The 57,671-nt window shown below is 64.6% G+C and carries 49 protein-coding genes and 1 pseudogene (1 of these 50 running past the window's edge); 34 read left to right on the top strand and 16 right to left on the bottom strand.

The features are described from left to right. Positions 1–154 precede the first annotated feature (154 nt). Positions 155–412, top strand: a complete 258-nt coding sequence (locus HNP00_RS09990; RefSeq protein ID WP_184738524.1) for a hypothetical protein — start codon at positions 155–157, stop codon at positions 410–412. Here the strand turns inward: HNP00_RS09990 and HNP00_RS09985 are convergent. Next, positions 409–573 carry a hypothetical protein gene (locus tag HNP00_RS09985; RefSeq protein ID WP_184738522.1) on the bottom strand — a complete coding sequence of 55 codons (165 nt, stop codon included), beginning with the start codon at positions 571–573 and terminating at the stop codon, positions 409–411. The genes HNP00_RS09990 and HNP00_RS09985 overlap by 4 nt on opposite strands. A gap of 25 nt (positions 574–598) precedes the next feature. On the opposite strand from HNP00_RS09985, the gene HNP00_RS09980 reads away from it, so the two are divergent. From HNP00_RS09980 to HNP00_RS09960, 5 genes are all read left to right on the top strand, one after another. Next, positions 599–856 (top strand): hypothetical protein, encoded by a 258-nt coding sequence (locus HNP00_RS09980; RefSeq protein ID WP_184738520.1) that lies wholly within the window; start codon positions 599–601, stop codon positions 854–856. Between the two features lie 94 nt (positions 857–950). After that, entirely contained in the window at positions 951–2,270 is a 1,320-nt protein-coding gene (locus HNP00_RS09975) for a MinD/ParA family protein (RefSeq protein WP_184738518.1), read from the top strand. A gap of 365 nt (positions 2,271–2,635) precedes the next feature. Then, entirely contained in the window at positions 2,636–3,502 is an 867-nt protein-coding gene (locus HNP00_RS09970; protein ID WP_184738516.1) for a hypothetical protein, read from the top strand. Positions 3,503–3,700: 198 nt separating this feature from the next. Continuing rightward, a complete protein-coding gene (locus HNP00_RS09965; protein ID WP_260404884.1) occupies positions 3,701–4,564 on the top strand; it encodes a hypothetical protein in 864 nt (287 codons plus the stop codon). Positions 4,565–4,853: 289 nt separating this feature from the next. Next, a complete protein-coding gene (locus tag HNP00_RS09960) occupies positions 4,854–6,074 on the top strand; it encodes an MFS transporter (protein ID WP_184738514.1) in 1,221 nt (406 codons plus the stop codon). Here the strand turns inward: HNP00_RS09960 and HNP00_RS09955 are convergent. Next, positions 6,052–6,234, bottom strand: coding sequence for a hypothetical protein (locus tag HNP00_RS09955; RefSeq protein WP_184738512.1), 183 nt, complete (start codon positions 6,232–6,234; stop codon positions 6,052–6,054). The genes HNP00_RS09960 and HNP00_RS09955 overlap by 23 nt on opposite strands. Before the next feature lie 139 nt (positions 6,235–6,373). Between HNP00_RS09955 and HNP00_RS09950 the strand changes: the two genes are divergently transcribed. Further along, complete coding sequence (locus HNP00_RS09950) at positions 6,374–7,474, top strand: acyltransferase (protein WP_184738510.1); 1,101 nt, start codon at positions 6,374–6,376, stop codon at positions 7,472–7,474. A gap of 223 nt (positions 7,475–7,697) precedes the next feature. Here HNP00_RS09950 and HNP00_RS23785 read toward each other — a convergent pair. Continuing rightward, positions 7,698–7,886: pseudogene (locus HNP00_RS23785) on the bottom strand (alpha/beta fold hydrolase); the annotation flags it as partial. Positions 7,887–8,176: 290 nt separating this feature from the next. Here HNP00_RS23785 and HNP00_RS09945 point away from each other — a divergent pair. Genes HNP00_RS09945 through HNP00_RS09935 form a run of 3 tightly spaced genes read left to right on the top strand, consistent with a single transcriptional unit; the run spans position 8,177 to position 11,280 of the window. After that, positions 8,177–9,235, top strand: a complete 1,059-nt coding sequence (locus HNP00_RS09945; protein ID WP_395893806.1) for a permease — start codon at positions 8,177–8,179, stop codon at positions 9,233–9,235. After that, a complete protein-coding gene (locus HNP00_RS09940; protein WP_184738508.1) occupies positions 9,225–10,013 on the top strand; it encodes a TIGR03943 family putative permease subunit in 789 nt (262 codons plus the stop codon). The genes HNP00_RS09945 and HNP00_RS09940 overlap by 11 nt, the downstream gene beginning before the upstream one ends. A 31-nt stretch (positions 10,014–10,044) precedes the next feature. Then, positions 10,045–11,280, top strand: a complete 1,236-nt coding sequence (locus HNP00_RS09935) for a hypothetical protein (RefSeq protein WP_184738506.1) — start codon at positions 10,045–10,047, stop codon at positions 11,278–11,280. 98 nt (positions 11,281–11,378) lie between these two features. On the opposite strand, the gene HNP00_RS09930 is transcribed toward HNP00_RS09935, so the two are convergent. From HNP00_RS09930 to HNP00_RS09920, 3 genes are read right to left on the bottom strand one after another with little or no spacing between them, the layout of a single operon-like run. Beyond that, on the bottom strand, positions 11,379–12,299 hold the full coding sequence (locus HNP00_RS09930; RefSeq protein ID WP_184738504.1) for a phosphatase PAP2 family protein: 921 nt from the start codon (positions 12,297–12,299) through the stop codon (positions 11,379–11,381). 32 nt (positions 12,300–12,331) lie between these two features. After that, entirely contained in the window at positions 12,332–13,354 is a 1,023-nt protein-coding gene (locus HNP00_RS09925; RefSeq protein ID WP_184738501.1) for a glycosyltransferase, read from the bottom strand. Further along, the gene (locus HNP00_RS09920) at positions 13,355–15,526 is read right to left on the bottom strand and encodes an amylo-alpha-1,6-glucosidase (protein ID WP_184738499.1); all 2,172 of its coding nucleotides are present in this window, start codon (positions 15,524–15,526) and stop codon (positions 13,355–13,357) included. Positions 15,527–15,815: 289 nt separating this feature from the next. Here HNP00_RS09920 and HNP00_RS09915 point away from each other — a divergent pair, with 289 nt between their 5' ends. The 3 genes from HNP00_RS09915 to menD all read left to right on the top strand — a co-directional run bounded on the left by HNP00_RS09915 (position 15,816) and on the right by menD (position 20,923). Next, entirely contained in the window at positions 15,816–16,826 is a 1,011-nt protein-coding gene (locus HNP00_RS09915) for an o-succinylbenzoate synthase (RefSeq protein ID WP_184738496.1), read from the top strand. A 161-nt stretch (positions 16,827–16,987) separates the two neighbouring features. Further along, complete coding sequence (locus HNP00_RS09910; protein ID WP_184738494.1) at positions 16,988–19,075, top strand: PhoX family phosphatase; 2,088 nt, start codon at positions 16,988–16,990, stop codon at positions 19,073–19,075. Positions 19,076–19,213: 138 nt separating this feature from the next. Then, a complete protein-coding gene (gene menD, locus HNP00_RS09905; RefSeq protein ID WP_184738492.1) occupies positions 19,214–20,923 on the top strand; it encodes a 2-succinyl-5-enolpyruvyl-6-hydroxy-3-cyclohexene-1-carboxylic-acid synthase in 1,710 nt (569 codons plus the stop codon). 86 nt (positions 20,924–21,009) lie between these two features. Here menD and HNP00_RS09900 read toward each other — a convergent pair whose 3' ends face one another. The 4 genes from HNP00_RS09900 to HNP00_RS09885 all read right to left on the bottom strand — a co-directional run bounded on the left by HNP00_RS09900 (position 21,010) and on the right by HNP00_RS09885 (position 25,368). After that, positions 21,010–21,786, bottom strand: coding sequence for an amino acid ABC transporter ATP-binding protein (locus HNP00_RS09900; RefSeq protein ID WP_311770546.1), 777 nt, complete (start codon positions 21,784–21,786; stop codon positions 21,010–21,012). Further along, positions 21,783–22,757: an amino acid ABC transporter permease gene (locus tag HNP00_RS09895; protein WP_184738490.1), complete on the bottom strand. Its 975-nt coding sequence runs from the start codon at positions 22,755–22,757 to the stop codon at positions 21,783–21,785. The genes HNP00_RS09900 and HNP00_RS09895 overlap by 4 nt, the downstream gene beginning before the upstream one ends. A gap of 35 nt (positions 22,758–22,792) precedes the next feature. After that, positions 22,793–23,746, bottom strand: coding sequence for an ABC transporter substrate-binding protein (locus tag HNP00_RS09890; protein ID WP_184738488.1), 954 nt, complete (start codon positions 23,744–23,746; stop codon positions 22,793–22,795). Positions 23,747–23,946: 200 nt separating this feature from the next. Beyond that, positions 23,947–25,368, bottom strand: a complete 1,422-nt coding sequence (locus tag HNP00_RS09885) for an isochorismate synthase MenF (RefSeq protein WP_184738486.1) — start codon at positions 25,366–25,368, stop codon at positions 23,947–23,949. 147 nt (positions 25,369–25,515) lie between these two features. On the opposite strand from HNP00_RS09885, the gene HNP00_RS09880 reads away from it, so the two are divergent. From HNP00_RS09880 to HNP00_RS09870, 3 genes are read left to right on the top strand one after another with little or no spacing between them, the layout of a single operon-like run. After that, positions 25,516–26,292 (top strand): demethylmenaquinone methyltransferase, encoded by a 777-nt coding sequence (locus tag HNP00_RS09880; RefSeq protein WP_184738484.1) that lies wholly within the window; start codon positions 25,516–25,518, stop codon positions 26,290–26,292. Between the two features lie 22 nt (positions 26,293–26,314). Further along, positions 26,315–27,658, top strand: a complete 1,344-nt coding sequence (locus tag HNP00_RS09875; RefSeq protein ID WP_184738482.1) for a geranylgeranyl reductase family protein — start codon at positions 26,315–26,317, stop codon at positions 27,656–27,658. Positions 27,659–27,667: 9 nt separating this feature from the next. Beyond that, positions 27,668–28,771 (top strand): polyprenyl synthetase family protein, encoded by a 1,104-nt coding sequence (locus tag HNP00_RS09870; protein WP_184738480.1) that lies wholly within the window; start codon positions 27,668–27,670, stop codon positions 28,769–28,771. A 1,342-nt stretch (positions 28,772–30,113) separates the two neighbouring features. Here the strand turns inward: HNP00_RS09870 and HNP00_RS09865 are convergent. Beyond that, positions 30,114–30,536: a hypothetical protein gene (locus HNP00_RS09865; protein WP_184738478.1), complete on the bottom strand. Its 423-nt coding sequence runs from the start codon at positions 30,534–30,536 to the stop codon at positions 30,114–30,116. A 13-nt stretch (positions 30,537–30,549) separates the two neighbouring features. Then, on the bottom strand, positions 30,550–31,221 hold the full coding sequence (locus tag HNP00_RS09860) for a trimeric intracellular cation channel family protein (RefSeq protein WP_260404883.1): 672 nt from the start codon (positions 31,219–31,221) through the stop codon (positions 30,550–30,552). A 63-nt stretch (positions 31,222–31,284) separates the two neighbouring features. On the opposite strand from HNP00_RS09860, the gene HNP00_RS09855 reads away from it, so the two are divergent. The 12 genes from HNP00_RS09855 (at position 31,285) to HNP00_RS09800 (ending at position 45,754) form a co-directional block, all read left to right on the top strand. After that, complete coding sequence (locus HNP00_RS09855; protein WP_184738474.1) at positions 31,285–31,983, top strand: sirohydrochlorin chelatase; 699 nt, start codon at positions 31,285–31,287, stop codon at positions 31,981–31,983. A 133-nt stretch (positions 31,984–32,116) separates the two neighbouring features. Continuing rightward, positions 32,117–33,862, top strand: coding sequence for a nitrite/sulfite reductase (locus tag HNP00_RS09850; RefSeq protein WP_184738472.1), 1,746 nt, complete (start codon positions 32,117–32,119; stop codon positions 33,860–33,862). Continuing rightward, entirely contained in the window at positions 33,859–34,575 is a 717-nt protein-coding gene (locus HNP00_RS09845) for a phosphoadenylyl-sulfate reductase (RefSeq protein ID WP_184738470.1), read from the top strand. Before HNP00_RS09850 ends, HNP00_RS09845 begins: the two co-directional genes overlap by 4 nt. Continuing rightward, positions 34,572–35,558, top strand: a complete 987-nt coding sequence (gene cysD, locus HNP00_RS09840; RefSeq protein WP_184738468.1) for a sulfate adenylyltransferase subunit CysD — start codon at positions 34,572–34,574, stop codon at positions 35,556–35,558. Before HNP00_RS09845 ends, cysD begins: the two co-directional genes overlap by 4 nt. Further along, complete coding sequence (locus HNP00_RS09835; protein WP_184738466.1) at positions 35,558–36,970, top strand: sulfate adenylyltransferase subunit 1; 1,413 nt, start codon at positions 35,558–35,560, stop codon at positions 36,968–36,970. Before cysD ends, HNP00_RS09835 begins: the two co-directional genes overlap by 1 nt. Positions 36,971–37,250: 280 nt before the next feature. Further along, complete coding sequence (locus tag HNP00_RS09830; protein WP_184738464.1) at positions 37,251–38,414, top strand: ABC transporter substrate-binding protein; 1,164 nt, start codon at positions 37,251–37,253, stop codon at positions 38,412–38,414. A 159-nt stretch (positions 38,415–38,573) separates the two neighbouring features. Then, complete coding sequence (locus tag HNP00_RS09825; RefSeq protein WP_184738462.1) at positions 38,574–39,311, top strand: ABC transporter ATP-binding protein; 738 nt, start codon at positions 38,574–38,576, stop codon at positions 39,309–39,311. Next, positions 39,301–40,275 carry an ABC transporter permease gene (locus tag HNP00_RS09820; RefSeq protein WP_184738460.1) on the top strand — a complete coding sequence of 325 codons (975 nt, stop codon included), beginning with the start codon at positions 39,301–39,303 and terminating at the stop codon, positions 40,273–40,275. Before HNP00_RS09825 ends, HNP00_RS09820 begins: the two co-directional genes overlap by 11 nt. Positions 40,276–40,310: 35 nt before the next feature. After that, positions 40,311–41,351, top strand: a complete 1,041-nt coding sequence (locus HNP00_RS09815; RefSeq protein ID WP_184738458.1) for an LLM class flavin-dependent oxidoreductase — start codon at positions 40,311–40,313, stop codon at positions 41,349–41,351. A 79-nt stretch (positions 41,352–41,430) separates the two neighbouring features. After that, on the top strand, positions 41,431–42,687 hold the full coding sequence (cobA, locus tag HNP00_RS09810) for a uroporphyrinogen-III C-methyltransferase (protein WP_184738456.1): 1,257 nt from the start codon (positions 41,431–41,433) through the stop codon (positions 42,685–42,687). Between the two features lie 98 nt (positions 42,688–42,785). Then, a complete protein-coding gene (locus HNP00_RS09805; protein WP_184738454.1) occupies positions 42,786–44,252 on the top strand; it encodes an FAD-dependent oxidoreductase in 1,467 nt (488 codons plus the stop codon). 122 nt (positions 44,253–44,374) lie between these two features. Further along, a complete protein-coding gene (locus tag HNP00_RS09800) occupies positions 44,375–45,754 on the top strand; it encodes an MBL fold metallo-hydrolase (RefSeq protein ID WP_184738855.1) in 1,380 nt (459 codons plus the stop codon). A 103-nt stretch (positions 45,755–45,857) separates the two neighbouring features. On the opposite strand, the gene HNP00_RS09795 is transcribed toward HNP00_RS09800, so the two are convergent. Both HNP00_RS09795 and HNP00_RS09790 read right to left on the bottom strand, forming a co-directional pair. Next, the gene (locus HNP00_RS09795) at positions 45,858–46,538 is read right to left on the bottom strand and encodes a FadR/GntR family transcriptional regulator (RefSeq protein ID WP_184738452.1); all 681 of its coding nucleotides are present in this window, start codon (positions 46,536–46,538) and stop codon (positions 45,858–45,860) included. Further along, positions 46,535–47,800, bottom strand: a complete 1,266-nt coding sequence (locus tag HNP00_RS09790; RefSeq protein ID WP_184738450.1) for an MFS transporter — start codon at positions 47,798–47,800, stop codon at positions 46,535–46,537. The genes HNP00_RS09795 and HNP00_RS09790 overlap by 4 nt, the downstream gene beginning before the upstream one ends. A gap of 293 nt (positions 47,801–48,093) precedes the next feature. On the opposite strand from HNP00_RS09790, the gene HNP00_RS09785 reads away from it, so the two are divergent. Together HNP00_RS09785 and HNP00_RS09780 are read left to right on the top strand one after the other, a co-directional pair. Beyond that, positions 48,094–48,378 (top strand): hypothetical protein, encoded by a 285-nt coding sequence (locus HNP00_RS09785; protein ID WP_184738448.1) that lies wholly within the window; start codon positions 48,094–48,096, stop codon positions 48,376–48,378. Next, complete coding sequence (locus tag HNP00_RS09780) at positions 48,375–50,459, top strand: hypothetical protein (RefSeq protein ID WP_311770545.1); 2,085 nt, start codon at positions 48,375–48,377, stop codon at positions 50,457–50,459. Before HNP00_RS09785 ends, HNP00_RS09780 begins: the two co-directional genes overlap by 4 nt. Before the next feature lie 27 nt (positions 50,460–50,486). On the opposite strand, the gene HNP00_RS09775 is transcribed toward HNP00_RS09780, so the two are convergent. Next, a complete protein-coding gene (locus tag HNP00_RS09775) occupies positions 50,487–51,929 on the bottom strand; it encodes a PucR family transcriptional regulator (protein WP_184738445.1) in 1,443 nt (480 codons plus the stop codon). A 144-nt stretch (positions 51,930–52,073) separates the two neighbouring features. Here HNP00_RS09775 and HNP00_RS09770 point away from each other — a divergent pair, with 144 nt between their 5' ends. The 3 genes from HNP00_RS09770 (at position 52,074) to HNP00_RS09760 (ending at position 55,974) form a co-directional block, all read left to right on the top strand. After that, positions 52,074–53,504 carry a gamma-aminobutyraldehyde dehydrogenase gene (locus tag HNP00_RS09770; RefSeq protein WP_184738443.1) on the top strand — a complete coding sequence of 477 codons (1,431 nt, stop codon included), beginning with the start codon at positions 52,074–52,076 and terminating at the stop codon, positions 53,502–53,504. Between the two features lie 16 nt (positions 53,505–53,520). After that, positions 53,521–54,876, top strand: coding sequence for a 4-aminobutyrate--2-oxoglutarate transaminase (gene gabT, locus HNP00_RS09765; protein WP_184738440.1), 1,356 nt, complete (start codon positions 53,521–53,523; stop codon positions 54,874–54,876). Between the two features lie 231 nt (positions 54,877–55,107). Further along, positions 55,108–55,974 (top strand): universal stress protein, encoded by an 867-nt coding sequence (locus HNP00_RS09760; protein WP_184738438.1) that lies wholly within the window; start codon positions 55,108–55,110, stop codon positions 55,972–55,974. A 38-nt stretch (positions 55,975–56,012) separates the two neighbouring features. Here the strand turns inward: HNP00_RS09760 and rarD are convergent, their stop codons facing one another. Then, positions 56,013–56,912, bottom strand: coding sequence for an EamA family transporter RarD (gene rarD, locus HNP00_RS09755; RefSeq protein WP_395893812.1), 900 nt, complete (start codon positions 56,910–56,912; stop codon positions 56,013–56,015). A gap of 293 nt (positions 56,913–57,205) precedes the next feature. On the opposite strand from rarD, the gene HNP00_RS09750 reads away from it, so the two are divergent. Next, a protein-coding gene (locus HNP00_RS09750) for an FAD-dependent oxidoreductase (protein ID WP_184738434.1) crosses the window boundary here: on the top strand, positions 57,206–57,671 show its start. Its footprint extends 968 nt past the window's final position; 466 of the gene's 1,434 nt are visible here — the first part of the coding sequence; it begins with the start codon at positions 57,206–57,208; the stop codon falls past the right edge of the window.

Raw genomic sequence — 57,671 nt, 5'->3', positions numbered from 1 at the left:
ACACTCAATATTCAACCTATTGGCGCCTAGAGGCCGTCAGAGCAGATATTTTTCGTGTACTGCTTTGAAGCAGCCCTGCCTCGCCTAAAGGTGACCAACTGAACCTGAAGTATCGTTGCAATCCCTGAGTGCCTTAAAGATCAGGAGTGTGAACATGTCCAAAGCGTCGAAACTACTCTTCATAGTCGCCGTAGTGCTTGGAGCTATCGCCATTCTGGTTGTTGCCTACATCTGGATCGGTTCGCAGGTATTTGGCCTCGACAACTCGCGACTCGATCCCACCCAAGGGCCATCCTGGCCAATGGACGTGGTTGGCTGGTCGCTGATCTGCGCCCTTTTTGCCCTGACGGGCGGAATCGTCACGGCGGTTGCCAGCGAACGGAAAACGCCCCTTTCTCCGGATCGCCGTTAGCGTCCGGAGCCATTCGTGGCCGCGACGTGTACCGTGACGCCCAGTTCCTGGATGTTTTCCTGAGTGCGCGGCACCCCCAGTTGCGCACGGAATTCCGTTTCCCGAGGCGGCTCCTGGCTGGTCCTCTCGGCCAGACGGACGCCTCCCTCGACCGACAGCACGTGCCCGGCATCCTCGAGGTCCGTGATGTCGCGCCTGATGGTCCATGTGGGAGACGTTCATGGATTCCGTACGCTCAATAACTGGGAGCAATTCTGGGTGGCATCCCAGGCCAACGCCTGCGAATGGAAAGCGGCCCGCCACGTCGACTTCGACAACAGTGACGGAGCGATCGACGTCGAGCTCCTCGACCGAGCTGTCGCTGTCGGCGCTGTTCCGCCGTCTGAGGCCCGGCCTGAAAGCGTTCCAGGAGCACTTTCAGGTTTCGCGGCACGCCTGCCATGACGGGTTTGTGACTGTCTCCGCCTAGAATTGCTGGTTGAAGCAATGCAAACGAGAGCCGCGGCGCACAACGCTGCGAGTCCTAGGGGACAAGACCATGCCGGATTCTGTGGATAACGAAGCGAGCGCCGCCGCAACAAGCGAAGGGCAGCCGGAACTTCGCCGACGCCGCGATCGCCGCCGTGCGGAGGGCGACGACGACGCCTGGACAGGAACTATGCCGATCATTACGCCTAACGATTCCGACACGCCCTCAGCACCTGCGGCCCCGCTTCAGAGCAGATCCTGGGCTGAAGCAGCAGCCGCCGCCGACGCGTCCATCGAAGCGGAACCCGTCCGTGAAGACTCCGCTAATGAAGACTCCGCTAATGAAGACTCCAGCCGTGAAGAACCCGGCGTTGAGGGCCTGACGGCGGCAGCACCGGCGTCGGGGGCTCCTGCGCTAACCGCAGGCCGGGCCGGACGCGCCGCGGCCGCAAACGCTCCGATCTCGGACTTCATCTCGTCGCCTGGTTCCTTCGTGAAGGAGCAGAAGCCTCGCCCCATCGGTGGCTTCCGCGGCATGCTCTACAAACTGACCGGCGGCGCCTGGAACCTTGGGCCGAGCGCCAAACAGCGCGAGGAAGACGAGTTGGCGCGGCGCATTTCCCGCCAACTCCAGGGCAGCTACAACACTGCCGTCCTGAGCCTTAAAGGCGGGATCGGGAAGACCTCCACCACGGTAGGCGTTGGCCTCACCCTCGCGGAATTCCGCGGCGATCCGCCCTGCGCCATCGACGCCAACCCCGATTCCGGCGACCTCGTGGAGCGCGCCCTGGGTGAAGGCATCTACCAGAAGGCCACTCCGCGCACCATCACGGACCTGCTTAAGAACGTCGAGAACGTCGATTCACTCACGGCGCTCGCCCGATACATGCACCACGCGGGTCGATTGCACCTGATTGCCGGCGAACAGGACCCGGAAGTCTCGGATTCACTGACCGCCGAAGAGTACCTGCGGATCCGCCAGTTGATCTCCGCCTACTACTCCGTTGCCCTGACGGACTGCGGCACCGGCGTCACACACAATGCGATGAGCGGCATCCTGCAATCGGCCGACAACCTGATCATCGCCGCCGGTTACGCCGTCAGCGGTGCCAAGCGTGCCCGCAGCACCCTCCAATGGCTTGCGAGCCACGGCTACGAGGAGCTTGCCCGCAACGCGATCGTGGTCATCACGGACAAGGATGAAGTCTCTTCCCGCGTGGACAAAGACGCCATCGAGGAACACCTCTCCGGAATCTGCCGCCAGTTGATTGCAGTTCCGCACGACAGGGGAGTGGCCGACGGCGACCTGGTCACCCTGGATGTTCTGCGCCCCGAGACCCGCCGTGCCTACAAAGAGATCGCGGCCGCGATCGTGGACGGGTACGTGTAGCGTTTTCGCGGCGGTTTCTTGCTATCGCTACGCGAATTTCGTGCGCGCTGGACCGAAAGCGGGTCGCAGATCAGGATGTGCGTCGCTGGCTACTTAGCTAGTCCCCTGAGTGGCGCGGTCAACACTCTATTTACTACCTGGATTGTCCCCGAGTCCGGCCGGTTCCTACCCGACTGCTACGTGGATTGCAAATTGTCGCTTCTGCCCGGATTTTCCTAAAGTTGGCGGTGGACGTCTTCCGCTTCGCGGGGCGTCCTCGCCATGACCGGGAACTGGGCCCGGGCATGGTGCACCTCATCCTTGACCTTTGTGACACTTTGCTGCGCCCGTTTCTGAACCCGTGGCCGGCACCCAGGAGCCTTATTGTGATTCCAAAAAGCCTTGCTTTCGCGTTCGCTGCATTACTTCTCCTCGGACTGACCGGTGCCTCAGCCGCCGCCACGGGCCCCGCACCCATTGCCGGCCCTTCCGCCGGACCAGCGCCCGACGCCGGCCCCGCACCCATCGCGAACGCCGCCCCCGCCGCCGAGGTGGCCCCGGTCCCCGCTCCCGCAACTGCTCCAGCACCTCCCGCCGTTCCGCAGCCTGCCGCCGCCCCCGCGCCCGCCGTCGTCGTGCCCCAAGATGCTCCGAACGGCTCGGTGAAGGTGCTCGATACCACCGCGGCCATTACCGACCCCGCCTGGTTCCGTCAGGCCTACGCCGAGGGCTTCCGCCTCTACGTGATGCACTCAACCGTCTGGGGCACGTGCACTGCCTGGCAACAGACCCAGGCCCAACTGAAGATGGCGCTCGACGCCGGCCTCAAGATCGCGGTCTACACGCGTGACGCGTCGTGCTGGGAGGGCGGGATCAAAGCCGCAGGCCCGTACATATCGCAGCTGCAGTTCTTCGCCTTGGACGTCGAGCCCGGCGGGGCCCCGGTAACGCGGGCCATGGTGGACGGCGTGCGGAGCCTAGGCGTGCGGCCCGTGATCTACAGCGGAAGCGGCATGTGGCCCGGGTTGATGAACAACAGCACGGCGTTCTCGGACGTACCCTTGTGGGATACCGACACGAGCAACATCAACTACGCCAGCTGGACCGCGAACTACCTGGCTCCGGCCCCGGTGCAGTACGGCGGCTGGAACACTGCCGGGACGATGCGCGTGGGGGTCCAGCAGAAGTTCGAGCACACCCTGAATGGCATCAACGTAGACCTGAACTCCTTCAGCGCGAGCTTCCTGAAGTAGTCGCTGCGGTTCTTGCCCCTGCGCTGCCGTTGGTGGCCTGCGCTGCGCTATATTCCTGACACACAGGGAATTCCGGGGTCGTAGGGAGAATGCGGTGTCGGACGGCATGGGGCGCGTCGGGATTATTTCCCTGGAGTTGTCCACATGGAGGAATTCGGTGCTGTCGCGGGCCGCAGTGCACGTGGCAGCTTCTTATGCATGACCGATTTGCCTCGATTGATCCTCAGCCGGGATCACGTCTACCACGGAACGACTCTCAAGGAACTCGCCCGGCGGGCCAGGGCCGGTAACCTGCACCGTGTCCGTCAGGGAGTGTACGTCGACGGCGCCGCGTGGACCGCGCTGAAACCGTGGGAACAATACCGTGTCCGGGTCAGCGCTGCGGCCGAAACCTCCAGCGCGCGGACCATATTCGCCAGGCACTCGGCAGCGTCTGTATGGGGGATCCCCACCATAGGCGTGCATCATCCGGTGCAAGCCGTCACCCTGAAGAACGACGGCGGCCGCTCACGGGCCGGGATATCCCGCCACTACGCGGACCCCGCTAGCCTCACCGTGCATCGCCGCGAGGGACTCTTGGTGACGGGCAGGGTGCGCACGGTACTGGATTTGGCCGCGTTCACCCCGTTTGTCGAATCCATCGCCCCTCTGGACCACGTGCTCAAAGCCGACCGGAAACGGGGGCTGCCCGCCATTTCTAAGGAGACGCTCCTGGCCGGAGTGGATGGAATTTACACGGCAGCGGCCATCCGGAGAATCCAAGTTGCCGTCGATTTCGCGGATCCCTTGTCCGGATCGGCAGGGGAATCCTACAGCCGCGCTTTAATGCATGCCGCCGGATTCGAGGCTCCCGTTCTTCAACGAGAATTCCGCGACGAAGCAGGCCGCGTAGGGTATTCGGACTTCTATTGGAAGGGTGTGCGGGTGGCAGGGGAGTTCGATGGCATCGATAAGTACCTGAAGCCGGAATTCCTGAAGGGACGGACTGCCGCTCAAGCCGTCATTGACGAGAAGCTGCGTGAGGACCGGATCCGTGCCACGGGGTGCGGCGTCGTCCGGTGAGTGTGGGCGGAACTTATGGCGCCCGGCGTGTTCGAACGGAAGCTGGCAACGGCAGGGGTGCCCCGGCGTCGTCCGCGGTCTGCCTCATGACGCGCGCCGCGCTGCGCTGTTCGTCCTCCGCTGCGCCGAATTCCCCGCGACGCGCCAAAATCCCTGCGCAGCCGGAATTCCAGGTACGGAAGGTAATTCGCGCGTCGCACCTGCGTTGGCGCGCGGCGCGTCGCGCGTCGCACCTGCGTTCGCACGCGGAAGTCCAGGGCGGGTGCGCCGTCGCCCTAGGATGAAAGGGATGACAACAACCCGCACCGTCCAGCCCTTCAACCTCCGCAGCATTGCCTTGCCCGCCTTTGGGCCCGCTCTGCTGTTCTGTATTGGTGAAGGCGCGGTGCTTCCGGTGGTCGTATTGTCCGCCCGGGACCTTGGCGCTACCGTGGCCGTTTCCGCGTTGGTGGCCACGTTGATCGGGCTGGGATCGTGGCTCTTCAACCTGCCGGCGTCGCTTATCACCATCAAGTTCGGCGAACGATGGGCTATCGTGAGCGCGGGCGCTGCCGGAGCCCTGGCCTTGCTGGCCGCGGGGTTCGCGCCTCTCCTTGCGCACAATGGCATCTGGCTTCTCGCCGCGGCGATGACCGTGGTCGGGATGTCCACCAGCGTCTTCAACCTGGCCCGCCAGAAGTACCTCACCGAGGCCGTCCCGGTCGTTTTCCGGGCGCGCGCCCTCTCCACGCTGGGCGGCGTCACCCGGATCGGCGTGTTCATCGGTCCCTTCGTCGGCGCGGCCGTGATGCAATTCGCAGGCATCAGCGGTGCGTACTGGGTTGGCGTTGTGGGCATGACGGCCGCGGCGGTGCTGTCCCTCACGATCCCCGATCTGGTGGTGCCGGACGACGCCGACGGCGGACCCAAGGGACCCGAGCCCACCCTCCGAGGTGTTGCGGTTTCCCACGCGGGCGTGTTCCTGACGATTGGCACAGGGATCCTCCTGCTCAGCGCGCTCCGGGCTTCACGCCAAGTGGTCATCCCTCTGTGGGCGGACCACCTAGGACTGGACGCAACACACGCTTCGCTCATCTATGGCCTCTCCGGCGCGATCGACATGCTCGTGTTCTACCCGGCCGGCAAACTCATGGACCGTAAAGGGCGCATGTGGGTCGCTGTGCCGTCCACCCTCATCATGGGCACGGCGTTGTTCCTGATGCCCTTGTCGGCCGAGTTTGTGGGATTGCTGCTGGCCTCCCTCCTGATCGGCTTCGGCAACGGCATCAGCTCGGGACTCATCATGACCCTCGGCGCCGACTTTTCGCCGGACAAGGGCCGCGGCCAATTCCTTGGCTTGTGGAGGTTCATTTCCGACGCAGGTTCCACCGGCGGCCCGGTCCTGCTCTCGGCCCTCACAGCCGCGGTATCCCTCGCCGCGGGGGTCTGGGCCACCGGAGTTCTGGGCATAGCCGCCGCGGCCGTGTTCGCCGTCGCGCTCCCCAAACTCAAGCACCGCAGGAACTACTGAGCCCGACGACGGCGGGACGGTCCGCCGTCGGGCGCTGCCGAATGGTGGGCGGCAGAGTCAGCCCGTAACGGCCACATGGGGCGGGTCCGGCACCGGCGCCGCCCTCTCCCAGACTCCGGTCAGGCGCTTCGGGTACGGTGAATTGGATGTTCTCAGTCATCTCGCCTCCGCATCGTGTCACCACCGCGAATCCGACCCCTGGGAAACTTGCCCCGGACAGCGCGCGGCCACACCATTCCGGGGTGGAGAATCGCCGGCCGGATAGCAATTCACAGCAGCCCCGCCCTGACCTCGGGACCTTGACCGCGTTGCGTTTCGTCGCGGCGCTTTGGGTGGTGCTCTTCCACCTTCAGGCCATGCGGCAGACTTTCCTGTCCCCTGTCTATGAGCTGTTCGGCCCGGTCATGGCCAATGGCGACCTGGGCGTGGACGTGTTTTTTGTACTCAGCGGTTTCATCATCACCTACACCTACCTGGACCGGCTCGGCCCGCGGTTCCGCTGGCGTGCGGCCAGGGACTTTGTCTGGGCCCGATTCGCCCGGATGTGGCCGGCGTTCGCACTGGTGGTGGGCGTCCTGGGCCTGTGGTTCGCGTACGGAACCGAAGAGCAATCCGTGGCGACCTGGTCGCTACAGACCCAGGCTCCGGATCTGTCGCCGTGGGGGCTGGCCAAACAGTTGCTGATGATTCATCTCTGGTTCCAAGCGGGTACCGACGGCGCCAGCTGGTTCGGGCCGGGTTGGACAGTCAGCGCCGAATGGCTGGCCTATCTGACGTTTCCATTGCTGGCACTCGTCCTGTTTCGGCTGCGCGGGCTGCATCCGCTGGCCGCACTTGCCGCCTCAGTCCTGGTCCTCCTGCCGACGGCCGCGTGGGGTCAGAACCTGCCAATCGCCGGCAGTGAGCATCAGCCGTATGAGTGGCTGCTGCGGATCGCCTGTTGCTTCATCGCCGGCGCCTTCGCTTGCATCGCCGTCCGGAACGCGGACCGAATGAACTTCAATCCCGCGCTGGCGGGCCCAGGTGCGGTACTGGCCGGGGCCGCCGTCGTCATCTTCCTGGCCGCGGCCGGAAAACCGGGCCCGGGGCGGCTGGCCGTGCTGGCCTTCCCGCTGCTGGTCGCCCTGCTGGGGCTGACCCGCGGCTGGCTCCGCTCGGCGCTGTCCGCGCGCTGGCTGCAGTATGGCGGGCGCAGCTCCTACAGCCTGTACCTGGTGCACATGTTCTTCATCTACCTCTTCTACTGGCTGAACTGGCCGCATGGGGCTGGTCCGCTGGCGACGAACCTGCTCGCCGCGGGGTGCCTGGCCGGCATTGCCCTGGCCACCCATGTTCTGTTCAAGTATGTCGAGGAGCCGGCCAGGCAAAGGTTGCGCGCTCTGGTACCGCGGCCGCGTTGAGCCTTAGGTCCTCTGGATCCGCACCCACGTCTAATTCCGACCACTTTTGGCCCTGGCGGCGCCTCGAAATCGTTGGAAATACGGGGACTTTTGACGACAGCGCGGGCCAAAAGTGGTCAAAAGTTGAGGGCTTAGCCGAGAGAACCAAGGAACGCGGTCGCATCCTCCGCCACCAGGCCCGGACACTCCGACAAGACCAAGTGCCACACACCTGGATAGACCTTCAAAATGGGGTCCGTATTTCAAGGACGAATGCCCTGCCCACATAGAGGGCGTCCAAAATGGCCGCGGCGTCCTCGGCCTGTCCTACGAGCGAATAGCCATCCTCTGGTTTGTCCGCATCGCCCTGTCCGCGGAGGTCGGGAGCGTAAACCCTGAGGTCGGTCAGCCGGGGTACAAGACGGTCAAAGCTTCGACGGGATTCACCCTATGCATGCAACAGCAACAGGGGCTTCGCGCCGGCGTCGCCGCGGACGAGACACGGCACCGTGATGCCCGTGCTGAGCCTGAGATTCAGGACTTCGGCATCCATAGCCTCAGGGTACGCCTGGCGTACCTGCGAGGCTGCTGCCAGAGACGAGTGGTCAATACTCGTTCCATCCGAGGCCCGGTTAGGTAGAACTTCTGATGTAACTAGTCACCGTCGTTTTCTCAGCCTTACAGTCAGGCGTGCCTGGCCGGGTCGGGGAGGAAGGAGTGCCCGTGACGCTGCCCGCAATCGACAAACGCGATCTGCCGACGCACGAGCACAGAAGCCGGGCCCGCGCTTCCGTATCGAAGTCTGCCGCAGGGCTCGCCGTTGGCCTCGCCATCGTTGCACTGTTCACGGTCGTACGGGTGCTGGCCCCGCCCGCGTCAGCGACCTTCGGACTTCCCGACGCCGCTCGCGACTTCGCCACGTTGTCGATCAGCGTGGCTGTCGAGTCCCTGCCGTTCGTCTTCCTCGGGATTGTCCTCTCGATCGCAGTCCAAGTCTGGCTGCCGGAGGGCATGCTGCTCCGTCGGTTGCCCCGGAGCCCGGTGCTGCGGCGCCTGGTGCTCTCACTCCTGGGGATGCTGCTGCCGGTCTGCGAGTGCGGGAATGTTCCACTGGCCCGGGGATTGGTGGTCAAGGGCCTCACAGTTGCGGAGTCGATGACGTTCCTGTTCGCGGCTCCCATCCTTAACCCCGTAACCATCGTCACCACCGCGCAGGCCTTCGGCTGGGACAACGGCATCCTGGTCTCCCGCGTCCTTGGCGGCTTCTTCATCGCAAACCTTGTCGGTTGGATCTACAGCCGGCATCCGAGGCCCCAGGACCTCCTGACCGCCGGTTTCCAGGAAACCTGTACCCTGGCAGACCGCCACGGCGGCCCTGCCGGGAGGGTGAGGCGCAGCGTGCAGATGTTCTCGCAGGAGACGCGCGCCATGATGCCGGCCTTGTTTATCGGCGCGGGCATGGCTGGACTGATCCAGGTTGCAGTTTCCCGCGAAGTTCTGGTCACACTGGGCGGCAACCCCGTCTGGTCCGTCCTGGCGTTGATGCTGCTGGCGTTCGTCGTCGCGATCTGCTCAAACGTGGATGCCTTCTTTATCCTGTCTTTCGGCGCAACCTTCATGCCGGGAGGCATTGTTGCCTTCCTCGTTTTCGGGCCAATGATCGACGTGAAAATGCTTGCCCTGATGCGCACCACGTTTACGGCGAAGACCCTTCTCCAGCTCAGCCTGCTGGTAGCACTTTGCGCGGCCGTGCTCGGCTTGGCGGTGAACTATGGTCATTAGGCGGCTCGTGGGCCACTGGCAGGGAGTGGTTCTTAGCCTGATCGGCCTCATTGCCACGATCTGGCTGGGACTGACAGGCCAGCTCGCCCTGTACATCCATCCACGCTATTTCGTGTTCACGATCGTCATGGCCGTGATCGCGGCTGTGCTCGCCCTCGCGGCCTTCGCTCTGGACCCCGCCACGCCCGCCACCCCCAACGAGCATGACCACGAGCGCGAGCACGACCACGACCACGCCGGGGAGCGCGGATCCCGGTGGGGCTGGCTGTGGCCACTAGGAAGCGTGCTAACGGTCATCGCCGCCGTCGTCGCCCTGCTGATCCTGCCGCCGTCGACCCTTACGACGGCGACAGTCGCCCAACGGGACCTCAACGGTTCTGCGTCTGCTCTGACGCTGAAAGCGCCCGCCCTGCCAAGCAAGGGCGATTACTCCGCGTTCACGGTGAGGGACTGGGCATCGCTGCTTCGGTCCGGTGCCGGGCAGGACTTTTTTGCCGACAAGACTGCCGCCGTGACCGGGTTCATCACTCCGGACAAGACCGATCCCAATGTCTTCTTCGTGGCCCGCTTTGTGGTCACCTGTTGTGCAGTGGATGCCCAGCCGATTGGCATTCCGGTGTATCACCCCGGCTGGCAGAACGAGTACAAAACCGACAGTTGGGTCACCATCTCCAGCGGTTTTCGCGCCAACCCCAACCCGGGCAGTCGCGAGGCAATCGTGCTCATACCGGATTCCATCACCCCCACCACCCAGCCGGCGCAACCCTATGTCTACTAAGCGCAGCCCTGCGCCTGCCAAACTCGGCCCGGTGTCCACCAAGCGGGCCGCGGCCGCTGCAGCCGCAGCTGCGCTCCTGGCCGGCCGCCGCTTCGCTCGGCGCCTCTACGGCACCATCACGATCCTCGCCGTGCTTACCGGCGCTCTGACGGCCGCGAATCTGGCGAAGCTGCCGCACCCCAACGCCACCTCGATGTTGCCCCGTTCCTCCGCCTCCGTAGATTTCGCGCTGTACACCCTGCAACGGGACACGGGCAAGGACGACGCAGGGGTGAAGAAGCTGGACACCATCCGCGGCACAAGTCTCTCCGGCAGTGGCGAGTCCACCGCCATTGTCAGTGCTCCCCGCATTCAGGAATACGCAGCCCTTCCCTCCGCCCTCGCCGTCGTCACGATCAACGACGACAACACCAGCTCACTGGAGATCGTTTCCCTCGCCGGCGGCCCGCCAACGCTGGTTCCTTTGCCGAGCCGGGGAACGGTGGCGAACCTTCATGCGGCAGGGTCCAAACACCTCATTGGCTTCACTTTCACCGGGACGTCAACCACAGACCAGTACTGGAAAACACTCTTCGTGTACGACGTCGACCAGCCATCCTCAGGTCCGCGAGCCGTCCAGGGGATAAACGGTGCGGTGTCGGCTGCGGACTGGCGATTCGTCCCTGATACGGCGACATTAGTGGCGCAAACCGATGACCGGTCCATGTTTCTCATTGACGCGCAGGGAACGGGCAAAGTATCGCCGTTGGGTACGCATGCCGGGATCCTTGGGTTCGTCCCCGGCACCAACGAACTCGCCGTAGCCGATCCGGGGCTAAGAAAGGGCATAGACCCGCTTCGATATTCAACCATCAACCTCACCACCGGCACACCCGCACCACTGACCCTCGCCGCCACTTTCGCGCCTGATCCTTCCAACCCGGTCACCAACTCCGCGGGCCAGCCTTTGGTCCTGGACGGTTCCGGACAATACGCGCAGGTCGTGAGGAAGTACGACGCCGGGAAAGAGACTTCCGCCATCGTCCTCACTGACAAGAACGGCCCGCGGCAGTTCTACCAGCCTGCCGCTGAATGGTCCCGTCTCCTGGACATGTGCGTCTCTCCGGCCCGTGACTACCTCGCCGTCGAAACGGCACCCCCGCAATACGCTGGAGACCAATACCCCGTTCTCCCCGAACCTTCCCCCCTGCGGGCAGACCTCGTGGATCTGAAAACCGGCAGCGTCCTGAAAAGCGTTCCCGGGTTTCTCCCCAGCTGGTGCGGTTGAACCCTCATGGCGCGGCGGGCCGCTCATACTGCGGGCCGCGAGGGTGACGGGCCGCTAGGGCGACGGCCGGGACTGAGGCGACGGCCGCCGTCGGGCACTCAGGGTGCTTGCCGCCGTCGGGCACTCAGTCCGAAAAGCCAGGTGGCGGCGACCGTTGCCAGATAACCAGTGATGACGATCAGTGAGGCCCCGGCCCAGAAGTAGTTGGTGGTGCTGCTTTCCTGGCCGAAACCAGGAGCGATCTTGATCAGCGAGTACACCGCAACAGCCGCCGCAGCGACGCCCGCCAGTGCCGATAACAACAGCCATAAGCGCGAGGACGCCCAATGGTCACCGCGATCGTCCTGGACATTCCAGCTGTTTCCGGTACGCAGCACCAGCCAGCCGGCCGGAAGCATGACCGCTCCCACCAGGAGGAACGCCGCTACGACGTCGGCGGGCCGGTGCCACTGGTTGATCAGGGTGGACACCCCGGCCGCCACCGCGAACGTCCCGCCCAGGAACCCGGCGATGGGGCGCCAACGCGGCGACACCACCAGGAACACGGCAGCCGCCGCGGAGGCCGCCAGCGTGGTGTGGCCGGACGGCAGCGAATTCAGCTCGATGGTCTGGACGCCGCGGAACGGCCTGTCCGGGAACCAATCCTTCAAGACCTGCGTGGCCAGGTTTGCCGCCACACAAGCGGCCAGTGCGATGCCCGCAGCCTTCCAGCGCCGGCGCGCTACGGTGACGAAAAGAACGACGACGGCGGCGATCGCCACCGAAATGACCGGCAACCAATCGAGGAACTTGGTGGTTGCCCGCTCGGCCGGTCCGTTGAGGGTCACGGCCTCCACCAGGGCGGATTCGTCGATGTACTGTCCCGTTGTGGTGCGGACAAAGAAATAGTAGGTCGCGGCGAATCCGGCCACGCACGCCAAAGTTGCCAGCACAAAAAGGAAGCCCATTCCGGTGCCTGCCCAACGCTTGGTTGCGGTCCTCTGTGTGGCCGGCAGCCGGCCTGTGCTAGGAAAACTCATTACCTTCAGGGTGCCATATCTGGCTGGGAGGATCACTTCTGCTCGGCGAGAAGTTCCGCATAGAGCTCCAGGTGTTCGGCAACCATCCTTTCGGCGCCGAAGTAGGTTTCCGCGGCTCGGCGGCATTCGCTGCGGTCAAGCGCGGCGGCAGCAATGAGGGCGGATGCGAGTTCCGGGGGATTGGAGCCGAGGTAGCCAGTGACGCCCTCGGAAACGATCTCCGGGGCGGATCCTCGGAATGTTGCCACTACTGGCGTGCCGGTAGCGAGGGCCTCGATCATGGCCATCCCGAAAGGTTCATCCCATTGGATCGGATTCAGCAACGCCACGGAGCCGCCCAGGAGGACAAACTTGTCAGCGGCGTTCAGCTCGCCGAGGTATTCGACGTCGGGCCCCAACAATGGCGCGATGACCGCGGAGTAATACTCGTGCTCCTCCGCGCTGTACATCTTGGCCGCAATTCGTAGCGGAATCCGGGCCAGCCGGGCGGTCTCTATTGCTTCGGGCAAGCCCTTGCCGGGATGCATCCGGCCAAGGAAGCTGGCGTAGCCGCCGTCGCCGGTTCCGAACGGGACGGATTGCGTGTCGATGCCGTGGTGAATGACCCTCCGTACCTTGATCCCCGGAGCAGAGTCTGCTTGATGCTTCGAGATGGCAATGATCGCAGTGTCGGTTGCCATCGCCTGGTAAATGTCGTGGTTCTCGGCTGAAAACGGAAGATGGGCCGTTGCGGCAAGGGGAATTCCTCGTGGCCGATGCCTATAGAGCGGCCCGGCCAGCGTGTTGTCGTGGATGAGGTCGACGTCCTCCATGGCCGCGAAGGCATACACGCTGTGGCGAAGTTCGTCGGTGCCGTTCCCTATCCTGGATCCGTCCGCGGGCGGAGGCCCAGGGACTTTGGCCACTGGACATGTGCTTCCGGACGCCGCCGCCAGAAGCACATCGTGCCCCGCTGCGGACAGGCCACGCGCCAGGATATCGATGATCGACTCCGTGCCCCCGTAAGCGGGCGGTGGGACGGGGATCCAGGGCGGGGCAACCAATCCGATGCGCAACTACTTCCCCCGCCGCAGTCCTGCGGTGACGTGGTGGACATCCAGCAGATCGGAAAGCGGTTTGCGGGCCTCGAAGTGAAGTGCGATATTTTCGGGCAGGTCTGTAACCCGTGTTTGTCCATTGACCACCTCCAGGGAAATTCGGGATCCGGCGAGGGGAATGTTCTGCATCTTGATGTCCCCGAAGCCTTCAGGAACCACCGGGGCCAGCCAGAGTCCTCCGTGCGTGAGGCAAGGATCGAAGCGGAGCAGCACGCGGAGCAGATGAATCGGTGTGGAGGCCGCCCACGCCTGCGGCGAACATGACGAGGGATACGGGACGGGCATCCCGTAGGTTTTCCTGTCCAAACCGCAGAACAACTCCGGCAGACGCCCCCCAAATGCTTCCGCCGCATCCAAGAGGCCCATGACGATCCGCCGGGACTCCTCCACGAAGCCGTAACGCATCAAGCCGCCAGCGATGAGGGCATTGTCGTGTGGCCAAACCGAGCCATTGTGGTAGCTCGCAGGATTGTAGGCCGCCATGTCTGAGGCGAGCGTCCGGACGCCCCACCCAGTGAACATGGAGTCCGACATTAGCCGTTCCGCGACCAACGGAGCCTTGTCGTCGTCGACGATTCCGCTCCAAAGGCAATGACCCATATTGGACGCGCACGCATCTACCGGCCGCTTGTCGCGGTCCAGGGCGATGGCGAAATAGCCGCGTTCAGGGAGCCAGAACTGCTCGTTGAACTTGCGCTTGAGCTCGGCCGCCCGGGCACCCCACACCGCAGCCAGCTTCGCATCTCCGTCCTCTTGCGCTATGAGGGCCCGGCTGAGATAAGCCGTGTACACATAGCCTTGGACTTCACACAGTGCGGTTGGTGGCGTAGCCAAAGTCCCGTCGGCGAAATTGATGCCGTCCCCGGAATCCTTCCAGCCTTGGTTGAACAGTCCTTGGTCCGTAGCCCGCGAGTACTCTACGAAGCCATCCCCGTCGGCGTCTCCGTAATCGCGGATCCAATCCAAGGCCCGGTCCACCGCAGGCAGGAGGGATTCCGTGACTTCGGAACGGAATCCCCAGCGGGTGAGCTCCCCGGCAAGCGTGACGAACAACGGAGTGGCATCCACCGACCCGTAGTAGGCACTCCCACCCCCAAGGGCCAGGCCCGTGCTGGCACCGAGACGGACCTCATGCAGGATTCGCCCGGGTTCCTCCTCGCTGAGCGGATTGACGGTGCGGCCCTGGTGGTCTGCGAGGGTCTGCAGGGTACCCAAGGCCAGCGAGGGGTCGAGGGGAAGGGTCATGAACGAAGTCAGGAGCGAGTCCCGGCCGAAGAGGGCCATGAACCAAGGCGATCCCGCCGCCACCACCGTGCGCCCGGGATGGTCGGGATCGAAGATCCGTAACGAGCCGAGGTCCGCCCTGCTTTGATCCAACGCCTTTTGGAAGGCGTGGTTGGCCACGTCGGTTTGGGGAACCTTGCCGTGCCACTCCTGCAACCTCTCTTCCGGGACGTCGTAGGGACGCTGGCTGCCCCACACAGAGGCGTCGGCATCCGGTCCAACCCCGTCGATGCTTGGCGTGGCGGTCACGCTTGTTGACCAATGGCCTTGGGGCCCGATGGCGATGTCATAGCTGAGGACATCACCGTCAACCACGGCACTCGGGGCGTCGACAGTGACCAGGACATGCCGCCCCTGCCGCTGGGATTCAAGGACCAGAGCGCCGTTGCTTCCCTGCGCCAGATGCACACTCTCGTGCTTTGCTCGCCCTTCTTTGACTTCGAAGATGTCGGCAAAATCAGCACTCACCGTCAGCGAAACAGTGCATCGAGTGGCTTTGTTGGAAAAGTTCCTGACCGTGATTTCCTCGCGCACTCCGCCGAACAAGCTCCGTCGGCGTTCGATCAACAGATTGCTGTCTGCTAGACCGTCGGTGCGTGCCGCCCGGCCGATGAAATCAGCTCGGTAGGGCTCCGGGACCGGTGAGCCCAGGGCCTCGATGGCGTGGCCGTTCACTGCGAGCACCCAGTGGGAAACGAACCGCGTGTCCCGGAAAAACATTCCGTGGGGGCGCAATTGGTCCATGTCGCCGTTAGCCGCGGACACACAAAAAGATGTTCCCGCCAATAGGGTCACGGCGCCTGCGCCCGCCGAACCTGCGAGGTTTTCGGCATTCCAACCTGTCATCGATGAGCTCCAAGGTAGGGAAGGGGCGGGGAGTGATGGGGAAAGGGATAAGGCCAGGGAAGGCGATGAAACGGGGCGGGGGATTGGAAACAGGGCAGCTTGCATCAGCGTATTCTCCGCGTCTTCGGAAGTGAACCCTCCTGCAGATATGACCCCCTTTCCTCCGACCCTCCTTCACATATGGCGGCCTTCCAGCGAACCCTCCTGCACTTCGAACACCATCTGCTGCCCTCACCACAAACAGCCGGGCGGCAACTCGGCCCAGCGATCCCCACGCTAGAGTGAAGCCATGTCTGCCGCGCTCGCCAGCCCCCAAGCGGTCCCCACCCTCGACGAGCTCCTTGCCACCGCCACGGTAGTCAGCCTGCCGATGCGGGTGAAGTTCCGCGGCATCATGGAACGCGAAACCCTCCTGTTCCGCGGCCCGGCCGGGTGGGGCGAGTTTTGTCCGTTCCCCGAGTACGGCGACACCGAGGCCTCCCGCTGGCTCGCCGCCGCCGTCGAAGCCGCCTGGCAGGGTTTTCCGGCGCCACTCAGGGACACCATTCCCGTCAACGCCACCGTCCCCGCCGTACCTGCCGCCCGGGTGCCCGAGGTCCTGGAACGCTTCGGCCGCGTGGACGCCGTCAAGGTCAAGGTCGCTGAGCACGGGCAGGAACTGGCCGACGACGTCGCGCGCGTCACCGCAGTCCGGGAGGCCCTGCCGGACGTCGCGATCCGCGTGGACGCGAACGCGGGCTGGGACGTGCCGCAGGCGGTCGAGGCACTTGGGCGGCTCTCCGCCGTCGGGCTCGAATACGCCGAGCAGCCTGTGCCGCAGATCGAGGGACTCGCCGAAGTCCGCCGCCGGCTCGCGCGGCAGGGAACGCCCGTGCTCATCGCCGCCGATGAATCCGTCCGCAAGGAAGATGATCCCCTCAAGGTGACCCGAGCCGGCGCGGCGGACCTGATCGTGATCAAGGTGGCGCCCCTTGGGGGAGTGCGGCGCGCGCTGGACATTGTGGCGCAAGCCGGGCTTCCCGCCGTCGTGAGCTCGGCGCTGGACACCTCCGTGGGGATCCGCGCGGGGCTCGCGCTCGCCGCCGCGCTGCCGGAACTGCCGTACGCGTGCGGGTTGGGGACCGTGCGGCTGTTCGCCTCGGACATCACCCGGGATCCGTTAGTGCCCGACGACGGCGCCATCCGCGTCCGCGAAGCCGTCGCCGACGAGGAACTGCTGGAGCGGTATGCGGCCTCCGCTGAACGTCGCGACTGGTGGCTGGACCGACTCCGCCGCGTGTATGCGCTCCTGCATGCATAGATAACTCCCCACCGGCCCCCTAGCCTCACAAGTTCGGCCAGGGAACCCTACCGGCGTGGGCCCAATGCTGGGAGTTCACCGGAACTTAACCGGAGCGTCCTCTCGGATTCCGCTGGCGCTGCAAGGGTGGGGAAATCACTCAATCCCCGGAGGTATTTCCCATGTCTGAATCAACCAACCGCAAGTTCGCCTTGCTCCCCATGCTCGGCCATACGAAGGGCAAGCGCAGTCCCGTCACGTGCGCCCTGAAGTGCGACAGCGCCTGTTCCGGCGACGTTTGCAACACGAGCTCCAACGCCTACTTCCGCGATATCGCTTCCGCGGCTGTGTCCCGCCGCGCCGCCCTGGGCCTCGGCGCCGCCGGTGCGCTCGCCGTCGTACTGAGCGGGCTCGCTGCGCCTGAAAAGGCAGTGGCCGACGGCGGTCCCGGCCTTTCTGCGAAGGCCGGCTTCGACAAGGCCAAACTCAAGTTCACCCCGATCAAGCCGGTCGACTACATCGTGGATGAGTTCACCGTGCCGGAAGGCTTCGCGTGGCAGCCGATCATCCGCTGGGGCGATCCCCTTTTTGCCGACTCGCCGGCCTTCGAGCTGAACGGTCAGACCGCAGCGGCACAGGCCCGCCAGTTCGGCTACAACAACGACTACACGGACATCCTGCCCATCCCGGATTCCAAGGACCGCCGTGCCGTGCTCTTCACCAACCACGAGTACACCAACGAGAACATCATGTTCCCGGCAACTTTGGCGGCTGCGGAGGCGCGCGCGATCGGGCGTGCCGCACACGGACTCACGGTTGTTGAACTCGAGCGCAAGAACAAGAACAAGCCGTGGAACTACGTCAAGGGAGCCCAGCTGAACCGCCGCTTCCTGACAGACACTACCTACGAGCTCACCGGCCCCGCCGCTGGCACGGACTTGGTCAAGACCATCGACGACCCCTCGGGCCGGGCCATCAAGGGCACCCTGGGCAACTGCTCCGGCGGCACCACTCCCTGGGGGACCATCCTTTCAGGCGAGGAAAACTTCAACGGCTACTTCGCGGCTCCCGGCACCTCGGCGAGCGACAAGCGCTACGGGCTTACATCCAAGGCCACCGCGCGCAAGTGGGAGCTGGACGAGCAGCGATTCGACACTCGTAACGCCGGCTACGCCAACGAAACCAACCGCTTTGGCTGGATCGTGGAAGTCGACCCGTTCGACCCCTCCTCCACACCCAAGAAGCACTCCGCCATGGGTCGTTTCAAGCACGAAGGCGCCAACGTGATCGTGGCCGAGTCCGGCCATGTGGTGGCATACATGGGCGACGACGAGCGCTTCGACTACCTCTACAAATTCGTCTCCAAGGGCAAGTACATGGCCGGAGACTCGTCGGCGGCCCGCCGGAACAACATGAACCTTCTCTCCGAAGGTGACCTCTACGTGGCCAAATTCACGGGCGACTCTCCCGCAGCCGAAATCGATGGCAGTGGCAAGCTTCCGTCTGACGGCGCATTCGACGGTTCCGGCGAGTGGCTTCCGCTGGTGGTCGACGGCGTCTCCGCTGTTCCGGGCATGTCCGTCCCCGAGGTCCTGGTGTACACCCGCCTCGCAGCGGACAAGGTCGGTCCCACGAAGATGGACCGCTGCGAAGACGTCGAGCCGAACCTGGCGACCGGCAAGGTCTACGTTGTCTGCACGAACAACTCGGATCGCGGCAAGCCCGGCAAGGAAGGCGCCACCGAGGTCAACCCGCGCACGTTGAACCGGGACGGCCACATCGTCGAGATCACCGAAGCCGGTGACCAGACCTCCACGCGCTTCAACTGGACGCTCCTGATGGTTTGTGGAGATCCCGCCAAGAACTCCTCCACCTACTTCTCCGGCTTCCCGGCCGACAAGGTCTCGCCCATTTCCTGCCCGGACAACGTGGCCTTCGACTCGGCAGGCAACATGTGGATCGCCACTGACGGCGCGCCGTCGTCCATTGGGTACGCCGACGGTCTCTTCAAAGTCACCCTGGATGGCAGCGAACGCGGCAAGGTTGAACAGTTCCTCGCCGTACCGCGCGACGCCGAGACCTGCGGACCGATAGTCCACGACGACGAGCGGACCGTATTCGTCGCCGTGCAGCACCCGGGCGAGGAAGGTTCCTTCGACGCTCCGCACTCGTACTTCCCGGACTACGTGGGCGCCGGCGCCACCCCGGCCGCCGGCCAGGTCCGCGCCCCGCGTCCGTCGATCGTGCAGGTGTTCCGCAAGGACGGCTAGCCCTTCCCCTTCCCCTGACGTCCTGCCGGCCGTGAAACGCTCGCTCACCTTTGCTTTCAAAGGTGAGCGAGCGTTTGGGTTTTGGCGCCCATAGGTGAGCGAGCGTTGGAGGGGAGGCGCCGCTAATAGACTGGTGCGGTGACTTCGCAAGGCTCCCTGAGCTCCCTCGCCGCTGCCCGGATCGCCGTCAAGGCGCTGCTCGACGGCGGTGTGCGGCACGTGGTGGTCTCTCCCGGTTCGCGCTCGGCACCCATGGCGTATGCGCTGGCCGAGGCCGAAGCGGCCGGGAACGTCCGGCTCCTGGTCAGGATCGACGAGCGCTCTGCCGGTTTCACGGCCCTTGGCCTGGCCCTGTCCACGGGAGCCCCGGCGGCCGTCCTCACCACCTCGGGCACCGCCGTCGGGAATCTTCTCCCCGCGGTCATGGAGGCCAACCACGCCGCCGTGCCCCTCGTGGTCCTTTCAGCCGATCGCCCGGCCGAGCTCCACGGCACCGGCGCCAACCAGACCACCATCCAACTGGACCTCTTCGGCGAGCACGTTCGTTTCGCCGTCGACATCGCCGCTGGCAGCAACCCGCGGAGGGCCGTCGAGACTGCCATCTATGCTGCAACGGGCGCCCTTGAAGACACGCCCCCCGGGCCGGTGCAGCTCAACCTGGCGTTCCGCGAGCCTCTGGTTCCGGAACCGGGCGAGGCGCTGCCCGCCACCAAGGGACACGGAGTTTTCCACTACGACTCCGGTCCCCAGCCACTGAGCATGCCCCCCGCTCCCGCCGAACTAGCGGAACGGCGGACGGTGGTTTTGGCGGGGCACGACGCCGGTCCGGTCGCCGAGGCGTTCGCCCGCGCCCACGGCCTTCCGTTGCTGGCCGAGCCGTCGTCCAACGCGCGCTTCGGTCCCAACGCCGTCGGGCCGTACCGCCTCATGTTGGACAACTTCGGGCGTGGCTCTGCACTGCCGATCGAGCGGGTGGTGGTCTTCGGTCGGCCTACGCTGTCGCGGCCCGTCGCCTCTTTGTTGGCCCGCGGAGACCTTCGCGCCGCCATGTACGAGCCCGTTCCTGTGGCCTGGTACGAACACGGCCGGCGCAGCGAGGAACGCTTTGATTCGCTGACTGAGTTGGCTGGCTTCGCTGGCCGTGGCTCGGATGAGTGGCTCGACGCCTGGCTCCTGGCCGGGGCCGCAGCCCAACGCGCGCTCGACGGCATCCTCGAGGCGGAGCAGGCAGCCAACGGACCCGCCGTGGGAGCCACCGTTTGGAAACACGCGCGCGGACAGCTGGTCCTGGGCTCCTCCAACGGCATCCGCGACGTCGACCTCGCCGGACAGCCCAGCCCCGAGCCCCTCGCTACGGTGTTCGCGAACCGTGGCCTCGCCGGCATCGATGGCACCATCTCCACGGCAACCGGAATCGCCCTTGGCGCAGGCCGCGAAACCACCCTCCTCCTGGGCGACGTCACCTTCCTGCACGACGCCGGTGGCCTGTTCCTTGGAGCCGGAGAACCAGGACCGGACCTCCGCATCGTGGTCCTCAACGACGCCGGAGGGGGCATTTTCGGCCTCCTCGAGCACGGCAAGGTGGAGGACGACGGCGGCTACGGCACCGCCGTCGAGCGCCTCTTCGGCACCCCGCACAGCGTCGACATTGCAGCGCTGGCCGCGGCATACGGCGTCGGGCACACTTCGGTGCGTACGACGGCGGAGCTCGCCACGGCGCTTGCCGCGCCTTTGAAGGGGCGCAGCATTGTCGAGGTACGCACTGACCGTTCCGAGCTGCGTCCATTGCACGCGCGCATCAAGGTAGCAGTGGCCGCGGCGGTGTCCCAGGTGCTGCTCGGGGCGTAGCGCAAAAATGCCTAGCGACACACAAAATGCCCTGCGCAGCTGGAATTCCAGCCGCGCAGGGCATTTTGCGTGTCGGCAGCCCGAACCTACAGCACGCGGCTGAGGAATTCCTTGGTGCGTGCGTGCTGGGGGTTGGCGATGATTTCGCGGGGGTCGCCCGATTCCACCACCACGCCTCCGTCCATGAAGGTCAGGCGGTCGCCGACTTCGCGGGCAAAGCCGATCTCGTGGGTCACCACGATCATGGTCATGCCGGACTTGGCCAGATCCTTCATCACGTTCAGCACATCGCCCACGAGTTCGGGGTCAAGGGCGGAGGTGGGTTCGTCGAAGAGCATCAATTCCGGTTCCATGGCCAGGGCCCGGGCGATCGCGACGCGTTGCTGCTGGCCACCGGAAAGCTGTGCCGGGTAATGGTTGGCTCGGTCAGCCAGGCCCACCCGGTCCAACAATTCGAGGGCGGCCTTCTTGGCGACTGCCTTGTTCTTGCCCTTGACCTGCACGGGAGCTTCCATGACGTTGTACAGCGCGGTCTTGTGCGGGAACAGGTTGAAGCGTTGGAAGACCATGCCGATTTCCCGGCGCTGCGCGGCGATTTCCTTGACCTTCAGGTCGTGGAGACGGCCGTTGACTTCGCGGTAGCCGATCAGCTGGTCACCGACGGAGATGCGACCTGCGCTGATGGTTTCGAGCAGGTTTACGCAGCGGAGCATCGTGGACTTGCCTGAACCAGACGGGCCGATGACAACGGACACCTCGCCCTGGTTAACTGTCAGGTCGATGCCGCGAAGGACGTGGTGGGGACCGAAGTACTTGTGGAGGCCTTCGATCCGTACCAGCGGTTTCTGGGTGGTGATCGTCATTTCGCCTCCTCCTCGGGGAATTCCATCTTCAACGACGGCTCTGCTTCTGCGCTCGGTGCCACTGCCGCGGCAGCCTTGGCAGCTGCGGGGTTGATGAGGGCCGGAGCCTGGTTGGTATCCACGCCCTTGCCGTAATACTTCTCGATGTAGTGCTGACCCACCATGAGAAGACTGGTGACCAGGAGGTACCAGAAAGCGGCAATGATCAGGAGAGGGATGGGTAGGTAGATCCGGTTGGCCAACGCGTTGGTCGCGAAGGTCAGATCGAGCGTGAACGGCACGGCCAATACCAGGGAGGTGGTCTTGAGCATACCGATGGTCTCATTACCGGTGGGCGGGACGATGATGCGCATGGCCTGCGGCAGGACGATCCGCCACATGATCTTTCCCTTGCCCATGCCCAGGGCTTCGGCGGCCTCGGTCTGGCCCTTGTCCACGGACTTCAGGCCGGCCCGGAAGATTTCGGCCAGGTAGGCCGATTCGTTCAGGCCCAAGCCCAGGATGGCCGGGATGAGGCCGTGGGTTGGGTCCGAGAGAACGTAGCTCACGAGTTGAGGGCCAAAAGGAATCCCGAGGGAAATCGTGGGATAAAGAACCGTGACTAGTCCCCAGAAGAGAAGCTGTGTGTAAACCGGGGTGCCGCGGAAAAACCAGACCCAGAGCCAGCTTGTGTAGCGCAGGACCGGGTTGTCGGACTGGCGCATCACGGCCAGCAGGATGGCCAGAACGATCGCCAAGACCATTGCCGCGACCGTCAGCAGCAGGGTCCAGCCCACGCCCTGGACGACCTTGACGTCCAGGATGTAAGTCCCGACCACGTCCCAGCGGAAGTTGGGGTTCGTGATCGCGCTCTGAATCATAAGGATCACGGCGCCAACAACGATGATGGCGCTGATCCAGCGGCCCGGATGCCTGACCGGCACAGCGTCGTTCAGCACCGGCGCTGCGTGGCCTTGTTGATGATGATCCATCTGTGCACCTGATTTGTTATCGGTGGCGGGAATACTCAAGACTTGACCGCCGGGTTGACCTCGGACTTGGTGATGGCGCCTTCGGCGTTGCCCCAGCCAGTGAGGATCTTCTTGTAGGAGCCGTCAGACATGAGCTTGGTGAGGGTCTTCTGGATGACATCGGCGAGGGCGGTGTCAGACTTCGCGACAGCGATTCCCTGGGGAGCGGCGTCGTAAACGTCGCCGAACCGCTCGAGCTGGCCGTTGGTCTGGGTCAGGGCGTAACCGATGATGGGGGAGTCGGCTGCCATGGCGTCGATGCTGCCGTTGACCAGCCGGGTGGTGACGTCGGTCTGGTTCTTGAGCGTCACGATGTTGATCGGCTGCTTGCCGTCAGCTGCGCACTTCTTGTTGCGGCCGGAGAGATCCGGGTCTTCCTGAACGGTGCCGGTCTGCACGCCGATGGACTTGCCGCAGATGTCATCCAAGGAGAACTTCTTCGGGTTGCCCTTCTGCACGGCCCAAGCGGTGCCGGCGTTGAAGTAGCTGACCATGTTGACGGCGCCGAGACGCTCAGGGTTGATGGTGAAGGACGAGATGCCCAGGTCGTACTTGGGGCCGAGGGCCGGGAGGATGCCCGTGAATTCGGCGGTCTGCACCTGGACCTTCAGGCCAAGGGTGGCGCCGATCGCCTTGGCGATGTCGACGTCGTAACCGACCGGGGTCTGGCCGTCGGTTCCGAGGAATTCCGCAGGAGCATACGTCGTGTCCGAGCCGACGGTCAGTGTGCCCTTGGACTTGATGGCCGCGGGGACCAGTGCAGCCAGGGTGTCGTCCTTGGTGATAGTGCTCGGGTCAAAGCTTGCATTGGCACTGCCGGAAGGCGAGGCGGCGCTCGACGGGCCCGCCTCTGAGGCGTTGGTGCAGGCAGTCAGTGCCAGGGCGCCGATTGCGATGATGGTTGCAGCCTTGAGCGTCGAACTGACCGGAAGCGAACGGAATTTCTGCATTTTCTTACCTTTTGTTGCAGTGGATGCGAAACTAATCGGTTCATAGTGTAGCGCCGAACATGAGATGTGCGTCACAGAAAACTAAGTTTTACTATTGGATAACCTACCAAGCAAAAAATCAAGCCCCCTGCCACGGCTACTGTCTCGCACCCCAGACATCCGCCAGGGGTCGGTAGGAACGGAATCCTGGAGTTGCAGGCTTAGCGGCTGATACCCAGCGACTCAAGCATCGGCCGGAATTTAGCCCACGTCTCGGCCAGCTCAGCCTCGGGAACGGAGCCTTCGACGATCCCGCAGCCCGCATAGAGGCGCACGGTGTTCGGACTCTCGATGATTGCACCACGAAGCGCGATGCCCCACTCCCCGTTGCCCGCGGCGTCGAGCCATCCGACCGGTCCCGCGTAGGGGCCTCGATCCATGTGCTCAAGCTCCCGGATCAGTTCCCCGGCAACCAAGGTAGGTGTCCCGCACACGGCGGCCGTGGGGTGAAGTGCGTTGATCAGGGCCAAACACGTAGGGACATGTCCCTCGATATCGGCGAGCTCGGCCTTCACATCCGATGCCAGATGCCACACATTGGGCAGCTCCAGGATGAATGGTTCGCTGTGGGCGTTCATGGCTTCGGAGAACGGTGCAAGCTGCGTGGTCAGCGATTGGATGGCGATCTCATGCTCATGCCGTTGCTTCTCGGAACCGGCCAGCACCCGTTCGGCGTATTCCATGGGGGAGCCGTCCATCCCCACAGCGTCACGGCGGTCCAACGTCCCGGCCAGGACTCGCGCCTGCGCAGTCCGGCCCTCCACCTGGATGAGCATTTCCGGCGTCGCACCCACCAAGCCGTCGACGCCGTATGTCCAGCATTCGCGGTATCGGCTGGCCAGCTGCCGGAGCACCTGGGCGGCGTTGACGCCGTCGGGCAACGTTGCCACAACATCGCGGGCGAGGACGAGTTTCTCGAGCCTTCCCGTCCGGATTTCCGTCACGCCGTCCGCAACGGCCTGCATCCAGTCGGCTTCGCTCAGTGAACCGCTCTCCAGCGTGACCTTCCCGTCCCCCAACTGACTCGCATTTGTTGTCGTTATGAGCGTTCTAAACGACAACAACTGCGAGTTAGTTGGGTGCCCGACGCCGGAGCCTCCCGCCGCCGTAAGCTCGCCGTCCTCTGACTCGCGTTCCTCTGACTCACCGTCCGCGGGGCTGAGCCAGCCCGCGAGTGCGGTGAGGGCGCCCGCCTCGGTGAGTTCGACGTCGTCGAGCGTTAACTGGGTGAGCCATGACTGCCCATCCCGGATCCCGACCACGATTTCTGGAAGGATCAGGCGCGATTCAAAGGGGGAGGTCTTGGAGAATGCAAAGGAACCAAAGGCCACGGGGCCGGTGCCGGGGATCTCAAGGGGATCTGTGATGTCGGCCTCAATGACGAGATGGCGCCACCAGATATCGGCCTCAAGAAAGCGATCGGGCCCGGTGGCAGTGAAGCGTTCGAGTTCGCCAAAGCCCACCAGTCCGTTCTCGCGGCGGGACCAGCACAGGACGTCGTCCCGGACCAGAAACGACGGCAGCCCCCCGGAGGATGAATCAACATCGAGGGGGACTGTCAAAGTGCGGAGCGTGCTCGTCATGATGGAACAACATTACTCCCGCGGGCAAGGGGAGCCGCGTCGGCTGGCAGGAACTCCAGACGGAAACCCGTGGCGCCCCAAGGAGAACCCGCGCCGGCACGGAGTGCCCCGAAAGTTCTTCCCAAATTTGTCTGAGACAATTGCAGGGTGAACCGAGCATCCTTGGAAAAGCGTCCGGACGAAGTTGCGACGATGTTTGACGATGTCGCCCCCAAATACGACGTCGTCAACGATGTCCTGTCCATGGGGCAGACCCGGCGTTGGCGCCGCGTCGTCGTGGAAGCGATGGATGTTCGGGTAGGCCAGAAGGTCCTGGATCTGGCTGCAGGTACGGGCACCTCCAGCGAACCGTATGCCGACGCCGGAGTGGATGTTGTGGCTTGCGATTTCTCGCTAGGGATGCTCAAGGTTGGCAAGCGCCGCCGCCCGGACATCAACTTCGTTGCCGGGGACGCCACCAACCTGCCGTTCGCGGACAACTCCTTTGACGCGTGCACCATTTCATTCGGCCTGCGCAACGTCAACGAACCGCACAAGGCCCTCGAGGAAATGCTTCGCGTCACCAAGCCGGGCGGACGACTGGTCATTGCCGAATTCTCGGCCCCCGTAGTGCCCCTCTGGCGGACCATGTACACCGAATACCTCATGCGTGCGCTGCCGGCCATCGCCACCAAGGTCTCCTCCAACCCGGACGCGTACGTGTACCTTGCCGAGTCCATCCGCGCTTGGCCGGACCAGGACCACCTGGCCGCCTGGCTGCAGGAAGCCGGCTGGACCGACGTCAACTACCGCAACTTGAGCGGCGGCATTGTGGCCGTGCACCGCGCCCAGAAGCCCGGGGCTGAACACAGGGAAAGCGTCCCTGTGGCCAAGCTGCGCCGCCAGATCAAGCCGCGCCGCCAAGCCGGCGATCAGTCCCGCTGACCGGCTCATTAACAAGGACGCTGTGAACGTACTCATTGTCGGCGCAGGACCAGCCGGGTCCACCGCCGCGTACTACCTTGCCCAGGCTGGCATTGCCGTCACGGTGCTGGAAAAGACCAGCTTTCCTCGCGAAAAGGTCTGCGGCGACGGCCTCACTCCGCGGGCGGTCCGCGAAATCCAGAAACTCGGCCTCCGGCACGCCGAAGACGAGGGCTGGCGCCGCAACAAGGGGCTCCGCCTGATCGCCGGTGGCCGCACCATTGAGCTGCCCTGGCCCGAGGTCGCCGATTTTCCCACGTACGGGCTCATCCGCACCCGCCTCGGATTCGACGAAGAGCTGGCCCGGCACGCGCAGGAGTCGGGCGCCGTCGTGCTTGAACGCCACAGTGTCACCGAAGCCCTGCGCGACGACGCCGGGCGGGTCATCGGCGCACGGGCCGCACTCCTCGACGAGTCCGGACGAAAGACGGGCGAAACGCGCGACTTCCATGCCGACGTCGTCCTCGCCGCAGACGGAAACTCCACCCGCACGGCCGTTTCGCTCGGTATGCACAAGCGCGACGACCGCCCGCTCGGTGTCGCCGTCCGCACCTACTTCAGTTCGCCCCGCCACGACGACGACTGGATGGAAGGCTGGCTTGAGCTCCCCGGCAAGTCCGGCAAACCGCTGCCCGGCTACGGTTGGGTGTTCGGCGTCGGGGATGGCACGTCCAACGTTGGCCTCGGAATCCTGAACTCCTCCAAGGAATTCGGCAAGCTCGACTACAAACAAGTCCTGCGCGAGTGGACCGCCGGAATGCCCTCCGAGTGGGGCTACACGCCCGAAAACCAGGTGGGGGAGATCCGCGGCGCCGCCCTGCCTATGGGCTTCAATCGCACCCCGCACTACTCGCCGGGGCTCATGCTCCTGGGGGACGCTGGCGGCATGGTTTCTCCGTTCAACGGCGAGGGCATCTCCTACGCCATGGAGTCCGCCCGCTTTGCGGCCGAGTTCATCATTGACGCGTCCTCGCGCTCCCGTTCCGCGGGATGGACGCACGACGACGCCGACGTGCACCTTTCTCGCTACGCGGACTACGTGCGGGACCAATGGGGTTCACACTTCACCCTGGGACGCATCTTTGCGGCGCTCATTGGCAAGCCCGCCGTCATGAAACTCGCACTGCGAACCGGCATGCCCGTTCCGGTGCTGATGCGCTTGGTGGTGAGGATGCTCGCCAACCTCACGGATGCCTCCGCCAAGGGTTTCGAGGATCGCGTCATCCGCGTTCTCGAGATGCTGGTCCCGGCCACCTCCAACACCACGTCCACCGCCGCATCAACCCGCGCCGGCACCGAATCAACGCTTTCCACCGCGAAAAGTTAGGGTTAACCCGTGACTCACTCTGCCGAACACAGTTGGACGCACGCCGGGCACGGCCTGCCGGACACTGTCGAACCCGCTCCCACCACCACCGCGATCGCCACGGGCCTGCAGCTTCCTGCCGGTTTTGCGGCGATCGCCAAGGATGTGGAACTGGGTCCTGCCATCACCACCAACCTTGCCCGCGTGGAAAAGAAGCTCCGCGAAGCAATCGCCAACTCGGATCCACTGGCTGACGCAACGTCGCGTCACCTGGTGGAAGCCGGCGGCAAGCGCATCCGCCCGCTGTTGACTCTCCTGTGTGCCCACCTCGGCGACGCCTCCCGCCCGGAAGTGGTCCAAGCCGCCGTCGTGGTTGAACTGACGCACCTCGCGACGCTCTATCACGACGACGTGATGGACTCCGCTCCCTTCCGCCGCGGCGCCCCCACAGCCCATGAAGTCTGGGGCAACTCGGTGGCAATCCTCACCGGCGACCTGATCTTCGCCCGAGCCTCGATCCTGGTGTCCGAGCTCGGCTCGCGTGCCTTGGGAATCCAGGCCCGCACCTTCGAACGCCTGTGCCTTGGCCAATTGCACGAAACCGTAGGCCCGCGTGAAGGCGAAGACGCCGTAGAGCACTACCTCTCCGTCATCGCCGACAAGACCGGATCCCTGGTTGCTGCCTCCGGACAACTCGGTGCCATCTTCGCGGGTGCGGACGAGGCTTTCGAGGACGTGCTGGTGGAATACGGCGAGAAGGTGGGCGTGGCCTTCCAACTGGCCGACGATGTCATTGACGTCACCGGCGTCAAGGTCAAGTCGGGCAAATCCCCGGGGACTGACCTCCGCGAAGGCGTGCCGACCCTGCCCGTTTTGCTGCTCCGCAAGGCCGCCGACAATGGCGACCACTCCGCCGTCGAACTCTTGAAGCTGGTGGACGGCGACTTGTCCTCCGATGAGGCGCTGGCGCTGGCTGTCGCCGGGCTGCGTGAGCATCCCGTCACCGCCGAATCGTGGGTCATTGCGCGTCAGTGGTCCGCGGAAGCCATCGAGGCCTTGAAGCCGCTGCCCGAAGGCGTGGTCAAGGAATCGCTCACGAACTTCGCCCACGCCGTGGTGGAGCGCGCCAGCTAGTCCCCACCGCCACCCTCGCCTCGCAAGTCCCCACCGGCTCCCAGCCTTCGCAAGCTCAGGCAGGGGCCCTCGCCGGTGGGGCCCCACGGCCAGGGAACCCTGGCGGCGTGGGCCCACGCCGTTGTTGTCGTTTTGACCCGTCATAACAGCAACAACTGTTAGCTAGTTGGGCGGGGACGCACTTAAATGCAATGGCCCCGGTTCCTTGCAACGCTACGAGTCACGCGCTGCAACGAACCGGGACCATAATCTCCGTTCGCATCAGACTCACCGGAGGCATTTAGTGAATCCGGTTACAGCATATGACAGGTTTGTCACGGGTGCAACTTTATCGGTCAAGAGATTTTCCGGGTTTTGCGTTGGCCATCGCGTTCCGTCCTGACCCTCCAAATCAGCGTTGACAAATGGGGTCCACAATGGGTCACTGAGCTTGCTCAAACGAGGTGTCTACACGATCGAGGGCTCCGATCCGGACATCGTTGCCGCGTTCCAGGCGAATGGCGTCTTGACCTGTGTTTCGGCTGGTCGTTTCTACAATTTGTGGCAATTGCAAGGGCCAAGAAGTGTTCGAAAAACCGAAGCCCTCCATCTAAGCTGCGGTAGTGGTCTTGCGCGGGACGGTGTGGTGGACCACTCACGGTGTGCCCACCCGAGGCATCCATACCTCCCGTGGCCGGACTGGCTGATGTCCTCGTCCACGCCCTGAGATGCCTGCCGGAACTGGAATCGTTGGTGATGCTCCAATCGGCGGTAAGCCGGGGATTGATCACTGCTGAGTTCCTCAAGAAGAAACTGCAAGGCAATCGCAACGGAGCAGCCCGGGCCGTATTGGATCTCGCGTTACCCAGGGCCGATTCTTTGCTCGAGGTGCTAGCACATACGCATTTCGTCCGGGCGGGACTCCGGGTCCGAATGCATGTGGAATTGGCTGGCGTGGGTGAGGTGGACTGCTTGATCAACGAGTGTCTTGTGGTGGAACTCGACGGCCGTACGCATTTGGAGCCGCGGCAGGTCAAGAAGGATCGATACCGCGACAACGCCAGCATGGGGGGGTGGGCTCTTGGCGTTGCGCTATTACTACGAGGACGTGGTCCACCGTCCTGAAGAGATGGTCAACGAGGTCTTGGCCGTATTGCGGCACCGGGAAGTCGGCCACTTCGCCCCGGCGCGTTACTGGCCTGGGTGGGTGCCGGCGTCGTAATCCAGACCGTGATCCAACGGACAGCGCGCCGTACTGACCTTCTTTGGCGCGAAAAAAGCCGCGACACACCCTGAACAAGGCGTGTCGCGGCCCTTCGAAATTCAAACAGGGTCAGGAAAGCTCCGGCCCCGTGAAGCAACCCTAGTCTTCGTCGCTGAAAGCCCAGTCGAACATGTCGAACACGAACTCGGAGAACGTGCCTTCTTCGGACTTCCACTGGCCGCGGGCGTTATTGCGGCGCCAAACGATCGGATCCGGGACGCCGAGGTCGCCCACGCGGAAGCCCCAGGTGAACTGTTCTTCCTCGTCCTCGAGGAACATGAGGAAGCCTTCGTCGTCCACTTCGAGTTCCTCGGGGTCCCAGAAGTAGTGGTAGGCCTCCATGAGGTCTTCGCAGCCGCCGATCGCGAGGTAGAACTCACGCAAGACCATGGGAATGGTGAACGAGTGTGCGGACAGGGCCTCATCCAGTTCAGAGGCCGTCAGGCCGTCTTCTTCCTGCCATTCGTCCTCGAGATACTTCGGTACAAGCGCGCGGAACTTCTCGAGGAACATGTCAGTCATGCTCCCATCCTAGCTAATCGCGGACACGTGAATCGGCGCCCGATGAGACCCCAGCGCGATGCCATCCGCGGACCGCCAAGGGCACCCGCCAACCGCGGCGCCAAGCCACCACCCGGAACCCGAAAACCAAGACGGCAATCAAGGCTGCCGTCAGCCCGTTGAAGGCTCCCATATTCCAGAGCAACGCCGTCAATGCCGCGCCAGTGATGGCCGGCAAGGCGTAAAGATCCCGGGCGTTGAAGAGGGTAGGGATTTCGTTGGCCGTGATGTCTCGAAGCAGGCCACCGCCCACGGCCGTGGTGACGCCCAACAGGATTGCAGCCACCGGATTCATCCCAGCAGCTAGCGCCTTGAGTGTCCCCGTGATGCAAAACAAGGCCAGGCCGCCGGCGTCGAACAGGGTCAAGAGGGAAGTAAAGCGTTGGATGCTCGAGAACAGGAAGTACACCAGCATCGCGGCTAACAGCGGCGGCAGCAGATAGACCGGGTTGGTGAACGCCGCGGGCGGCCCGGCGTTGATGATGATGTCGCGGATAACACCGCCGCCCAGGGCCACGAGCGAGGCCAAAAGAAGCGAGCCGATGATGTCGAACTGCTTCTTCGCCGCCAGCAATGATCCGGACACCGCGAAAAAGAAGACGCCGGCCAGGTCAAGCCACACCAGCGCGAGGTCAAAAGTGAACAAATGCGGCTCCATTCTTCGTTCACAGTCGGGAGATCATGCGTGCCCAACGTTACGCTTGCACCCATGAACAGCCCCGTCTTGATCGCGTGCGCCCACGGAACCCGGAACGTCGAGGGGCAGGCCGCCATCCGCCAGGTCATCGCCGAAATCGAGGCCCTCCGGCCTGGCCTGACCGTTGTTGAGGCCTACGTGGACGTCCAGGAGCCTGAGTTGGGCGGCGTGGTGGCGGGCCTTCCGGAAGGTACGCCCGCCGTCGTCGTTCCCTTGCTGCTCAGCACCGGCTACCACGTCAAGGTGGACATCCCCAAGGCGATCAAGGGCCGGCCCGAGGTGTCCGCGGCACCGCCGCTGGGGCCGGATCCGCGGCTCGCCGAACTGCTGGCTGCGCGGCTGCGGGACACGGGATTGAACGACGACGACGGCGTCCTCCTCGCCGCCGCGGGCTCGTCCCTGCCGGACGGTTCCGTCGATTCGGAAGAGCAGGCGCGCCAGCTCGCCGAGCTGCTGCCGAACAAGGTGCGCGTCGCCTATGGCGCCAGTGCCGAACCGAACGTGCCCGACGGTGTTGCGGCCCTGCGCGCCGAAGTCACCGAAGACGGCGGCCGGGTCATTGTGTCCTCGTACCTGCTCGCCACGGGCTACTTCCACGACCAGCTGTCCGAGGCCGGGGCCGACGTGGTGACGGCACCGCTGCTGCCCTCTCCGGTCCTCGCGGAGATCGCCCTGGAACGCTACGACGCGGTGGTTGCCGCGCGCTCCTGAGCTGTTCTTCGGAATGCACAGCGCGGCCAGGTGGACAAGGCCCCTCGGCGGTTCGTGACGAAATGTTTCCCTAGGTGACTCTTCGTTTCCGGACCCTTTGTTACGCCTCTCCGGCCAGCCCTACAGTCGATGCATGACTGATACAGCTCTAGCCGGAGCGTCTGCGGACGAGGCTGCACCCAAGCGCCCGGCCCGCACCGCCCGTCCTGCCGCGAAACCCCACGGCCAGTGGAAAGTCGACGGCACCGCGCCGCTCAACGCCAACGAGACCTGGAAGCAGGAAGACAACGGGCTGAACGTCCGTGAGCGTATCGAGTCTGTCTACTCCAAGCACGGCTTCGACTCGATCGACGGCACGGACTTGCACGGCCGCTTCCGCTGGTGGGGCCTCTACACCCAGCGCAAGCCCGGTATCGACGGCGGCAAGACCGCCACGCTTGAGCCGCACGAGCTCGAGGACAAGTACTTCATGCTGCGCGTGAGGATCGACGGCGGTGCGCTCACCACCGAGCAGCTACGCGTCATCGGCCAGATTTCCGTGGACTTCGCCCGCGGCAGCGCGGACCTGACCGACCGCCAGAACATCCAGCTGCACTGGATCCGCGTGGAGGACGTGCCGGAGATCTGGCGCCGCCTCGAAGCCGTCGGCCTATCGACCACCGAGGCTTGCGGCGACGTCCCGCGTGTCATCCTGGGCTCCCCGGTTGCCGGCATCGCCAAGGACGAGATCATCGATCCGACGCCGCTGATCAACGAACTCGCGGAGCGCTTCATCGGCGACCCCGAGCTTGCCAACCTGCCGCGCAAATACAAGACCGCCATCACCGGCCACCCCTCGCAGGACGTTGTCCACGAGATCAACGACTTCGGCTTGGTGGGCATGGTCCACCCCGAACTCGGCGTTGGCTATGACCTCTGGGTGGGCGGCGCGCTGTCCACGAACCCCATGCTGGCCAAGAGACTCGGCGCGTTCGTGAAGCCTGAGGAAGCCGCCGAAGTGTGGCTCGGCGTCACCAGCATCTTCCGCGACTACGGCTACCGCCGCATGCGCACCAAGGCCCGCCTGAAGTTCCTCCTGGCCGACTGGGGGCCGGAGAAGTTCCGCCAGATCCTGGAAGACGAATATCTCGGCTTCAAGCTTTCCGACGGCCCCGCTGCCCCCAAGCCTTCAACTCCAGGCGACCACGTTGGCATCCACGAGCAGAAGGACGGCAAGTTCTTCATCGGCGCCACGCCGCTGGCCGGTCGCTTGTCCGGTAGCCAGCTCGTGAAGCTGGCGGACACCCTGGAAGCCCACGGCTCGCAGCGCCTGCGCACCACCCCGCACCAGAAGATTGTTGTGCTGGACGTTGCCAAAGAGCAGGTGGAGCCTCTCGTCGCCGAATTGGATACCCTGGGCCTCTCCGCCCGCCCGTCCGTGTTCCGCCGCGGCACCATCGCCTGCACAGGCATCGAGTTCTGCAAGCTGGCCATTGTGGAAACCAAGGTCACCGCAGCTACTGCCGTTGCTGAGCTGGAACGCCGCCTTGCGGACCTCGCGGACAGCGGCCAGCTGCCCCAGGCACTGTCCCTCCACATCAACGGTTGCCCGAACTCCTGCGCTCGCATCCAGACTGCGGACATCGGGCTCAAGGGCATGATGCTGCCAACGCCCGACGGCGATCCCACCCCCGGCTTCCAGGTCCACTTGGGCGGCGGGCTGGCTTCTTCCAACCGCGAAGAAGCAGGCCTCGGACGCACCGTGCGTGGCCTCAAGGTTTACGTCGAGGACCTGCCCGATTACGTGGAGCGGGTGGTCCGGAAGTTCGTGGCCGACCGCGCCGAAGGCCAGACCTTCGCTGAATGGGCACACTCCGCTGATGAAGGAGATCTCCAGTGACATCCACCGTCAACCTTCGCTCCCACGATGAACTGAAGGCCCTCGCCGAAGCCGGCGCGGGCGAGCTCGGTTGGAACGCGCCGGCCCGCGACGTCATCGCCTGGGTGGCCCGCAACTTTGAACTGCCCGCCGTCGCTGTGGCCTGCTCGATGGCCGATGCCGTTCTGCCCGCCCTCGTGGCGGACCAGTTTCCCGGCGTCGACGTTCTCTTCCTGGAGACCGGCTACCACTTCCCGGAAACCCACGCTACCCGGGATGAGGTCGCCGCGAACCTGCGTGTGAACATCGTGGACGTGCTCCCGGAAAACACCGTGGAACAGCAGGACCGCCTTCTCGGCAAGGACCTGTTCGCCCGGGACGCGGCCCAGTGCTGCGCGCTCCGCAAGGTCCAGCCGCTGCGCCGGACCCTCGCCGGCTACGAAGTGTGGTTCACCGGCGTTCGTCGCGACGAAGCCCCTACCCGGACCAACACGCCGCTGATCACGTGGGATGAGGCCAACGGTCTGGTCAAGGTCAACCCGATGGCGGACTGGAGCTTTGACCAGTTGGTCCAGTACTCCGAAGACAACATCCTTCCCGTCAACCCCCTCCTGAGCCAGGGCTACCCGTCCATCGGATGCCAGCCCTGCACCAGGAAAGTGGCCCCGGGAGCGGATCCCCGCTCCGGCCGCTGGGCAGGAACCGACAAGACAGAATGCGGACTACACGTATGAGTACCCAAATCACCAACGAGGACACGGAGCTGTCAGTGCTGGAAAAGGACCTTGCTGAGACGCCGGTTGCCGCCCAGCGCGTGGCGGCGGAGCGCCTTTCCTCCCTCGACACCCTTGAGTCCGAAGCCATTCACATCATCCGCGAGGTTGTTGCCGAGTTTGAGAAGCCCGCGCTGCTGTTCTCCGGCGGCAAGGACTCCGTGGTGATGCTGCACCTAGCTACCAAGGCCTTCTGGCCGGGCAAGGTTCCGTTCCCGGTCCTGCACGTGGACACCGGCCACAATTTCCCCGAGGTCATCGACTTCCGTGACCGCACGGTGGAGCGCCTGGGTTTGAAGCTCGTGGTGGGCTCCGTGCAGGAGTTCATCGACCGAGGCGAACTTGCCGAGCGTGCCGACGGCACCCGCAACCCGCTGCAGACCGTGCCGCTCCTGGATGCCATCCAGCGCAACAAGTTCGATGCCGTCTTCGGCGGCGGCCGCCGCGACGAGGACAAGGCCCGTGCCAAGGAACGCATCCTGAGCCTGCGCGACGAGTTCGGCCAGTGGGATCCCCGCAACCAGCGCCCCGAATTGTGGAACCTCTACAACGGCCGCCACACCGTGGGCCAGCACGTCCGCGCGTTCCCCATTAGCAACTGGACCGAGCTGGACGTGTGGCGCTACATCGAGCGCGAAGGCATTGAGCTGCCCGGCTTGTACTACGCCCACGAGCGCGAGGTCTACGAACGCGATGGCATGTGGCGCGCAGTCGGTGAGGTTTCCATGCCGAAACCAGACGAGGAAGTGTTGACGAAACTCGTGCGTTACCGCACCGTAGGCGACATGTCCTGCACCGGCGCCGTCCTTTCCGACGCCCGCACGGTTGCCGACGTCGTTGTCGAAGTTGCCGCATCCACCCTCACCGAACGTGGCGCCACCCGCGCAGATGACCGCATCTCCGAGGCAGCCATGGAAGACCGCAAGAAGGACGGCTACTTCTAATGAGCACTGAGACTTCACTCCTGGAGACCGGGCTGCGCGAATCCACGTTGTTCCGCTTCGCCACGGCTGGATCCGTCGACGACGGCAAGTCCACCCTGGTGGGCCGCCTGCTGCACGATTCCAAGGCGATCCTTGCCGACCAGCTCGACGCCGTCGCCCGCACTTCGGCGGACCGTGGCTTCGGCGGAGCCGGTGCAACCGGCAGCCAGGCGATCGACCTCGCCCTCCTGACCGACGGCCTTCGTGCCGAGCGGGAACAGGGCATCACCATCGACGTCGCCTACCGCTACTTCGCCACCGACCGCCGCAGCTTCATCCTGGCGGACTGCCCCGGTCACGTGCAGTACACCAAGAACACGGTGACCGGCGCGTCCACTGCGGACGCCGTCGTCGTACTCATTGACGCCCGCAAGGGAGTCCTTGAGCAGACCCGCCGGCACTTGTCCGTGCTGCAGTTGCTGCGCGTGGCGCACGTGATCGTCGCTGTGAACAAGATCGACCTCGTGGACTTCAGCGAGTCGGTCTTCCGCGAGATCGAGACTGACGTGCAGAAGGTTGCCCGTGAGCTTGGCTTGGGCGCCGATGGAATTGCCGATCTCGTGGTCATTCCGGTGTCGGCGCTCGATGGCGACAACGTGGTGGACCGCTCGGACCGTACGCCGTGGTACAGCGGCCCGGCACTGCTCGAAGTCCTGGAAACCCTTCCGGCCGCCGACGAGCTCGAAAGCCACCTGGAGAGCTTCCGCTTCCCGGTCCAGCTGGTCATCCGCCCGCAGGGCGCGCTGGCTCCCGATGCCATCGCCTCAGGGCTCGACGTCGGGGCGTACCGCGATTACCGTGCCTACGCCGGCCAGATCACGGAAGGGACCGTGAAGCTCGGCGACAAGGTCACCGTCCTGAGCCCGGGCCATGAGCCCCGGATCACCACGGTGACGGGGATCGACTTCGCTGGCAGCGAGCTGGCCGAGGCCACGGCTCCGCAGTCCGTGGCGATTCGCCTGGCCGATGAAATCGACATCGCCCGCGGTGACACCATTGCCGCAGCGGGGACGGTGCGAGAGAGCTCGGCCGATCTGTACGCGGCGCTGTGCTGGCTCTCGCCCAAGCCGTTGCGTGAAGGTGCCAAGGTGCTCGTGAAGCACGGGACCCGCACGGTCCAGGCGCTCGTGCGCAATGTGACGGGCAAGCTGGACCTGGCCACGTTCAACGTGGAGGCTGCCTCCAGCCTCGAGCTGAACGACATCGGGAACGCCCAGCTTCGGCTGGCCGCTCCGCTGCCGTTGGAGAACTACTTGCACCACCGCCGCACGGGCGCGTTCCTGGTGATCGATCCCGTGGACGGCAACACGTTGGCCGCCGGTTTGGTGAAGGACCACCCGGGCGACCACGAGGACGAACGTTACGTCATCTGACGTTGCTGGTCACTGGAACCGCAGCTTGTTTCCCAGACCCCGCCTTCAAGGCCCGGGATGGGAAACAAGCTGCGGTTTTTTGTGCTGGAGACGCCCCCAATTGTGACGCCGCATGAACCTGCGTGACCCCGGGTTTCCGGGTCATTGAACGGCAAATATGACAGTCCCTATGGTGAATCCATGACCTCTTCGGATTGGTCCTTGCCTGCCCACTATGGGCGATGTCGCAGGGCCTGACAACCCGCCCTGCCCCTTCCGCAACGCATCCCAAGGATTCCCCATGTCAAAGACCCCAGAACCCACGCCGCCCGCCTCGAACCCGGGAACCACCCGCATCGTCGCCGGCGAGAGCACCAAGCCCAAGCGCCGCCGCACGCTTGAGATCGGCATCGCCGCCGGCGTCGTCCTGCTGATCGGTGCCGGCGCCGCCGTCGCATCGGTGGTCGCGAAGAACAACGAAACCCAGCCTGCGGTGGCCGCGGCCTCGACGTCGCCTGCCACTGAGCTCAAGCTCGGCTACTTCGGCAATGTCACCCACGCCCCGGCCTTGGTGGGCATCAGCAAGGGCATCATTGCCAACAAGCTGGGCAGTACGAAGCTCACCACCCAGGTGTTCAACGCCGGACCGGCCGCCATCGAGGCCCTCAATGCCGGCGCGATCGACGCCACGTACATTGGCCCCAACCCCGCCATCAACTCCTTCGTCCAGAGCAAGGGGGCATCCATCAGCATCATCGCCGGTGCCGCCTCGGGCGGAGCCCAGCTGGTGGTCAAACCCGGTATCAACAGCGCCGCGGACCTCAAGGGCAAGACCCTCGCCACACCGCAGCTCGGCGGCACCCAGGACGTGGCGCTGCGCGCCTGGCTTGCCAAGCAGGGCCTGAAGACCAACCCGAACGGCGGAGGCGACGTCGCCATCAACCCGACGGAAAACGCCCAGACCCTCAAGCTCTTTCAAGACGGAAAGCTCGACGGAGCGTGGCTGCCCGAGCCGTGGGCCTCACGGTTGGTGCTCCAGGCTGGCGGCAAGGTCTTGGTGGACGAGAAGGACCTGTGGGAGAAGGGCCAGTTCCCCACCACCATCCTGATCGTCAGCAAGAAGTTCGCCGCCGAGCACCCCGAGACGGTGACAGCCCTGCTCCAGGGCCACGAGGCCTCCGTCAAGTGGCTCAACACCGCCTCGGCCGGGGATAAGGCAACCGCAATCAACGCCGCACTGAAGGCGACCGCAGGCAGCACGCTCCCGGCCGACGTCATCGACCGCTCGCTGAAGAACATCACCTTCACCGTGGATCCGCTGGCCGGAACCTACAAGAAACTTCTCCAGGACGGGGTTGACGCCGGCATCACCAAACCGGCCGACATCAACGGGATCTTCGACCTCCGCGCGCTCAACAGCGTCACCGGACAGAAGACGTCGGCCTCAGGACTGGGCCAAGACTGAATTGACTGGCAGTTGTTGTCGTTTTGATCGCTCATAGCGACAACAACTGCCTGGGCCCACGCCGCCAGGGTTCCCTCGCCGAGCTTGCGAGGCGAGGGTGGCGGCGGGGATCAGTTGGGTGCACATTCAACAACGAAGCAACAAACGAAGGACGGGACCATGCCAGTCGTACTGGAACACCTGGGTAAACGCTTCGGCGACGGCGCCCCGGTGCTGGACGACGTCAACGCCACCATCGAGCAAGGCGAGTTCGTCGCCCTGCTCGGCGCGTCCGGCTGCGGTAAATCCACCCTGCTGAACATCCTTGCGGGACTGGACCAGCCGACGTCGGGCGCTCTGGAGGTGCCCAGCGACGGCGCCGCCTTCATGTTCCAGGACTCTGCCTTGTTTCCGTGGCTCACGGCCCGGGGCAACATCGAACTCGCGCTGAAACTCGCCGACAAGTCCGGCCGCACCAGCAAAGCGTCGCGTGCTGCCCGTGCAGGCGAACTGTTGGACCTCGTCCACTTGGGTGGTGCGGGGGACAAACGCCCGCACGAGCTCTCCGGCGGCATGCGGCAGCGCGTCGCACTGGCCCGCGCTTTGGCCCAGGACCGGCAACTGCTGCTCATGGACGAACCGTTTGCCGCGCTCGATGCCATCACCCGCGACCTTCTCCACGACGAGCTGGAGCGGATCTGGAAGGAGACGGGCCGCACCATCGTGTTCGTGACCCACAACGTGCGCGAAGCCGTCCGGCTCGGGCAGCGGGTACTCCTGCTGTCCTCCCGTCCGGGACGGGTTGTGGCCGAATGGAACGTCACCGAGGAACATCGGACCGACGCCGGCCGTGCCGGGGAACTGACCGGAACCATTACCCGCCGCCTGCGCGAGGAGATCCGCCGCCATGCCAATTGAACAAGAAACGCGACTCGTCGCGGGAGAGACTGCGGAGAACGCCGCTGAGGCCGCAACAGAAGCAGCCCCGCAGTCCCGCCACATCACCTCGCCGTCCCTGAAGGGAAACCCGGACGAACTCCGGGACCTCGAGGCCGGCTTGGACAAGCTGCAGTCGGACGCACACCGCAAGGCGCGCATCGACTGGACCCGGATCATCCTCCCGATCGCGGCGCTCCTGGTGCTCATCCTGGCGTGGCAGTTTTACGTCTCCCTCGGTTTCAAACGCCGAGACCAGGTTCCCGGCCCGCTTGATGTCTTGGGCCAGTTCGGTGCTCTTTGGGCCGAAGGCAAAGCCCAGGAAGCCGTCTGGACCTCGCTTCAGCGCGGCGTCATCGGGTTCCTCATTAGCGTTGCCGTGGCCACTCCGCTGGGCCTGCTCCTCGCACAGGTGCAACCGCTGCGCCGCGCCTTTGGCCCACTCATCTCCGGACTCCAGGTACTGCCGTCCGTGGCTTGGGTTCCCGCCGCCATTATCTGGTTCGGACTCTCGGACGGGACTGTGTATTTCGTCGTCCTGATGGGCGCCATCCCCTCCATCATCAACGGTCTGATTTCCGGCGTCGACCAGATTCCGCCGCAATACCGCAGCGTGGGCAAAGTCCTCGGAGCATCCCGGATCCAGATGGCCTTGCAGATTGTCCTGCCGGCGGCTCTTCCCGGCTACCTCGGCGGGCTCAAGCAGGGCTGGGCTTTCTCGTGGCGTTCGCTCATGGCCGCCGAAATCATCGCGGTGGGCGGAACCATTGGCTTCGGGCTCGGTTCGCTCCTGGACCAGGGCCGCACCCTGTCCGACATGGCCACGGTCATGTCCGCGATCCTGGCTATCCTGTTCGTGGGCATCCTGATCGAACTGCTGGTGTTCGCGCCGATTGAGCGCCGCCTCCTGCTTCGCCGTGGCCTGCTGGCGGGGAGCACGCGCTAAGGAATTCCCCGGACCGCCCCGTGGTTGATGCGGGCATGAAACGAATCGGTTTTCTCTCCTTCGGCCATTGGGGGCCCGTCCAAGGCTCGCGCACTCCTTCGGCAGGCGACGCCTTGCTCCAGGGGATCGACTTGGCCGTCGCGGCGGAGGAGCTCGGTATCAACGGAGCCTTCTTCCGCGTGCACCACTTTGCACGCCAGCAGGCCTCGCCGTTCCCCTTGTTGGCCGCCATCGCGGCCCGGACCAGCCGGATCGAGATGGGAACCGGCGTGATTGACATGCGCTATGAGAACCCTCTGTACATGGCCGAGGAAGCAGCGGCCACGGACCTCATCAGCCAAGGCAGGCTGCAGTTGGGCATCAGCCGTGGTTCACCCGAGCCGGCGGTGCACGGCGCGCGGTACTTCGGCTATGAGCCTGCCGAGGGTGAGGACGACGCGGCCATGGCCCGCCGCCACACCGCCGTGTTCCGCCACGCCATCGCAGGACACGGCGTGGCCGAAGCCGATCCCTCCTTCATGGGCGGCGGACGCGGCCTCCTGCCGATCCAACCGACATCGCCGGGGCTGCCGCGGCGCATCTGGTGGGGTGCTGGCACGCGCAAGACCGCCGTCTGGGCCGCGGAACAAGGCATGAACCTCATGAGCTCCACCCTGCTCACCGAGGATACCGGGGTCCCCTTCGACCAGCTCCAGGCGGAGCAGATCGCCATGTTCCGGGAAGCCTGGGCCGCCGCCGGGCACGGTTTCGAACCGCGCGTTTCGGTCAGCCGCAGCATCATTCCCGTGGTGGACGCCGAGGACGAACACTATTTCGGGCTCCGCGCGCAGGTGGAAAACCGCGACCAAGTGGGCATGCTCGACGGCGCCCTGTCGCGTTTCGGGAAGAGCTACGTCGGTGCGCCCGATACCTTGGCGGAGGAACTCGCGAAGGACGCCGCGGTCCAGGCCGCCGACACCGTGCTGGTCACCGTGCCCAACCAACTCGGGGTGGACTACAACGTCAAGCTGCTGGGAAACATCGCCAAATACGTGGCCCCGGCGATCGGCTGGGAAGCGCCCGCAGCGCGAGCGTAATGTGACGCAGGGTTACCTAGCGTGAACTGGTGTTTCCGGACCTTTGAAGCATGTTACGGCCCGGCCCTACAGTTTTTTCATGGCAATACAGGACATCTACCCCACAGCCCTGCGGCTGCTTGGCCGCCCGGTGCTGGTGGTGGGCGGCGGACCCGTGGCTGCGCGACGCGCCAAGGGACTGCTCGACGCCGGTGCCCGGGTGACCGTGGTGGCTCCCGTTGCCTCTGACGCGCTCCGCGAACTCGCCGGCTCGGGCCTGCTCACCTGGGAGCCGCGCGCTTACCTTTCTTCCGACGTCGACGGCGTCTGGTTCGTTCAGACGGCCACTGGCGTTGCCGCTGTTGACGCCCAGGTAGCCGCCGACGCCGAGGCGCAGCGCATTTGGTGCGTCAACGCCTCGGACCACGAATCCTCGGCAGCTTGGACGCCAGCCGTCGCCGTTGTGGACGACGTGAAGATCGCGATCAACGCCGGGGGAGATCCCCGCCGTGCCATGGCCTTGCGCGACGCCGTTGCTACCGCACTTGAGACGGGAGACTTACCGCTCCGCCGTCGTCGTGCTTCCACCGGAAGCGTCGCCCTTGTTGGCGGCGGTCCTGGAGACTCCGGACTCATCACAGTCCGCGGCCGTCGCCTCCTGGGCCAGGCCGACGTCGTGGTCGCCGACCGTCTTGGACCGCGCGACTTGCTGCAGGAACTCGCTCCGGACGTCCGCGTGATCGAGGTCGGAAAGACCCCCGGGCACCACCCCGTTCCGCAACTGGAGATCAACCGCATCCTGGTGGAGGAAGCACTTGCCGGCCACCGCGTGGTCCGGCTCAAGGGTGGCGACCCCTATGTCCTGGGCCGGGGTGGCGAGGAAGCGGAATTCTGCCGGCAGAACGGCGTCGAGGTTGAAGTGGTTCCCGGTGTGACTTCGGCGATCTCCGTGCCCGCGGCAGCAGGCATTCCCGTGACACACCGTGGACTCGCGAAGGGCTTCAGCGTGGTGACCGGCCACGAGGAACTGTCCGAGGTTCCGGCCCGTCCCGACCACACCGTGATCCTGCTCATGGGTGTGGCCAAACTTCGCGAATCCGCGGCTGCCCTCGCTGACTCCGGAATGCCCTTGGACACGCCGGTGGGTATCGTAGAGAACGGCTACATGCCCGAACAGCGCGTCACGATCGGCACCCTGGCAACCATTGCCGAGCAAGCCGAGGCCACCGGCGTCGCAAATCCCGCGGTGATTGTGATCGGCGATGTGGTGCGCGTGAGCCCCTTCGCCCCCGAGCATTTCAAGACCGCTGACTACAGCACCCTGACCCCCAACAAGCCCCGCGTCGTTACCCCCTAGCCCCTCACCCAACTAGCTCGCATTAGGTGTCGTTTTGAGCCCTCAAAACGACAACAACTGCGAGCCAGTTGGGAAGCACACTGAAAAGGAACACAGCCGTGTCATCTAGCACCACCGTAGGAACCGCCGCACGCCCGCTGCGCGTCGCCGTCGTCGGCTCAGGCCCGGCCGGCGTCTACGCCGCGGACATCCTCACCAAGAGCGAGGCCGTCAAGAGCGGCGAGCTGACGGTCAGCATCGACCTCTTCGACCGTTACCCGGCCCCCTACGGCCTGATCCGCTACGGCGTTGCCCCGGACCACCCCCGCATCAAGGGCATCGTCAACGCCCTTCACAAGGTCCTGGACCGCGGCGACATCCGCTTCTTCGGCAACGTGGACTACGGCACGGACATCTCCATCGAAGACCTTCGCACGCACTACGACGCCGTCATCTTCGCCACCGGCGCCATCAAGGATGCGGACCTGAACATCCCGGGCATCGAGCTTGAAGGCTCCTTCGGCGGCGCCGACTTCGTCTCCTGGTACGACGGACACCCGGACGTATCCCGCGAATGGCCGCTGGAAGCCACCTCTGTGGCTGTGCTCGGCAACGGCAACGTGGCGCTGGACGTGGCCCGCGTCCTGTCCAAGCACGCTGACGACCTCCTTGTCACCGAAATCCCGGACAACGTTTACGCCGGACTCAAGGCCTCCCCGGTCACGGACGTTCACGTCTTCGGCCGTCGCGGACCGGCGCAAGTGAAGTTCACCCCGCTGGAACTCCGCGAGCTGTCCCACTCCAAGGACGTGGACATCATCCTGTACGCCGAGGACTTCGAGTTTGACGACGAGTCGGACCGCCAGATCCAGACGAACAACCAGACCAAGACCATGGTGGGTACCCTCACCAACTGGATCGCCGAGCAGCCCGAGGACCTCTCGGATCTCAAGGCCTCCCGCCGCCTGCACCTGCACTTCCTGCACAGCCCGGTGGAGATCGTGGATTCCGCAGAAACCCCGGGCAAGGTTGCCGCGATCAAGTTCGAGCGCACCGAGCTGGACGGCACCGGCAACGCGCGCGGTACCGGCGAGCTCGTCGACTACCCGGTCCAGGCCGTATACCGCGCCATCGGCTACTTCGGCTCCGCCCTGCCGGACGTCGAGTTCGACCACAAGAAGGGCGTCATTACCAACGACGGCGGCCGCGTGCTGGACGCTTCCGGCGAGCACGTTCCAGGCCTGTACGCCACGGGCTGGATCAAGCGTGGTCCCATCGGCCTGATCGGCCACACCAAGGGCGACGCGCTGGAGACGGTCACGTACCTCCTGGAAGATCGCGAAAACCTGCCGTTCGCCGCAGTTCCCGAGGCGGACGCCGTCGTCGATCTCCTGGACTCCCGCGGCGTGAAGTTCACCAGCTGGGAAGGCTGGCTGGCACTGGACGCGCACGAGCTTGCTTTGGGCGCGGCCGCTTCCGACGCCGGCACGTCCCACGGCGTCGAGGTCCAGCGCGAACGCATCAAGGTTGTGCCGCGCGAGGACATGGTGGACATTTCGCGCGATGGCGTAGCTGCTCAGGTCTAGGGCCCTTTCCTCTCACGCAAAACCGGCGCTTGTTTGCCACTCCCGTCCTTCAAGGGCCGGAACGGCAAACAAGCGCCGGTTTTTTGTCGCAGTTTTTGTGCCGAGGCTATGCTGTGGGAACCATGGAAGTTGTCGTCGTCGAAACGACCCAACTGGGGGACCGCAGCTACCTCGTGCATGACGGCACGGTGGCGCTGGTGATCGACCCCCAGCGTGATACAGACCGCGTCGATACAGCCGCCCAGGACGCCGGTGTGGCGATCACGCACGTCGCTGAAACCCACATCCACAACGACTACGTGACCGGTGGGCTGGCGCTTGCGCGGGACCATGGCGCCGTTTATCTGGTGAACGCCGCGGACAACGTTGCGTTTGAGCGCGAGCCTATTCTCCCGGGGCGGGAGTTCCGGGTCGGCAGGTTGAGCGTCAAGGCAGTGCCCACTCCGGGCCACACCCACACGCACCTGGCCTATGTGGTTTCGGACCCCGACCCAGGAACAGGCGTCCGGCAAGCCGTGTTCTCGGGTGGCAGCCTGCTTTACGGTTCGGTGGGCCGGACGGATTTGATTGGCCCGGAAGACACCGCCGGCCTGGCCCACGAGCAGTACGCCTCCGTTCGACGTCTGGTGGCTGAGGCAGAACCGGACGCGCTCCTCTATCCCACTCACGGCTTCGGCTCTTTCTGCTCCATTGGCCCTGCTAGCAAGATCCCCACTTCGACCATCGGCGAGCAAGCCGCCACCAACCATGCGCTCACAGACCCGGACGAAGACCACTTTGTCAGGCACCTCTTGGCTAGTGTCACGGCCTACCCGAGCTACTACGCGCACATGAGCCCCCTCAACGCGTTGGGGCCGGGCCCTGCCGTGCTCGATGTGCCGGAATCAGTGGATCCCACGGAGCTGGAGCGCCGGCTCGACGCCGGGGAGTGGGTGGTGGACCTACGTCACCGCGTGGCGTTTGCCGCGAGCCATTTGCGCGGCAGTGTGGCCTTTGAATATGGGACCGGATCGAGCTTCACGAGCTACTTGGGTTGGGTCTTGCCATGGAATCGGCCGCTGACGTTGTTGGGAGCCCACGACGACGTCGAGAAAGCCATCCGCGACCTCGCAAGGATCGGAATCGACTCCCCGGACGCGGCGGTCGGCGAGGACCCCAAGATACTGGCCCCGGGCATCCCTTTGCTGAGTTATCCGCGTACCGACTGGACGGGATTGATTCAGGACCGAACCCTGGGCGAAATCGTGCTGGACGTGCGCCGTACCGAGGAATTTGCCGCCTCGCACGTCCAAGGGGCATTGAACGTACCGCTGCACGAGCTTTTGCTCCGTCTGGACGAGCTTGCGGACACGAAGACCTGGGTGCACTGCACCTCGGGCTACCGGGCTGGCGTCGCCGCAAGTCTCTTGCACCGGGCCGGCCGCGACGTGGTGCTCATCGACGCGCCCTTCCGCGGGGCGGCGGACGCCGGCGTCGAACTGACACGCGACACCCATGAGTGACTGAACGCTCGCTCATCTTTGGGGCATTTCCGGCGGACGCTCGCTCACTAGAAATGAGCGAGCGTTGGTGAAAACCCCGGCATAGGTGAGCGGGCGTTCGGGGTTAGTTGTTGATCCATTCCGCGGCGAAGTCCAGGTTGCGGTACACGCTCGCGACGGCGGCCGCTTCGTCGCGTGCTTCGATGGCGTCGGCGAGCTCGTCGTGGCCCTCGTGCGGGATGCCGTTGAAGCCGGCCTTGCGCTGCTGGCGGAGGAGATCGTCGTGGAAGACCCCGCCGAAGGACACGTACAACTGGTGCAGCAATGGATTCCCCGAAGCCAGCGCCACCCGTTCGTGGAAGTCCCAATCCGCGCGGGCCCAAGCGGGGTAGTCGGCCGCGAGCCACGCGTCGTGGCGCACTTGGAGAAGAGTCCGCATGGCGGCGATGTCCTCGGCCGTGGCATGCTTCGTGGCCAGTCGGGCGGCTTGGGTGTCGAGCCCCACCCGGACCTCCACCACGTGCTCCTGGGTGTGTTCCTTGTACATCCTCTGGGCTGCGCCGGAAATCTCGCTGGTGGCACGGACATACGTGCCGTCTCCGCGTCGGACCTCAAGCATTCCGCTGTGCGCCAGTGCCTTGATGGCTTCGCGGAGCGTGCCCCGCGAGACTCCGAGTGAGGCCATGAGCTCCGGCTCGGCCGGAATCTTCTCCTGTAGCGGCCATTCTCCGGACTGGATCATGCTGCGCAACTGGCTGGTGACCTCATCGGCAAGAACGGGCCGGTGCGAAGGAATCAGGCTCATAGGACCGGCCTTGGTCCGGCCTTGATCGGGGTGCGCTTGCTGGTCAGCAAGTGGCAGGTCACCATGAGAGCAAACGCCACCGCGGCCAGGAGCGCCAGGGGGAGTGTCCAGGAACCGGTAGCGCTGTGGAGCAGGCCCATGCCGAACGGTCCCAACGCCGCAATCAAGTACCCCACGGACTGGGCGACGGTGGACATGGCGGTGGTCTCCGCCGTCGTACGCCCGCTGCGGCTGATGATCACCAGGACCAGCGGGAAGATACCCAGGCCGAAACCGAACAGCACCGCGGGAACCGCCGCGAGCGACGTCGGCAGCAACAGCATGGCGGGGACGCCCAGCAGCGTCGCCCCGCTGCCCAAGTACAGGGCCGGCCGCATCATGCGGGGCCGCGAGCCAATGGCAAGCAGGATCATGCCGGCGGCCACGGAGACCAATTGCATGAACCCGAACTGCAGGCCGCTCTCGGAGGCGCTGAGTCCTTGGCTCGTCAAAATGTAGGCAAACCAGCTCATCACGGCATAAGCGAGGAAGGCCTGCAGCGTGAAGATGGAGGTGATCAGGAGTCCAAGCCGTGTGCGCAGGAGCGGCCACATGGAAACGTGTTCCTGGCCGGCCTTGCGCGACGAGCGGTGGGTGTGGAGCACCATCGGGAGGAAGCCAAGCAATGCGGCGACGCCGAGGATGCCCCATGCGGCCAGACCCATCGACGGCGAGCCCAGGCGCTGCGCCAGGGGTACGCTGACCGCTGCGGCGAAGGTCGCGCCGCCGGACATGGTGAAGGTGTAGAGGCCTGTCATCATCGAAGTCTTTGCCGCATAGTGCTCGCGGATGTACGACGGCATGGCCACGTTGCATACCGCCAGGCCGGACATCGCCAGCACAGTTCCGGCAAGGAGGGCGCCAGTTGCGGGGACACTGCGGACCAGGAGGCCCGCAGCCAACATCGCCAGAGCAACGAAGATCGACTTCTCGACGCCGATCCGGCGCGACAGCCATGACGTGCCCAGCCCTGCGACGGCGAAGCACAGCAAGGGGATGGACGGAAGGATCGACGCCACAAGTGCCCCGTAGCCAAGGAATGCCTGCAACTCGTGGAACAGTGCCGCCGCGCTGGTGATGCCTGCGCGCAGATTCAGTCCGATCAGGATGACGGCAATGATCCCGACGACGGCGACCACCCGGGACTTCGGCGCCATCGTACCGCCGCTGGCCGGCACAGTGGTTGCTTCCATTGCGTGGGATGTCGGGTGAGTTGAAGCCATATCTAAAGGTTAGACGTTTGATGTTTGATGCGCGAAGTTTTGTGGTGAATCTCGCACATGATGTTCGGCCACTGGTAGTCTCACAACTGTTGCTGGCCAGAAACACAATTCTGGGCAGGTTGTGATCATTTTTTGGGGGAAGAATGCAGAACTGGCCTTTAACCGTCGTGCTTTGTGCAGTAGGACTTTTTACTTTGGGCGCCTGCACCTCGCCGCCCTCAGCATCACCTCCGAGTGCTGCCCCACCACCTTCGACGCCCACGCCGACGCCCACGTCGGCGCCCACGGAGAGCATGGCCGCACCGTCTCCCGACGCTCTCGTGACTGATGCCCTGAAGAATGTGCAATGCGCAGCCGACGCCAACGGAACCTGGTCTTTCTCCGGGACACTGACCAACACGGGAACGGCGGCGGTGAAGTACACCATCGCCATCGCCGTGGGCACCACAAGCAGCGTTGCTGGTCACTCGATGATCGAAAAGGAACTTGCTGCCGGTGCCAGCACGGAGGTCCATGCCGCGGAAGTCGCCCACGCGGCACCCGCCGGCTCCACGTGTGAGGCGGTGGTTTCCAAATGATGGCAAACAGTGCCACCCGGGCCGTCCGCATCCTAGCAATGTGTGTTCTGGCTGCCGTTGTGGCCGTTGGACTCGCGCCCACGGCGGCAACCGCCGTGAATCTTTCGCCGGCGGAGTCTCCCACACCGTTTCCCACGCCGTCTCCCACCGTTTATGCGACCCCCGCCACGGTCCCGACACAGGAACCGACGGGACCGACTACGGCGCCCGCGCCGGCTCCAACCCAGGACGTAGTGCCCGTGTCCACTCCGACACCGGAGCCTGCTCCGGCCCAGGTCCACGCCCAGGAAGAAATCATTTCCGACGGGGTGATCGGGGCCAAATGGCAGTTATTGGGCGGGGCAGCGGGACCTTTGGGGCCCGCGACATCGAATGTATCGTGCGAGCAGAATCTCCTTTGCGTCCAGCTGTTTGCCGGCGGACGCATCTACTCAGCGCCGTCCACGGGCGCTAACGCGGTGCTGCTTACGGTGGGGAAGACGGGTCCTCAGTGGCACGCAAGCGGACAGCTATCCGCATTCGGCTACCCGGTGGGCGATGAACAATGTGCAGGCAACGGCTGCTTCCAGCGGTTCTCTAGTGGTTTGGATATCACCTGGAATCCCGTTGGGGGTCTTCAGACTGTCTGGACCAAAGGTGGGATCGGCGGAGCCTTGTTCCGGTTTTACGGTGGCTATGCCCAAGCGGGTTATCCTACCGCCCCGGAATCATGCGGCCTTGTGAGTTCTGGATGCGAACAAAAATTCGGGAATCTCAGAATTGTGTGGAGCCCAGCGTCGGGGGCAGTCGGTGTATGGACGCCTGGGGCCATTGGCGCAGCCTATGCCAGGTCCGGGGCTGAATCTGGCTGGCTGGGGTACCCGACCTCCCGCGAGATATGTGGGCTGAAGGCCGGCGGCTGCTACCAGATGTATCAGCGTGGAGGCATCATTTGGTCACCGGCCAGCGGTGCGCAGACGAGCGGCGGCGGCATTCGTTCTGCGTGGGCCGGTTCAGGGTTCGAAAACGGACGATTTGGCTACCCCATCACCGACGTGATCTGTGGCCAGCCAGCGTCGGGGTGCCTCCAGCAATTCCAAGGCGGCGTCATCTACTGGTCTCCCGAGACCGGCGCGCACGGTGTCATTGGAGGCATCCGTTCGCTATATGACAGCCTGGGCGGTCCTGCCGGAGGCTACCTTGGTTACCCCCTCGACAGCGAGGTATGCGGGCTGTCCGGCGGCGGGTGTTACCAGCCGTTTCAAGCAGGCCTGATCTTCTGGTCGTCGGTTACCGGGGCGCAGCCCGTCCGAGGGGGCATGAGGGCCAAGTACCAGCAAATGGGATGGCACCTGAGCTACCTTGGCTATCCTGCGTCGCCCGAAAAGTGCATCAACGGAGAATGTGCCCAAGCCTTCCAAGGCGGGTACCTGACATGGACGCCAGCCGCGAGCCTCGACTACAGGAATAGCGAGTGCACGCGGCTGAACGATGGTGGAGTGAAATACTCCTCGGGCAACGCCAGCCACGTGACTTTGGTCTACACCGCCGCCTATGGCCAGTCCTACGCCGGTGTTGCGTACTGCAAGCGGGTGGCAGGAATGTACGTGACAGAATGGACGACGAACGGTTTTGTGGGAGCCAGCGGTTTCAAGCCGCCTGGGGTTCCCTCAGGTCCGACCCGCTACAACTACTCGCCCACCGGATCGTTCTCTGTCACAGAGGCATTCGGTCTGGGTAATCCAGGCACAGCTCTGCCGTACCGCACGTTGAACCCAGGTTCGCGCTGGGGTGGAAATCCGTGGACCAGCACCTACAACACGTACTTCGAGTCCAGTTCGTGGGTGGGTTATGACGAGAACATGTGGTACTTCGCAACGCGCCGACAGCATGATTACCGGCAAGGGGCCGTCATTAACTACAACCGTCCTCCGGACTCTCCGATCATCCAGGATGCCGGATTTGCCATCTTCCTGCACGAAAACAAGGTGCCTACCGCTGGATGCATTTCGCTGGATGATTGGGCTGTTGTGGACTTCCTCCAAAAGTCGACGTCGGGGGACAGGATCATCATGGGCGTGGCCGCCGATATCTTCCGCTAGCCCCACGGGGCCGGGCCTTCGGCTCGGCTAGCGCGGGTTGCGAGCTCCCAGCCTCTGCACGGCCAGGGCAAGCCACAGCTGCACCCGGTCCGGCGTCTGGGCGGGGTCGTAGCCGGTGAGGTCCGTGATTTGCGCCAGCCGGTACCGCACTGTGTTTCGGTGCAGGGTCAGGGCTTCGGCGACGGCCGCCACCGAGCCGTTGTGGTTGAGGTAGCTTTCCAGGGTCGAAACGAGCTCGGAGCCGTGGGCGGCGTCGAACTTCCGCAGGGGAGTGAGGGCCTCGCTCGCCATGTCGGCCAGCGGCACGTCCTCGCTCGCGAGCAGCAGCGAGGTCAGGCTGAGCCGCTCGGGTTCGTTGACCGGCAAGCCGTGCGCCACGGCGTCGCGCGCTTCGAAGTAGCTCCAGCGCACGCCGTTCGGCTTGGTGTAGGCACCGCCGATACCGATCACCGCGTGGATCCCGGCTTCCAAAAGATGATCACTGAGATCCTTGGCCAGCGCGCTTGCTGAACTGCCGTCGTCGGGCACCACAGTCACCAGATCCTTCCCGACGACGGCGGTCACCCCGCCGTCGAGGGACTGCGGCAGCGAGGTGCTGCCGAGCTGTTTGTGGTGTGCGGCGGAGACCACCAGCAGCACCACGTTCTTTCGGGTGCTGTTGATTCCGACGCCGGCCAGGCGGCGGGCGGCTTCGACCGTGTCCAGCGTTCCGTGGATGACGTCGTCGAGCACTTGGCCCGCCAAAGCCCGCTGGCTTTGGCGCTGCTTGACCATGTTGTTGAGTTCCACGCTGATCAGGTTCTGCGCATAACCGACAATTCCGGTGTCGCCGAAAGGCTGCTTGATCCACAGGGTGCAGGCGTCGCGGCGGCCCGTCGGGATGGGGAAGGATGCCCAATCCTCGGCCGTCGGTGGGGGACTGCCAGCCGCGCTGTTGTAAAGCTGGGCGCTGAACTGGGTGAGCGCGATGTCGGTCCTGAGCATGCTGCCCAACTGCTTGAGAAGTTCGCCCAGCCCGCCGCCGGTCAGCAGGGCCCGGGCCAGGATCTGGTGCCCGGCGATGAGGCGTTCCAGCTTGGAATAGTGGTCAGCGGATTGGGAATCGGCCACGAGCTTGCCGATGGCGATGAAAGGGGTCTCATAAGGGACTTCCACCAGCGGCAGGCCCCAACGGTTGGCCTCCGCAATGAGGGCCGGAGGCACGGCCTCGTGGGTCAGCCCGGTGCCGAAGCCGATGCCGACGGCTCCCGCACGTTGGACCTGGCGCACGAAGCGGCGCTGTTCCGCGGCCCCGTTGAGCCTGAGCCCCGTGGTCAGGATCAGCTCGCCGCCATTGAGGAAGCGCTGGGGATCCTCTTGCTCGGTCACGGCTACCCAGCGGATATCTTCGTTCCAGGTGGTTTCCGCGAGGCCGGCTTTGCGGAGCCTCAGAGAGTGCACGGCGACAAGCGCGGCGAGTGACATTGCCATGCAAAAAAGGATATCCCGGCACTGGTCATTCGCACTAAGTCAAGGTGCTCAGGGTGTGCACCTGACTATTCCGCGCTGCCGGGCGCTGACATAGGCTCGGAGCAGCTGCAACCAATGCCTAGACACCGAAAGAGGTTGTACACCGTGGTCCAAACCTTGCAGAACTTCATCAACGGCGAGTTCGTCACGCCCGCAGGCACCGAACTGCTCGATATCGTGAACCCCACCAACGGGGAGATTGTCGCTCATGCGCCTATCTCTACGGCGGCCGACGTCGATGCTGCCATGAATGCGGCGAAGGAAGCCTTCAAGTCTTGGAAGCATGTCACGCCGGGCCAGCGCCAGCTCATGCTGCTCAAGCTCGCTGACGCCATCGAAGCCAACAGCGACGAGCTCGTTGAGGCCCAGCACCGCAACACTGGCCAGGTCCGCGCCCTCATCGCCTCCGAGGAAGTTGCCGCTGGCGCAGACCAGCTCCGCTTCTTCGCAGGCGCCGCGCGCATCATGGAAGGCAAGTCCGCCGGCGAGTACTTCGAGGGACACACTTCGTACGTCCGCCGCGAACCGATCGGCGTCGTGGCCCAGGTTGCACCGTGGAACTACCCGTTCCTCATGGGCATCTGGAAGATCGGCCCCGCCCTCGCCGCAGGCAACACCGTGGTTCTCAAGCCCTCCGACACCACTCCGGAATCCACCTTGGTCTTGGCCCGTCTGGCAGGGGAGATCTTCCCGGCCGGCGTTCTCAACGTGGTCCTCGGCAACGGGGCTACGGGCTCCATGATGGTCGAGCACAAGGTCCCGGGCCTCGTCTCGATCACCGGCTCCGTACGTGCCGGCATTGCCGTGGCCAGCGGAGCGGCCAAGGGCCTCAAGCGTGCCCACCTGGAGCTCGGCGGCAAGGCCCCGGCCATCGTCTTCAAGGACGCCGACATCAAGAAGAGCGCCGCGGCCATCGCGGAGTTCGCCTTCTTCAACGCCGGCCAGGACTGCACGGCCATCACCCGCGTGCTGATTGAAGATTCCATTCACGACGACATGGTTGCCGCGATGGTGGAGCACACCAAGACGCTGCACACCGGTTCGCAGAACGACGACGAAAACTACTTCGGTCCGCTCAACAACGTGAACCACTTCAACGCCGTGAACTCGGTGGTGGAGCACCTGCCGGCCAACTGCAAGATCGAAACCGGCGGCCACCGTGCGGGTGACAAGGGCTTCTTCTTCGAGCCCACCATCATCACCGGCGCCAAGCAGAGCGACGACGTCGTCCAGAAGGAAACTTTCGGACCAGTCATCACGGTCCAGAAGTTCACCACCGAGGCCGAGGCGCTCGAGCTGGCCAACGATGTCGAATACGCTTTGGCCTCCAGCGTCTGGACCACGGACCACGGCACGGCCATGCGGATGAGCCGCGACCTGGACTTCGGTGCGGTCTGGATCAACACCCACATCCTGCTGACAGCTGAGATGCCGCACGGCGGTTTCAAGCAGTCCGGTTACGGCAAGGACCTGTCCATGTACGGCGTCGAGGACTACACGCGCATCAAGCACGTCATGTCTGCGCTGGACGCGTAAGAAAGAAAGAACCATCATGACCGCAACAGCACACGAACTCTCCTACCGCCTGGACCAGAAGCGCAGCATCAACGGCGCCTTCCCCGGCCCCAAGTCCCAGGCCCTGAACGAGCGCCGCGCGGCCGTCGTCGCTGCCGGCGTCTCCTCGGGCGTTCCCGTCTACGTTGAGGACGCCGACGGCGGCATCATCCGCGACGTCGACGGCAACTCCTTCATCGACCTCGGCTCGGGCATCGCCGTGACCAGCGTGGGCGCCTCGGATCCCGCCGTCGTCGCCGCCGTCCAGGACGCTGCAGCGCACTTTACCCACACCTGCTTCATGGTCACCCCGTACGAGGGCTACGTCGCCGTCGCCGAGCAGCTGAACCGCCTCACCCCGGGCGACCACGAGAAGCGCACCGTGCTTTTCAACTCCGGTGCCGAAGCAGTGGAGAACGCCGTCAAGGTGGCACGCCTGGCCACCGGCCGTGACGCCGTGGTCGCTTTCGACCACGCCTACCACGGCCGCACCAACCTCACCATGGCACTCACCGCCAAGGCCATGCCCTACAAGACCAACTTCGGCCCGTTCGCGCCCGAGGTCTACCGCATGCCGATGAGCTACCCGTTCCGCGAGGAAAACCCGGAGATCACCGGTGCCGAGGCCGCGAAGCGCGCCATCACCATGATCGAGAAGCAGATCGGCGGCGACCAGGTTGCCGCGATCATCATCGAACCGATCCAGGGCGAGGGCGGCTTCATCGTCCCGGCCGAAGGCTTCCTGCCGGCACTGTCCGCATGGGCCAAGGAAAAGGGCATCGTCTTCATTGCCGACGAGGTCCAGTCCGGCTTCTGCCGCACGGGTGAATGGTTTGCCGTCAACCACGAAGGCGTTGTCCCGGACATCATCACCATGGCCAAGGGCATCGCCGGCGGCCTCCCGCTGTCCGCCATCACCGGCCGGGCAGACCTGCTCGACGCCGTCCACCCAGGCGGCCTCGGCGGCACCTACGGCGGCAACCCGGTTGCTTGTGCAGCTGCGCTTGCTGCCATTGGCACCATGGAGGAGCACGACCTCAACGGCCGTGCCCGCCACATCGAGGAAATCGCCCTCGGCCGCTTGCGCGAGCTCGCTTCGGAACTCCCAGTTATCGGTGACGTCCGTGGACGCGGTGCCATGCTGGCGATCGAACTGGTCCAGGCCGGCTCCAAGGAACCGAACGCCGAACTGACCAAGGCCGTGGCTGCCGCGTGTCTCCAGGAAGGCGTCATCATCCTGACCTGCGGTACCTACGGCAACGTGATCCGCCTGCTGCCGCCGCTGGTCATCAGCGACGAACTGCTCCTTGACGGACTCGAGGTCCTGGCCGCGGCCATCAAGGCCAACGCCTAGCCACAAGGCCAACGCCTAGCCGAAACCCAGGTGGACTTGCCCACCTCTGCGTGCCAAGGATGGACATAGTGTGACTATGTCCATCCTTGGCATTTAAGAACGGGCATGTCCAGGTATGGGAAGCTCTTTCCGCAGGTAGAGTCGTGCCTAGCTAGCGAATCCAGACCGGCCAACGTTGCCCGGATTCCCCGGACGGGCCCTGGAATTCGCCGTCGACAAAGGGGTCTTCACATGCGATATGTAGTTGGCTACACGCCGAATGAACGCGGCGCGGACGCTGTTGCCTTGGCCTCGTCCCTGGCCCGCGCGCAGGACGCAGTGCTGGACCTTGTGTACGTCGTCGACGCGCATACCCCCTACTCGGGTTTGTACCCCGAAAGTACTGGCGCAACTCCCGCTGAACAGGCCGTCCTGACCGCGCACGCCCAGAGCCTCGCGTTAGTGCCCGACGACGTCGAGGCCACCTTCCGGGCGGTGCCTGCTGAATCGTTCCCTTCAGGGCTGATCCAGGCCGCCGGGACCGACGCCGGACTCATTGTGGTAGGTGCGTCGAGCAATGGGCTGTTCAAGAGGTTCACGGTAGGCAGCGTGGCCAACGGGCTGCTGCATGCTTCGCCCGTTCCGGTGGCCCTGGCGCCGCGCGGGTTCAACCGCACTGAGCCCGTCACCCGGTTCACCTTGGCCACGGGGCAGCGCTCCGGGGCTGACGCTGCGATCGCCACCGCCATCGGCGCAGCCAACCGCCGTGGCGTGCCGCTGCGGCTCGTGTCGCTGGTAACGCTCGACGCCGGCACCGACGAAGGCGGAGAAGCCACCAATGCGGCTCATCGCCACGCCAACACTGTCCTCAGCGATGCTGCTTCCCGCCTGCCGCAAGGGCACGACGTGACGGTAGAGGTGGCCCACGGCCGAAGCATCGAAGAAGCGATTGACAGCTTGGAGTGGATCGACGGCGAAGTGGTCATCATCGGCTCATCGCGCCTGGCGGAAAGAAGCAAACTGTTCATGGGCAGCACCGCCAACAAGATCCTCCGGGCGCTGCCGGTGCCTATGGTGGTGGTTCCGCGGGACTACGAGCGCGCGGACTCGATGCCGTAAGCGGCCCCGGACGTTCGAGGGACGCGTCGCAAAAATGGTTAGGCCGCGCTGAGCCGTGCCCTCTTCCTCATGACCGAGTTCTTGCGTGCGGTGCGCAGCATATCGACGGTCAGGACCAACAGGGCCAGCCATACAATGCCGAAGCCCACCCAGCGATCGGGCGTCATGGCTTCGTGGAAGACGGCCAGGGCCACGATGAACTGGAGGATCGGAGCGAAGTACTGCAGCAGGCCGATGGTGGTCATGGGAAGGCGGCGTGCGGAGGCACCGAAGAACAGGAGCGGCACGGCGGTGATGATGCCCGAGGCCGCCAGGAGCCAGAAGTGGCCCGGGCCGTCGCTTCCCAAGGTTGCGGCCCCGGTGAGGCCGAGGACAATCATGGTGGCGCCGGCGATCGGGGCGAGCACCACGGTCTCCACGGTGAGGCTTGTGATGGCATTGACCTTCGGCCCCACGCGCTTCTTCACGAAACCGTAGAGCCCAAAGCTGAAGGCCAGGACCAACGCGATCCACGGCAGCTTGCCATACGAAACGGTCAGCACACCGACGGCGATGAAGCCGATTCCGACGGCGGCCCACTGGAGCGGGCGGAGTGTTTCCTTCAGGACGAAGACACCAAGGAGCACCGACACGAGCGGGTTGATGAAGTAGCCGAGCGAGGCCTCGACGGCGTGTCCTGTGGTGACCCCGAAGGTGTAGGTGAGCCAGTTGATGGCGATCAGTCCGGCAGCCAGGGCGAGCGGTCCAAGGACGGTCCGGTCCCTGAAAGCGGTGCCCAGGAGGCGCCATGTCCGGGTGATGGTGATCAGCAGGGCACAGAAGATGAGGGACCACACCACGCGGTTCGCGACGATTTCCACGGCTCCGGCGGGCTGCAACACCAGGAAGTAGAGCGGAAGCAAGCCCCACAATCCGTAAGCCCCGATGCCGAAGACCACACCCGCCGTCGTCTCACTCTTTGCACTCTTTGCTTCAGCAGCGGCGGATGCTGTTGCGTTCGGAGCGTTTGCGGACAGGGCGGGCGCGGTTTGCTCGGGCGTAGACACAATGTCAAGAACACCACATGTTGCGAAGGTATTCCTGACCGTACGGCCGGAAAGTTTGTGTGAGTTTCCTCGCCCAACCGTGTCACTCCTGCCACCCGCTGACAATCCACAGGCAACTGAGAACTAGAATTGGAAACTGCGCGCCCCACCACGCGGGGCGGATTCCCGTCTCAGAAGGGTTCACGGTGTCCAACTCGGCCGAAACCACCTCACAACGTCCATTGCGCGTCGCCATTGTCGGCGCAGGACCGGCCGGCGTGTATGCCGCGGACATCCTGACCAAATCCAATGAGGTCAAGGATGGCGACGTCGAGGTCAGCATCGACCTTTTCGAGGCATACCCCGCGCCGTACGGCCTGATTCGCTATGGCGTGGCGCCGGACCACCCCCGCATCAAGGGCATCGTCAACGCGCTCCACAAGGTCCTGGACCGCGGCGACATCCGCTTCCTCGGCAACGTCACCTACGGCCTCGACCTCACTTTGCACGACTTCCGCTCTTTCTATGACGCAGTGATCTTCTCCACGGGTGCCATCAAGGACGCGGAGCTGGATATCCCCGGCATCGAACTGAAGGGATCCTTCGGCGGGGCCGACTTCGTGTCCTGGTATGACGGACACCCGGATGTGCCCCGCGAATGGCCGCTGGATG

The organism is Arthrobacter sp. AZCC_0090, assembly GCF_014207375.1.
Taxonomy (GTDB): Bacteria; Actinomycetota; Actinomycetes; order Actinomycetales; family Micrococcaceae; genus Arthrobacter.
The sequence above is the reverse complement of the archived record's forward strand: the minus strand, read 5'-3'. Positions and strand labels throughout refer to the sequence as shown.

What these genes read in the sequence shown, in the direction of transcription:
- HNP00_RS09760 (WP_184738438.1), top strand. Translation starts at nt 55,108, where the DNA reads ATGCGATATGTAGTTGGCTACACGCCGAATGAACGCGGCGCGGACGCT.
- HNP00_RS09820 (WP_184738460.1), top strand. Translation starts at nt 39,301, where the DNA reads ATGCCAATTGAACAAGAAACGCGACTCGTCGCGGGAGAGACTGCGGAG.
- HNP00_RS09825 (WP_184738462.1), top strand. Translation starts at nt 38,574, where the DNA reads ATGCCAGTCGTACTGGAACACCTGGGTAAACGCTTCGGCGACGGCGCC.
- HNP00_RS09975 (WP_184738518.1), top strand. Translation starts at nt 951, where the DNA reads ATGCCGGATTCTGTGGATAACGAAGCGAGCGCCGCCGCAACAAGCGAA.
- HNP00_RS09780 (WP_311770545.1), top strand. Translation starts at nt 48,375, where the DNA reads ATGATGGCAAACAGTGCCACCCGGGCCGTCCGCATCCTAGCAATGTGT.
- HNP00_RS09990 (WP_184738524.1), top strand. Translation starts at nt 155, where the DNA reads ATGTCCAAAGCGTCGAAACTACTCTTCATAGTCGCCGTAGTGCTTGGA.
- HNP00_RS09900 (WP_311770546.1), bottom strand. Translation starts at nt 21,786, where the DNA reads ATGACGATCACCACCCAGAAACCGCTGGTACGGATCGAAGGCCTCCAC.
- HNP00_RS09890 (WP_184738488.1), bottom strand. Translation starts at nt 23,746, where the DNA reads ATGCAGAAATTCCGTTCGCTTCCGGTCAGTTCGACGCTCAAGGCTGCA.
- HNP00_RS09940 (WP_184738508.1), top strand. Translation starts at nt 9,225, where the DNA reads ATGGTCATTAGGCGGCTCGTGGGCCACTGGCAGGGAGTGGTTCTTAGC.
- HNP00_RS09885 (WP_184738486.1), bottom strand. Translation starts at nt 25,368, where the DNA reads ATGACGAGCACGCTCCGCACTTTGACAGTCCCCCTCGATGTTGATTCA.
- HNP00_RS09785 (WP_184738448.1), top strand. Translation starts at nt 48,094, where the DNA reads ATGGCCGCACCGTCTCCCGACGCTCTCGTGACTGATGCCCTGAAGAAT.
- HNP00_RS09965 (WP_260404884.1), top strand. Translation starts at nt 3,701, where the DNA reads ATGACCGATTTGCCTCGATTGATCCTCAGCCGGGATCACGTCTACCAC.
- HNP00_RS09920 (WP_184738499.1), bottom strand. Translation starts at nt 15,526, where the DNA reads ATGACAGGTTGGAATGCCGAAAACCTCGCAGGTTCGGCGGGCGCAGGC.
- HNP00_RS09910 (WP_184738494.1), top strand. Translation starts at nt 16,988, where the DNA reads ATGTCTGAATCAACCAACCGCAAGTTCGCCTTGCTCCCCATGCTCGGC.
- HNP00_RS09865 (WP_184738478.1), bottom strand. Translation starts at nt 30,536, where the DNA reads ATGACTGACATGTTCCTCGAGAAGTTCCGCGCGCTTGTACCGAAGTAT.
- HNP00_RS09795 (WP_184738452.1), bottom strand. Translation starts at nt 46,538, where the DNA reads ATGAGCCTGATTCCTTCGCACCGGCCCGTTCTTGCCGATGAGGTCACC.
- cobA (WP_184738456.1), top strand. Translation starts at nt 41,431, where the DNA reads ATGGCAATACAGGACATCTACCCCACAGCCCTGCGGCTGCTTGGCCGC.
- HNP00_RS09775 (WP_184738445.1), bottom strand. Translation starts at nt 51,929, where the DNA reads ATGGCAATGTCACTCGCCGCGCTTGTCGCCGTGCACTCTCTGAGGCTC.
- gabT (WP_184738440.1), top strand. Translation starts at nt 53,521, where the DNA reads ATGACCGCAACAGCACACGAACTCTCCTACCGCCTGGACCAGAAGCGC.
- HNP00_RS09800 (WP_184738855.1), top strand. Translation starts at nt 44,375, where the DNA reads ATGGAAGTTGTCGTCGTCGAAACGACCCAACTGGGGGACCGCAGCTAC.
- HNP00_RS09915 (WP_184738496.1), top strand. Translation starts at nt 15,816, where the DNA reads ATGTCTGCCGCGCTCGCCAGCCCCCAAGCGGTCCCCACCCTCGACGAG.
- HNP00_RS09835 (WP_184738466.1), top strand. Translation starts at nt 35,558, where the DNA reads ATGAGCACTGAGACTTCACTCCTGGAGACCGGGCTGCGCGAATCCACG.
- HNP00_RS09850 (WP_184738472.1), top strand. Translation starts at nt 32,117, where the DNA reads ATGACTGATACAGCTCTAGCCGGAGCGTCTGCGGACGAGGCTGCACCC.
- HNP00_RS09895 (WP_184738490.1), bottom strand. Translation starts at nt 22,757, where the DNA reads ATGGATCATCATCAACAAGGCCACGCAGCGCCGGTGCTGAACGACGCT.
- HNP00_RS09960 (WP_184738514.1), top strand. Translation starts at nt 4,854, where the DNA reads ATGACAACAACCCGCACCGTCCAGCCCTTCAACCTCCGCAGCATTGCC.
- HNP00_RS09830 (WP_184738464.1), top strand. Translation starts at nt 37,251, where the DNA reads ATGTCAAAGACCCCAGAACCCACGCCGCCCGCCTCGAACCCGGGAACC.
- cysD (WP_184738468.1), top strand. Translation starts at nt 34,572, where the DNA reads ATGAGTACCCAAATCACCAACGAGGACACGGAGCTGTCAGTGCTGGAA.
- HNP00_RS09790 (WP_184738450.1), bottom strand. Translation starts at nt 47,800, where the DNA reads ATGGCTTCAACTCACCCGACATCCCACGCAATGGAAGCAACCACTGTG.
- HNP00_RS09955 (WP_184738512.1), bottom strand. Translation starts at nt 6,234, where the DNA reads ATGACTGAGAACATCCAATTCACCGTACCCGAAGCGCCTGACCGGAGT.
- HNP00_RS09930 (WP_184738504.1), bottom strand. Translation starts at nt 12,299, where the DNA reads ATGAGTTTTCCTAGCACAGGCCGGCTGCCGGCCACACAGAGGACCGCA.
- HNP00_RS09815 (WP_184738458.1), top strand. Translation starts at nt 40,311, where the DNA reads ATGAAACGAATCGGTTTTCTCTCCTTCGGCCATTGGGGGCCCGTCCAA.
- HNP00_RS09855 (WP_184738474.1), top strand. Translation starts at nt 31,285, where the DNA reads ATGAACAGCCCCGTCTTGATCGCGTGCGCCCACGGAACCCGGAACGTC.
- HNP00_RS09980 (WP_184738520.1), top strand. Translation starts at nt 599, where the DNA reads ATGTCGCGCCTGATGGTCCATGTGGGAGACGTTCATGGATTCCGTACG.